This window comes from Terrimonas pollutisoli (assembly GCF_029360765.1).
Lineage (GTDB): Bacteria > Bacteroidota > Bacteroidia > Chitinophagales > Chitinophagaceae > Terrimonas_B > Terrimonas_B pollutisoli.
In genome coordinates this window covers 1-57,671 of record NZ_JARKNA010000020.1, presented here as the reverse complement: position 1 = coordinate 57,671, position 57,671 = coordinate 1, and the positions used below count along the sequence as shown (strand labels likewise).

The following is a 57,671-nucleotide window of genomic DNA, read 5'->3' as shown; positions in this document are numbered from 1 at the left end:
TTGCTGTGATAGGCAGTGAATAATTTGATTGTTTCTTTTTTAAAGTAGCGTTCGCCATTAAAGACTCCACCATTCAATAACATCTGGTAAAGCATCGCCAAATCATATGCGTCGGAAAATAAGCCGGCATGCCCTGCTACACCGCCAAACATCGACGCTCCTTCATCATGTACATCTCCCCGTATCAACTGGCGGCGAAAATGTTCTTCTTTTTCAGTCGGGACAATTTTATCAACTGCAAATTCAGCCCTGGGTTTAAAGCCGGTCGTCCGCATTCCCATTTTTCGATAAAAAGTTTTTTCTACATACTCATTCAGCGGCATGCCTGTAATAGATTCCACCACTTTACCTAAATAAATAAAATCATTATCGCTATACACATATTTATTGGCAGGGCCCAGCGGACTCGCCGCTATCCGGCTCATCAGTGTATCTTCCCAGTCATTACGGAGATAAAGGTTTTCAGCCACCCGGTATTCAAAGCCCGGCTTCTTTTTGTCATTATATAAAGCTGGATTGGGAATGCCGGTAGCAGAATCGATAGTTTCCTTATAAAAAGAAATAAAAGGAACCAATCCCGCCTGGTGCATCAGTATATCATCGATTTGTAGTGAAGCCTTATTAGTGCCCCTAACCGCAGGCAGGTAATTGCCTAACCGTTTTTTCAGGTCCAATTTTCCCTGTTCATATAATTTCATGACGGCAACAGTAGTGGCGGAAATTTTTGTCACTGACGCCAGGTCAAAAATGCTCTCCACATTCATGGCAGGTGAAGAGCCGTACTCATAATTACCAAATGCCTTATTGTACAAAATTTTTCCATTGTGTACCGCCAGTACCACGCAACCAGGAAATGCTTTTTTGGCAATCGCATCTGCAACAATAGAGTCAATAGCATCTAACTTATTTGGAGGAAGACTGGCCCGCACCGGTTTTATACCTCCATGTATAATACCGGCGCCTGGCTTGAAACCACAAACGCTTACCGGCAATTTACCCATGGAAACGATCTTTGATTCCAACAGGTCAGCGGCAGCCTGCTGGGTGATATCATCATCCTGGTAACAGGCAACCAGGTTAGTTGCATCGCAGAAATTGGAAATGGCCAGCACATTGCCAAAAACAAAAGTTACAGCATTGAAGGATTGTAATTCTTTGACGAGCTTGACCGCAGCAGGACTGATCAGGTAATTATTGGCCGGCCTGAGATTATAGTCATGTACCCCGATCACAATTGATTCATACTTGCCCTCTTTAATGGCAGTTAAAATTCTTTCCGGGTCCTCATCCTTATAGGAAAAGAAATAGGTATCCGCATCCTTATCTTCTTTTAACCTTTTACCAAATGCATTCAGTTCAGCTATCCCGATTCCCACATAAGCTATTTTTCTTTTGCCGGTGACAGGAAAAGCTTTGGATTCATTTCGTAATACAGTCAACGAATTTTTTGCTGCCTCAAATCGGATTTCGTTTGTTTTCGCATTCAGATCTTCCAATAGGTTCTCCGTATTGATGGGCTGCCATTGATATAAGCCAAGCTCATACTTTGCTTTCAACACTTTTTTTACTTTCTCATTGATAGCGTCCCAGCTGAGTGTTTTTTCTTTGATCGCATTCTTTACTGCATCAATTGTTTGTTCCACATCTTCAGGCAGGCAAAGCATATCATTGCCGGCAATCAGCGACTCAACGGCGATTGTGCCGCCGGGAAAATATTTTGCCACTCCTTTCATCTCCAGGGCATCGGTAAACACAAGACCCTTATACTCCATTTGATCTTTTAATAAACCTGTTACTGCATTTTTTGAAATAGAGGTAGCTCTGTTAGCGGTACTATCGATAGTTGGAATAGAAAGATGTGCGATCATCACACTACCGACCCCCGCTGCAAACAAAGCTTTGAAAGGCATTAATTCTGTTTCCTGCAGTTGCGCAACGCTTTTGTTGACAATGGGCAGATCGTAATGCGAATCGACATCCACATCTCCATGGCCGGGAAAATGTTTGGCGCAAGCCATGATGCCGGCATCCTGCATCCCTTTCATATAGGCTACGCCGAATCGGGCCACTTTAGTTTTATCTTCTCCAAAAGAACGATAACCAATAACAGGATTGTTAGGATTGTTATTAATATCTACCACCGGCGCATAGTTCACATGCACACCCAGTCGTTTACATTGCTCTCCTACTGCCAACCCCATTTTATAAACCAATTCATCATCATTTAATGCGCCGAGTGTAAGCTGGTAAGGAAATTTGGTAACGCTGTCGAGCCGCATGCCCAGGCCCCATTCCCCGTCGATAGTAATCATCAAAGGCGTTTTGGCCATGCTTTGATAGGCATTGGTCAGGTCAGCCTGCCTTACCGGGCCGCCCTGGAAAAAACATAAGGCACCTACATTATATTTTTGAATATCATTAGTCACTTTGGCAATATGATCAGGACCGAGATTGGAATGCGCCCTGATGACCATTAGTTGTGCAATCCTTTCTTCCTTGCTAAGGCTACTAAAAACACTATCGACCCAGGCGTTGGCGGAAAGCCCACTTTTATACTGTGCAGTTGAGAGAAGTGGGGCCGCAAAAAACAGCAGAAATAGTGCTCTTTTTATCATCATGATAGTAAATTATTCTATATAAGTAAAACACCGCTAAAATTAAATGTTTTGATGCCAGGAAATCGTGAAGAGTTGCTTAAAAGGCAAATTGTTATTTTTGCCGGCGGAGAAAATTAATTGTGCCAGATAAGATTCTATTATTACCCGATAACATAGCCAACCAGATAGCAGCTGGTGAAGTGATACAGCGACCAGCAAGTGCAGTGAAGGAATTGCTGGAAAATGCGGTCGATGCAGGAGCTACCGAAATCAAATTAATCATTAATGATTCAGGTAAATCATTATTGCAGGTAATTGATAATGGAAGCGGCATGAGCGAAACCGATGCAAGAATGTGTTTCGAACGGCATGCTACTTCTAAAATCACCAGCATCGAAGATCTCTTTCATATTCGCACCATGGGTTTTCGGGGTGAGGCTTTGGCCTCCATTGCAGCGGTGGCCCAGGTGGAATTAAAAACAAAAAGAGCGGAAGATGAGGCAGGCGTCTATATAGAAGTAGAGAATAGTGTGGTAAAAAAGCAGGAACCCGTGGCTGTACCGAATGGCACTAATATCGCCATGAAGAATCTGTTCTTCAATGTCCCGGCAAGAAGAAATTTTTTAAAAAGCAATGCTGCCGAGATGCGGCATGTCGTAGATGAATTTACAAGGGTGGCATTATCCTTTCCACATATTTTCTTTTCATTGATCAGTAATGGCCAACAGATCTTTCACCTGGAGGCTGGCAGCCTGAAACAACGCATCATTCAATTGCTCGGCAATACCTACAATAGCAAGCTGGTCTCAGTAAAAGAAGAAACAGACTACATGAATATTTATGGTTTTGTTGGCAAGCCTGACACAGCCAAGAAAACCAGGGGTGATCAATATTTCTTCGTCAATAGCCGCTTCATCAAAAGTGCTTACCTGAACCATGCGGTAATGAATGCCTACCAGGAAATGGTAGCTGTTGACAGCTTTCCCATGTATGTGTTATTCATCGATCTTGATCCTGCGGTAATAGATGTGAATGTGCATCCTACCAAACAGGAAATAAAATTTGAAGACGAGAAGATCATTTATGCATTTGTGCAGGCAGCGGTGAAACATGCACTGGCCCAGTACAGCGTTACCCCTGCCCTGGATTTTGACCTCGATGCATCGATACAACAGCTACCTTCCATTCAACAACCGTTTACAGAAGAAAAGCAGTCAGCGGCATCAGCTTCTTCACTCTTCAAAGGGTTTACACAAAAAAACCAGGCACATTTTATCGAGCCGTCGAAAAAAGCTGAATTAAAACATTGGCGGGAATTTTATGAGAGTCCGGAGACGGGAGTCAGGAATCAGGAATCGGGAGTTCAGAGATGGGAGACCGTACCGAACGCCGAAGTAGCTCCACCCGTGACTCATGACTCACGACTCACGACTATTGAAGATGCTGACCTCACCCAACTTCTCAACACTTATATCGTCGTTCCTTCTTCAAAAGGATTTATACTAATCAATCAGCAATCAGCGCATGAAAGAGTATTGTATGATCAATTAAAAGCTGCCGGGCAGGGTAAGCCTATTGCTACGCAACGAAGCATGTTTCCATCCACCATTGAGTTAGCACCTGCTGATACGGTAATACTGGAAGAACTGATGAGTGACCTGCAGGAACTGGGCTACATGATCGAACCATTTGGTAAAAACACCTTTGTGATACAAGGCACCCCAGCCGACCTCGACGCCGGCAATGAAAAACAGGTGATCGACCTTTTGATTGAGCAATACAAGCATTTCAATCCCGAATTAAAATTTTCAAAAAGGGAAAAATTAGTTCGTTCGCTGGCAAGACAACAGGCAATTAAAACCGGAACAAGATTAACGGAAAGAGAAATGAAACAATTGGTCACTGATCTGTTTGCTTGCGAACAAGCTAATTCAACGCCTGATGGCAATCCTACCTATTTAGAGTTTAAGCAGGAGCAGTTGGAAAAACTATTTGGTAAGTGACCTGATTAAGACTTCTGTCGGGTAAATACATAAGAAAACCTAAACTCCAAAGCCGGGTAAACTGTTCCTGAAAAATGATTCAGATCAGTTGCATCAGTAGCATATCCGGCTCCCACATGTGTTGCAAATGACCATTTTTTTCCCAGAGGTCTTTGTAGTCCCCAATGCAGGTTCATCAGCAGCGCATCATAAATTCCGGAGTTTTCGGCAAGCCCCTTTGTAGTATACCGAAGCCGCAAGCCGATATAATTGCCTGCATTTAACGCTGTTGTCTTATCACTTTCGGCTCTCTTTTTCCGATTGTAAAAAAATTTAGGTGTTACAGAAAAGTATATGGCAGGGTTGGTAATATCCAATTTATAGGTAAGCTCGTTTAACCAGATATCGTATCCCCCACCAATACCAGTCGACAGATCAATCGTTGCGCTTTTACCAATCTTCGGTTCGAAGGTGATGCCCACCCCCTGTAAGCCCAGATCCAGTTTTGTTAAAGTGCGGAGTTGTTTATTGACCGGCCGCTGTGCAAATAAGAAAAGAGAAGTAAGTAAAAGGACAAGAGTAAAGATATTTCGTCTCATAATAGAATGGTTTTGGATGGTAATATTACCTATCCAAAACTTAAAGAAATTAAAAACACATCTCAATCTAATGTTAATTTGAGCTAATGATTTTGCTTTTATTCATATCAGAATTTATTCCGGATTGTTTGCAAAAACTTCTCCACTGCCCTCCTTATATCAGTGGGTGAAGCCTGGTGGTTGTTAACCAGCACGGAAAAAATCAATTGCCTGTTTTTCTTTGTCTGTAAAAAACCGCTGATGGCTACAACGCCGGAAAGTGTTCCCGTTTTTGCATAGATAGAGTTGCTGTCTGCAACATAATAATTCTCGAGTGTGCCCCTGCCACCTGTTGGAAAAATAATTTTGATGCGTTCCACTCCAAATTCTTGTCTCATCTTATTGAGAATAGCAACAAAATTCTGTGGTGTAAACAAATTATAACGGCTGAGACCCGAACCATCTGCCCATTTTGGTTTTTGAGGCAGGTCTTTAAAATCTGTTTTTAAAATGGTATCAATGATCTTTGCATCATTCATCACACCCAGCCGTTCATTACTGACCATTTGTAGTGCCTGCTCGGCAAAGAAGTTATCACTCCGATGCATCATGAGGCTAAGCATCGCATCAGTTCGCTGCGAGAAAATCTTTTTTGCATTCTTTAATGAAGTGTTTTCAGACATTGCCAGCTTCAAGCCCCGGACTGTATCTTTTAATAATGAAATAGCTAATGCGGTAGAGGTAATAAAAGGTATTTCCTCATTTTCTATAGCTGATGAATCTGGTCTCCATAAAAATTTGTTTTCACTCATTACCCGGTTAAAAGAATATTTATTGCTGCTTCTGTCAAAAAAGGGAGTTGATTCTTTTCCTTCGTAAGCAAATTCAAACTGGCCGGGAAAGATTGTAATACCCTTTTCGGATCCCTGAATGTGCACCACATTCCCATAGATCGGAAATTGGCTTCGCTCGGCCATATAATAAACCGCATAGTCGCCCCATGACCAGCCAGCACCCCATGGCGTATCTTCCCATTGATGGGCAGTGGTCAATAAATATTCAGCAGTAGTATCTTTTTTGAAAAAATCAATCACAGGCTGTGTGGTAAAATCAGGATGTAGCAAAGTAGGATCACCTGTCGGTTGCAACCAAAATGATTTTTCTCCCTTGTTATTCTGAAAGCCAACATATCTTAGTCCGGTTAAACTATCTCCCAGATATTTCATCGCAGCATAGCATGTCGGGATTTTTACATTGCTTGCAGGTACAAAATATTTTTCACCATTGTAATCATACCAATGCTTTCCGCTAGCCGGCTCATAAATGCTGATGCCGACATGTGCTGTTTGCAAAGCGGGTACGTCCAGCACATCTATATCTGCAGATTTAGCTATTTTCTTTTGAACAGAACAAGAAGCAAAAAGTAAGTACGAAGTAAGAATTACGAAGTACGAAAATCCAGGACCAGTTTTCCTGATTTGAAAATTGAGCATTGAGAATTGATTATTGAACATTAATAATTCGTCCTTCTTTGGCGCTTTGTTTAGCTGCTTCAATAATATGAATGATCCTTACACCGTCCGTTCCGGGAACAGGGTTAGGCGTCATCTTATGGATCGCCTTGTATATGTCGGTAAAGTAGTTCATATAATTCCCGGGAGTTGACAGCCTTTTTTCTTTTATTTCTTTTCCATCTGCAACAATATTTAAAAAACCATCTGGTTCTTCCGGCGCAGGACACCAGGTCTCTATTGTTGGTGTTACCCCTTTCAGCAACTGCGTTTCCTGTAAGTCGGAACGTTTCTGTAAAAAAGTTCCTTTTGCACCATTCAGGATATATTCCGGTACCGGTTCTTTTGCAAAGCAGGTACCTTTTAACCGAACCCTGAAAGACGGGTAATATAAAATGATCTCGAAATAATCATCTACCGGGCTTCCATCCCGCATCGCCATCATATCGGCAAACAGTGAGTGTGGTTGACCAAACAATTGTAAAGATTGATCAATCAAATGGGCGCCAAGGTCGTATGTAGTACCAGCACCGGGCAGATCTGTTTCTTTATGAACTTTATAACTTATTTCAGGCCTGTAACGGTCATACCGGATCTCCACTTCTTTTATTTCTCCTAATAATTTATTCTCCAACACTTCTTTTACCATTTTATAGTCGCCGTCGTAACGCCGGTTTTGATACACGAACAGCATTACGTTATTTTCAGCGGCAAGTGCAACCAATTCTTCGGCTTCCTTCGAAGTAACGGTAAATGGCTTTTCAACAATAACATGCTTACCTGCCGCAAGAGCTTTCTTTGCGTATTCAAAATGTGTTTGAACAGGTGTGTTGACAATAATAAGTTGGAGAGATTCATCAGCGATCAATTCATCTACCGACCGGCATAGCCTGGAAGCAGGATATTTTTCTCCCGACTCATTTTTACTTCTTTCAACGATTGCTGTCAATTCGAAACCCGGGTGGTTTTGAATAAATGGCGCATGAAATAATTTGCCACTCATGCCATAAGAACAGATACCGGTTTTGATAATAGAGTTATTCATGTATATTGACTATTTTTCTTTGTTTTCATTCAGGAAGGGCTCAAATTCTTCCAGCCTCAACGTGTTGATCTTTGGAAAATTGATTGTTTTCAAAATATCAAAATGCCTGTCATTGGTTATCAAATAATCCGCGTCAGCAGCAAAAGCACAATCTGTAAATTTATTATCGGCTGCATCTTTACTTATTAGCTGAAGCCGGAAATAAGTATCAATCAAATGCACAGAAGATAATTTTGAAAGCGTTCTGACAACAGCTCTGGCAACCTCCAGCGACCAGTGTTCTTCAATTTTTTCTTCGTACTCGTGTAATATTTCCGTCGTCAGGTAAACGTCAACTTTCTTCTCGGTTATGGCTTTGTAAAACCAGTGCCAGGGTGACCGGTTTGATATAGATTCCAGTAAAACATTTGTATCAATAACTACTTTCATCTTATTAGCCACCATTATTTGAGAATGGAATGCGTGCTTCTTAAAGCCAGGCACACATTTCCCATTTTTCATACCCTAATCATTTTCACATTTACACATTAGCCCCTCTCCTGTGCCCTTAACCAACGCTCCGGTATTTCATTACTGCTTGCCAATAAATAATCTTTATAACTGCATGCTATGTAACGATGATCTGGCAGCTGCATCCACCATCTTCCTGTTTTCTTGCTTTGTAAAAACGTGGTTTCTACTTCTGCAAAAGCCATGTGATATTCATTGAACGATTCTTTTTCATTTAGCTGTGCTTCCCGTTTGCCGCGGCTACGGCCATCGATCACATACCAAAGCATCTGGCTGATTTGCCTTGCCGTCAATTCATCTTTATCATGCTGGGCATTGTAACCATAAATTCCAATGCTTTTTACATTATGACTCATACCTGCGTAGCGCATCAGCACACAAGCTTCCTCACCATTCAGTCCATTGGGAGAAACAGTATTGGCCGGCGCATAGGCACTTGCAATAGCTGATATGTCGAATGAGAAAAGATCAGTGTTGCGGATCACGGGCTCCATTTCTTCAATACTTTCTTTCACATGTCCCACCCGGAAGCAATCGAACCGCAGCTTGTCCATTGTTTCCAGCATCCGCGGATGCACATAATAACTTTGAAAGGCGATATGATTATAATGTCGCAGGTAGTTTGGCTCACCGGTCAGCATTTCCATCAAAAAATTTTCATGCCTGAAAGGTGAATCAATATTCAGATCAATCAATGCATCCACGCAGGAGGCTTCGATCGATTTTTTATTACCGGTATAAGCCTGGTATTGTGCAAGAGTGAGATCGTGCGAACCTCCAAGAATGATCACTGTTTTACCATCATTCATCAATTCATTGATCACTGTTTTCAATGCAGCATATGAATCGCCAAAGGAGGAACCTGCTTTTACATTACCAATATCCGCCATACGGATATCTGTGTGCCAATAATAAAGCTGGTAAAAATGCCGGCGGATAATATCGGGAGCATTACTTTCACCACCAATCAACCCACTGCCCCGCTGTTCGGCGCAACCCACCAACACGATTTGCACTTCATCCAGATCAGGAAATTCTTCATCATACACCGGGATGATCCTTCCCAGCTGACCATCCTTATAACCTTCATCATTCGATATTTCGTGGATGTTGATGGGAGACAGAAAGTCGGAAATGTTTAAATAGTCTGACATGGTTGCAAGATAAATATCTGAACCGGGATTTAGATAGATTGATAGGATTAAAAGAGCATCCCATGTAAGGCTTCGCCAAAATCATTTAAATCCAAAAAATCGGAGTTCTGACTTATTTTTGCCGCTATGGAGCAATTGTTACAGCAGATAGAAGAATATAAACAAGAGATCAGTGCATTCAAGGCTACCGACGAAAAGCAGGTAGAAGAGTTTCGCATCAAATACCTGGGCACGAAGGGCATTGTGAAAGCCATCATGGGTGAAATGAAAACGGTGCCGGTTGAAAAGAAAAAAGAATTCGGTCAGATCCTCAATGAGTTCAAAGTTTTCACAGAGGAAAAATATGCGCAATTAAAAGAAGCAACGAACAACCAGCAACCGGGAACCAGCAACCAAATAGACCTTTCACTTCCGGGTGACCCTATTCCTATTGGCAGCCGCCATCCCGTTACGTTGATGAAAAACCGGATCGTATCCATTTTCCAGCGTTTGGGCTTTGCGGTAGCTGAAGGTCCCGAGATCGAAGATGACTGGCACAATTTCGGCGCATTGAATTTGCCACCTCACCATCCTGCCCGCGACATGCAGGATACTTTTTATATACAACAAAATCCCGACTGGGTTTTGCGTACCCATACCAGCAGCGTCCAGATTCGTGAAATGGAAAAAGGCAAACTGCCGATCCGCATGTTAATGCCCGGCCGCGTGTATCGCAACGAAACAGTGAGTGCCAGGAGCCATTGCTTTTTTCACCAGGTAGAAGGTTTATACATCGATGAAAATGTTTCTTTCGCCGACCTGAAACAAACCTTATACTTTTTTGTAAAAGAAATGTATGGAAAGGATGTAAAGGTTCGTTTCCGTCCGTCTTATTTTCCTTTCACTGAACCAAGTGCTGAAATGGATGTGAGCTGCTTTATCTGCGGTGGCAGCGGTTGTAACATCTGTAAAAAAACAGGCTGGGTAGAAATATTAGGATGTGGCATGGTTCATCCCAATGTATTATCGAATTGCGGCATTGATCCCAATAAATACACCGGCTTTGCATTTGGTATGGGTATTGAACGTCCCGCTATTTTAAAATATGGCATCAATGATATTCGCTTATTCAGCGAGAATGATGTAAGATTTTTGAAGCAGTTTACAAGTTCCATATAGAACCCCTGTCCACGCCGCGGCAGATAAGTTAGGTTGTAGATAATATGACTATTTGAGTGTTCGCTTACCAGATAGTTTTTTATCTAACTTTATAAAAATGAAAGATTCTCCCGAGAAGTATTGACCCAATTACTATGCAGATAATACGTTCTATACAAAATAGGATATACGAAATAAGAGGCGAACGGGTTATGCTGGATTTTGATTTAGCGGCACTTTATGAAGTAGAAACAAGGATTTTGAACCAGGCCGTAAAAAGAAATGCAGGACGCTTTCCTAAGGATTTTATGTTCAGAATTACAAAGACAGAATTTGAAACAATAAAATTTCAAATTGATAACTTAAACCAAAGTATGTCATCACAGATTGTGATGACATATCCCAGTAAACGGCCGGATGCATCATTGCCTTACGCCTTTACAGAGCAAGGCATAGCTATGCTGAGTGGTGTTTTGAATTCTGACAAAGCGATAAAAATGAACATCAGCATCATGCGGGCTTTTGTCGCAATAAGGAGAATTGTACTGCAGCAGGGGGATCTAATATCTCAATTGAAAGAAATAAAGGAACGATTGGGTGAACACGATGTACAGCTTTCTCAAATTTATGATGCTCTTGAAAATTTACTCGATGAAAAAGCGTCTCAAAGAAAATGGGAAGATCGGGAGCGAATAGGCTTCAAAAAATAGAAATCAATAATAGATCTCAGATATCAATCAATCTGCACAAATCATGGTTCAGACAATCTGCATTTGCGGCGCCGGCACTATGGGTAGTGGTATTGCCCAGGTAGCTGCGCAGTCTGGTTCCGCCACAATTTTATATGAGCTGAACCCATCTGTTTTAGAAAAAGCAAAGTCTTCCATTGAGAAAAGTTTGCAAACCCTGGTTGAAAAAAGCAAGATCGATGAAGCGGCTAAGCAGGAAATAGTAGCGCGGATACAATTTACCGGTGATATCAACCAATGCAGCGCGGATGTTTTTATCGAAGCCATTATCGAAAAGCCGGAGGTAAAAATTTCACTGTTTAATCAATTAGCAGAATTGAATACGGCCGACGCCATATTTGCCAGCAATACCTCCTCATTATCCATATCTAATATTGCGAGCCAGGTAAAACATCCGGAGCGGGTTATCGGGATGCATTTTTTTAACCCGGCACCCGTTATGAAGCTGGTGGAAGTAGTGAACACCAATTACACGAATGAAGAAACAACACGAATTATTATTACCCTTGCCAGGCAAATGGGAAAAACACCGGTTGTTTGTAAAGATTCCCCTGGCTTTATTGTAAACAGGGTGGCAAGACCTTATTATATTGAAGCATTGCGCCTGGCAGAAGAGGGTATTACTGATTTTGCAACCATTGATAGTTTATTGGAAACTTCTGGTTTTAAAATGGGACCCTTTAAACTGATGGATCTGATTGGCAACGATATTAATTATGCAGTCAGTTGTTCAGTATATGAACAATTGTATCATCCTGAAAGATTAAAACCTTCCTTTATTCAGCAGGAAAAAGTGGAAAAGGGAGAGCTGGGAAGGAAAACCGGTAAGGGCTATTATCAATACTAATTGATAGGATGAAAGAATGATATAGGTATCTTCGCAGTTATTAATTTGTCAACTTGTCGAATAAAATACTTGTAACCGGTGGTACGGGATTTCTTGGCGCCTATCTCATCAAGGAATTAGTTGAACGAAAATATGCCGTTCGTGCTATCCGGCGCAGCCAGCAACTTCCTTTTTATATTTCCAAAGAAATTTTTTCCAGGGTGGAATGGGTAGATGGTGACATACTGGATGTAATTTCTTTAGAAGATGCAATGGATGGAGTTGACAAAGTGATACATAGTGCAGCTATTGTTTCTTTTGATAAAAAACACAGGGCAAACATGTATCATGTGAATGTCGAAGGAACAGCCAATGTGGTAAATATGTCGCTGGAAAAAAATATCAGCCGCTTTGTTCATATCAGTTCGGTGGCAGCATTAGGACGAACTGCACATGGCGGCAAAGTGGATGAGGAAAAAAAATGGGACGAAAACGGTGTCAATACTCATTATGGCAAAAGCAAATACAAAGCAGAGCTTGAAGTGTGGCGTGGCTTTAGCGAAGGACTTAGTGGTGTCATTCTTAATCCCAGCACATTTTTAGGTTATGGTGACTGGAATACCAGCAGCTGCGCCATTTTTAAAAAAGTATACGACGGGTTCAAATGGTTTACCCCTGGCATTAACGGCTTTGTGGATGTACAGGATGTGGCCCGGGCTGCTATTGCATTGATGGAGTCTGATATCACTGAACAGCGCTACCTGATCAATGGCGAAAACTGGCCTTTTAAAAAACTACAGGATACTATTGCCGAAAACATGGGTAAACCAAAACCCAGCCGCCTCACCACTCCTTTTATTTTGAATGCGGCCCGGCGACTGGAAAAATTAAAATCGATGATCTCGGGTCACAAGCCCTTGTTAACAAGAGACAGCATCAAAGTCGCATTAAGCCAAACTTATTTTGACAATCAGAAATTTTTACAGGCAGTGCCTGATTTTTCTTTTACTCCGCTGGAGCAAACCATTGAAGAAGCCTGCCGGAAATATCTCCACAACCCTGGTACTGCGCAACACTAACGAACATCACTCCATCGTTTAAGCATTTATTAACAACAAATAAAAACTTAAAAGTAGTTTCCGCAGCGGAACTACGCTATCTCCACCGACTGGCAATTCGTATCTTTAAACATTAACTCAGTTTCTATGCAAAAACTACGTTTGATACTTTTTTTCCTGGTATCATTATTTTCAACTCTTGCTTATGGACAGTTTACCGTAGTAGGTAAAATTGTGGATGCGGAGAGTAAAGAACCTTTGAACGGCGCTTCAGTGTATTGTCAAAACACCACTATCGGTACTACCACTAATAAACAAGGAGAGTTTTCACTTCAGCTAAAATCCGGGGGGTATGAACTGATCATCAGCTATACCGGCTATCAAACAAAACAGATACGCATTAGTCATGCCGATAGCAAAATACCCGATATCGAAATGGCAAAAGAGGAAAAGAGCCTGGGGGAAGTAATTATTAAAACAAGTAACGAAGTAAAAGACGGCTGGACAAAATATGGTGGCTTTTTTATGGATCATTTTATCGGCACTACGCCTAATGCGGCTAAAACATCACTCTTAAATCCGGAAGTACTAAAGTTCTACCTGCTCAAGAAAAGTAATAAGCTGAGGGTATTGGCCACCGAACCTTTGCAAATTGAAAACAAAGCTCTCGGCTATAATCTCCGGTACCAGTTGGACTCATTTATCTATAACTACAATAATAATATCAACTCTTACCGCGGGTTTTGCCTGTACACTGAGATGGAGGGTGATGACAGCCTGAAAAAAGTATGGACAGCAAACCGGGAAAAAGCCTACGCCGGATCCAAACTTCATTTTATGCGGAGTTATTATGACAGCGCTTTATTAGAGGAGGGATTCACTATTGATTTGCTGGACGAGAATGACAATAAAAAATTCAACCGCGTTGAAAATATTTATGACAGCACTTATTATGGAGCATTGGATAGCACGATGCAGGTTGAGATCTGGTTTCCGAGAAAGATCAGCATCACCTATACCAAAATGCGACCCGAACCAGAATACCTGAAACAGTTTAAACTCCCAAAGAATGTGCCGGTTCAACTTTCCTATATCGATATGACGGATGCTATTGCCATCAAAGAAAACGGATATTATTACGATCAGAAAGACTGGATCAACCAGGGATATTGGAGCTGGAAGAACTTAGCAGACCAGTTGCCATATGATTATTAGAAACCCTCCCGACCTCCCTAAAGGGCTGCCACCATTGCACAGCCCTCGCAAAATATTATTGATTCTTAGTTTCCGCATTAGTAGTTTCCAGATCAATAAAGCTATTCAACTATCCGGGTCTGTGCGACAGCAAGTCTCCCTTTAGGGATATTTAGAGGGTTTCATTACTTTTTCCCAAAGTTGCGGGATACGTTTTATCCAAACGAACTCTTTCATTTTTTCCCTGGCATCTTCCACGGGTGAGCCGAAATATACTTTGCCACCTGCAATTGAATCTTTCACCCCACTCTGTGCATATACCACTGCATCTTTTCCTATCGTTAGTGTTTTGCTTACCCCTACCTGCCCCCAGAGGATCACACTATCTTCAATGGTAGTTGCGCCGGCAATACCTACCTGAGCTGCAAACAAACAGTTCTTACCTACTACTGTATCGTGCCCGATATGTACCAGGTTATCCATTTTGGTACCTGCTCCTATCCTCGTATCACCACTCACTCCCCTGTCAATGGTGCAACCAGCTCCTATTTCAACACCATTTTCTATAACAACCCTGCCACAGCTCAGCATTTTTTTATAGTGAATATCACGGTTGGTTTTTTTATTGTAGTAAAATGCATCACTGCCAATCACCGTTCCTGCCTGTATCACTACATCATCCCCGATCACACAATGATCCAATATGGTCACATTGGGATATATAACACAGTTTTTCCCGATTGTTACATGATTGCCGATATAGGCATTCGGCATTATTACTGTTCCCTCACCAGCTGAATAGGAAGAGCTGAGCAACTGCATCGAGGGATTAAATGGCCGGAAATGTTTTACTATAGTTTGATACGCTTCGAAAGGTTCGGGTGTAACCAGCAAGGCCTTGCCGGAAGGAAAATCGGTTTGCTGATTGATAATTATAAAGCTGGCAGCCGAATGAATACACTTGTCATAATACTTTGGATGATCCACAAATACCAAATCACCTTCTTCTACTTTATGAATTTCATTTATTCCGGTTGCAGAGGCAATGGTATTACCAATTAACTCCGCACCGATCAGTGCAGCAATTGTTGTAAGCGGAACGGGTTTATCAAAACGCATACAGGAATGATTTGCACAAAGGTAAATGGTATAAACAGCCGGATTATTCCGATAGAGATCATTTTTTCTTCGGGTTTGGTCAGCTCGGCAAGAAATTCCAAAAATATTTTTCGTCGTCTTTATTACAGTTCGCCTCCATTAAATTGAATTGATCATTGACTTTGCAAGAATGGGTTTTCATTGAAATTAAATATCACTCAGTAAAAGTTGCGCAATGAAACGCTTGCTGCATCAATGTTACAGGCGATTGAAAAAATAAAATTTATTGGTTGAAGTAAACAACGATAAGAAGATCTTCCATCATCATCATTTAACCGGTAGTAAAAAGCCTTGTCCTTATCCACAAGCCAAAACAAAATGTGAATAAAATTCTTAATAAAAATTTTTTAGATAGTAAAAATTATATTTAATATTGTGTTGGGAAATTCGTTTCCCTGTACTTACTAACCCATCCATTATAATGATCCCTTCGAGTAATCGGAGGGATTCTTATTTACCCCTACCCCTAAAAGGGAGTAATAAGAAATTATAAAACGGGTTGTTTGAATAATTCATTGTTGTTTTTCGGGTAATCAAACTATTGTTGCGCAGACCACATTACAAACAAAGAAGAAAAGAAAAAAGCAGATCATTACTATAGTAATATTGGTAAGCAATAATAAAATATCTTTATAGCCAATCAAAAATCCTATACATGCTGAAATCCATGACCGGCTTCGGAAGAGCCGAAAACAACGTAGGAGACAAAACATTTCTTATTGACATCAAGTCCCTCAATGGAAAACAATTTGAATTGCAACTCCGCTTACCTGCTATCCTGAAGACTTATGAGTTTGACATTCGCCGCTTACTTTCAGAACGGCTAGGCCGGGGAAGTGTCGATTGTATCATTAGTCTTAAAGAAACGGGATCAGCCAAACCTGTAACCATTAACACCGACCTGGCAAAAGCCTATTATAAATCATTGTCGGAACTCTCCACGGATCTGGGTCTCGATCCTTCACATATACTCAGCACCCTGGTAAAATTGCCGGAAGTGATCACGCCGGGGAGCGATACATTAAGCGACACTGAATGGAATGAATTCAAAAAGATACTATTGTCCGCCATAGAAAACATCAACCAGCACAGGCTGGATGAGGGCAAGTCGCTGCAAGATGAGTTGGTGATCCGGATCAATAACATCCTCGACAACCAGCAGGAGGTTATCAAGCTGGAACCTCTCCGGCAAAAAAAGATCAGGGAGGGTATCACCAAGCTGTTGGAAGAAAATGTAGGCAAAGAAAACTACGATGACAACCGGTTGGAGCAGGAGCTTATCTATTACATTGAGAAAATAGACATCACAGAAGAACAGGTGAGGCTGAAAAACCATTGCGATTATTTTATTTCCCTGCTCAATGAAAATGATGAATCGAAGGGTAAGAAGCTATCATTTATTCTGCAGGAGATAGGGCGGGAAATAAATACCACCGGGTCGAAAGCCTATGATTCCGCCATTCAAAAGCTGGTGGTAACCATGAAAGATGAACTGGAAAAGGCGAAAGAGCAGGTTTTAAATGTGCTGTAAATAAAACACTCCTGGCTTGTAGTCCTGGGCTACAGGTGTAACGGGTCGTTTCTTAATTATATTTGCAAAAAACTAATCTTGAAATTTTTTACGTCCATCAAACCTGTTCTGCTCGTTGCTCTTATCTCGCAGCTCGTAGCTGTTTCCTGTACCACCATTGACTTATATGAAAAAAGTGTAACAATTCCTGGCCATCAATGGAACAGCAGCTTTAAGCCGTCGTTTGATTTTACGATAAAAGACAGTTCAGCACCTTATCGCCTATTTTTCATCTTGCGCCACAATGAGAAATATAATTTCAATAATATTTTCATCAATGTGTATGTCAAGGGGCCGGGACAGGATACCGTACAGAAAATACAACAAAACCTGGTATTGGCTACTAATGATAAAGGCTGGCTCGGTACCGGCATGGATGATATTTATGAACATAGAATTCCCCTTGGCCCCGATCAAAGTTTAAAAGCCGGCAATTATACATTTACAATAGAGCAGATCATGCGGGAGGATCCGCTGGAAAATGTTTTAAACGCAGGTTTGCGTATCGAAAAGAAATAAAACGATAAATGCCAGGAACCAGCCGAAAAAAAATAAGAAGGGCAACGATCATTTACTGGCTCATGCTTATTTATATTGTTGCCGCATTAGCCTGGTGGTTTATTTCACTGCAAAGACAGAGCAACGCCCTCGCTGATTTTAAGCTCAAACAATTAAACGCCACCATCGACAGCAGTTCCTCGCCGCAGCTTTACCAATCCGAATACAACTTAATTGCCGATTTTAAAAAAAGGGAAGCTATCAAACATGTCAGTGAAGGCCTTTTCTTTTTCGCCTTGATTGTGATAGCCGCCATGTTTGTCTTCCGAACCGTCCGGCGTCAATTCAAATTGCAACAACAGCAGCAAAACTTTATGATGGCGGTAACGCATGAATTGAAAACACCTATTGCTGTCGCCCGGCTCAACCTGGAAACGATGCAGAAATATGCCCTGGATCCTGAAAAACAAAAACGGCTTATTCATACTACACTTGAAGAAACCTCACGCCTGAATTTTCTAACCAATAATATTTTGATTTCCTCACAACTGGAGGGTGGCGGCTATCAATTTTCGAAAGAGGAACTGGATCTCTCGGATTTATTAAAGGATTGCCTCCATGATTTCAGAACCCGTTTCCCGGAAAGAGAGTTTACAGAAAATATAGAAGCGGATACGGAAGTAAAAGGCGATCCCCTGCTTTTACAGATATTGATCAACAACCTTATTGAAAATGCGATCAAATATTCGCCTAAGGAGACACCGATAAAAGCATCGCTGAAGAAAACAGATACAGTAGTGGAATTGGAAATCACCGATGAAGGGCCAGGTATTCCGGATGAAGAGAAGAAAAAAATATTTTATAAGTTCTACCGCATTGGCAGCGAAGCTACCCGAAAAACAAAGGGCACCGGCCTGGGCCTGTACCTTTGCAGCAAGATAGCTGACGATCATAATGCGGACATTTCGGTGACAAACAATACTCCCCGCGGCAGTACTTTTGTTGTCAGGTTTTTTATCTGACATGGGTTATCGCCATAGGATGAACCAATTTAAATGAGATCAGTTTATTTACAATAAAAAGGTCATGAGCCAGGAAAAAAAACCATCTATTCTTTTGGTAGAGGACGAAGAAAATCTTCATGAAGCTTTAAAACTAAACCTGGAGCTTGAAGGATACGAGGTGACATCGGCTTTTGACGGCGCTGCGGCGCTAAACACTATCAATAACGAATATTTTGACCTGATCATCCTGGATGTAATGCTCCCGGAGATGGATGGCGTTAATGTAGCTGAAACGATCCGGATCAGTAATAACGAAGTTCCCATCCTTATTCTTAGTGCTAAAAACAGCAGCGCCGACAGGGTGCTTGGTTTAAAAAAAGGAGCGGATGATTATTTGACCAAACCCTTCAACCTTGAAGAGCTTTTGCTAAGGGTGCACAAACTCATTAATAAAAATAAAAAACTGCAGGACAGGTCTACAGTTGGCAATACTTATTCATTTGGTGATAACCTGATTGACTTCAAAGCCCAGGAGGCTTCTACCAAATCCGGTCAGAAGATACAATTGAGTAAAAAAGAAACCATGCTGCTCAAATTACTCATTGAAAATAAAAATGAAGTGGTTCCAAGAGAAAAGATACTACAGGCTGTTTGGGGTTATAATGTATACCCCACTACCCGTACCATCGATAATTTTATATTGAACTTCCGGAAATATTTTGAAGATGATAGCCGGAACCCGAGGTATTTCCATTCGGTAAGAGGGGTGGGCTACAAATATTCTGAATAAAAAACTTATTGCCTTGTTCGCTGGCTTATTTTCTCTATGGATAATTTAGCTCTTTCCAGCAACTTCATTTTATCCATACCGATTGTATCTGCATTGATAAAAATACCCGTTTCGCATTGCTCCAAAATATCCAGTATCTCCTTTTGTTCTTTCCCCTCAATTCCCGCCCCGTTCATCGCCTGCAACAAGTTTGCTTTATTGGCTTTGCTTCCTCTTAAATTGAACTGTTCGCTGAGAAAAGTCCAGACACCGTTTCGCAGGTTGGTATAAAAAGTTTTGTCGTCGGCTTCAGATAAAATAACGGCAGGTTGTAACCATTGAATATTTGGTGCAGATTTCGTTTCCTGCAATTCCGGTACTGGTTTGATTTTTTTCCTCTTTCTTATCCAAAAAAATAGCAAGGTTCCGAGTGCAATCAACAGGGCTAATAAGCTCCATTTTTTATAGGCGCCATTTCCGGGGGTTGCGAACCCATTATTTTTTTCCGCAACAAACTTTTTTTCTTTGCCGGTTATGCTAATGCTGATCGGTTTAGTAATTAGTTTTTTGTAGTCATTGCTATCGGGATTGAAAAAAGAAAAATTGATAGCTGGCAACTCATACCTGCCGGGTTTGGCGGATACAAACCGGAAATGAAATTCCCGCCTTCCGGTCATTGGGGAAGTTTCGTGTGATAAATAATCTTTGATGATGGGTTCAAGACCTTCAATTCCTGCAGGCCATTGCACGGCGGGTGGAGATAACTGGGTAAAATTTCCTTTACCACTTATGATGATGACGAGGTCGGCCTCTTCATTTTTCGCCAATTCACTCTTTTCTACAAACGCATCAATAGAAAATTTCCCGGTGGCGCCATTGAATTCAGCAGGTTTATTTTTTGATGGGGTTGCTTTTACCGCAATAGCAATCGCTTCGGTACGCATATTATTTTCATAGACCACCGTGTTTTCTTTTTCAATACTCCTTGCCTCCGGGAAAACACCTTCCACGATTTCCTGTTCCGTTTTTTTGTGCACAGCACTTTTTGAAAATTCTACTTTATTCTGCACTTCCATTGGATCAATGGTAAACTGTCCTGCCTGCAATGGATACAATTGCACTTTCCTGACGACATGCACATCGAATTTTTTTCCGCCTACTACTTCGGTCATCATCATCTTATTGTTCAGGCTGATCATATCCTGCACGGTAAATCCATAAAATCCCGGGTTCTTAACGATGTCTGATTTGGATTCCAGTCTTGAATACAACTTGAAAATAGCAGTGACCGGCTCGCCAACATAACAGGCCTTTTTGTCAACCGCCACTTTCATAAAAAGATTGTGACGCATTTTTTCATAAGGATCTTCACCCGGTGCTAAAAAATAATCTTCATTAGGTTCCATTAATTCCTGCTGCGAGCCGCGGCTACCTGCCGCAGCTTTACTCAGTATTTCGATCTCCGCATTCTGACTTTTTATATAGTTATCTCCAACTCTTGCGGCTGCACCGGGAATAATAAACTTGCCGGGCTTTGCCGCTACAAGCGTATACACAATATTTTTTAGTTTGCTGGCGCCATCAATGCCATATGCTGACCCAACATAGACATTTGGTCCGCTGACAGACCTAAATCCTTTAAAATCCGGTGGGAAAAATTCGTCTTCTTTGTCCAGGTTTTCCAGCACATACTGCACCTGGAAAGGTTCACCCGCCACAATAGGCCCCTGCGTCACAATAGTTTTAAAAACCAATTGCGCTTGCGTGCAGATGTAAGGCTGCATCAACAATAAAAAAATGGTTGTATGTGAAAAAAATTTCTTCATCAAATCATTTACTAAAAATAAAAAACCATAAATGAGAAATAACGCAAATGGGATGAATGGAAAAGTTTTTCCTGTTTCGAAAATTTTCCCCTTTATGGGCAGGGGTTCAAAGGTCACCTAATTGCGGCCTCATCACAATATCTTCCACACATGCCTGTGGTGAAAGCAAAGCAGTTGTATAGACCATCCGGGCAATATCCTCTGCCTGCATGATCCGCTCAGGGTCGATGCCGGCGCTTTTCCATGAATCGGTGTAAGCCGCACCGGGGTAAACTGCCGTGACTTTGACTCCATAAGGCTTCATTTCATGCCGCAGATTTTTAGAAAACCCGGCCAAAGCAAATTTGCTGATACTATAAGAACCGCCATTAGGATAAGCCTCTAGGGAAGCTATCGAGCAAATATTGAAGATATGACCACTTTTCTGTTTGACCATGCCGGGTATAAACATCCGGGTGAGATGATAGGGACCCAGCAGGTGAGCTGCTAACATTTCTTCCAGCACACCATCTTCTTCATCATACACATTGCCGGGAATAAAGGGTCCTGCATTATTAACCAGGATATCAATTCTATCCACTTGCTCCATCACCCAGTTGGCGAATTTTTTTACTTCTTCTTTTATACTTACATCGCATTGCCGGGTATAGATACTGGTGCGGGGAAAACGTCCCTGCAATTCTTTGCCTGTTACCTGCAGCGATTCTATATTACGGGAACATAAAAAGAAACTATGCCCTTGTTTGTCGTCCGCGAATTTTTCAGCGATTGCCTTTCCAATTCCTTTTGATGCACCGGTAATTACAATATTCATGCCCCCAACCCCTAAAGGGGAGTGATGAGTGTCCATAACTAAAATTTTGTTCTGTAATTTGCAAACTTAACGCTGAATAGAAGAATGAATATAAATAAAAAGCATGCTCCATCCCCCCCTTTAGGCGCCGGGGGCAAATACAAACATCTTTTCTTCGATCTGGATCATACCCTGTGGGACTTTGAAGCCAATGCCCGGCTTACACTTGAAACATTATATGAAGATTTGAGTTTGCAGGAAAGAGGCGTACATGACTTCACGCTGTTTTATAAAAACTACCTGGTTCATAATGATCATCTATGGGAACATTACCGCAAAGGGCTAATCAAACAGGATGAACTGCGAATAAAAAGAATGCGGCTGGCCTTGCTTGATTTCAAAATAGCTGATGAAGAATTATCCGAAAAGATGAATGTGCAATTCCTGGACCTTTTACCTACCCGCAATATCTTGTTTCCTCACACCAAAGAAATATTACAATACCTGGTTGATAAAAACTACGAGCTGCATCTCATTACGAATGGCTTTGAAACCGTGCAACACAATAAGCTAAAATATTCCGGACTCGCAGGTTTTTTTAAAGAAGTAATCACTTCCGAAGGCTCCAATAGCATAAAACCCAACAAAGAGATTTTTGAATACGCTTTTCAAAAAACGAATGCCAATCCTGCTACCAGCATTATGATCGGGGATACTATTGAAGTGGATATAGTAGGCGCTATGAATGCCGGCATTGACCAGGTCTTTGTGAACCATATCGGGATAACTACGGATGTCAAACCTACATATACCGTGAGTTCATTAAAGGAGTTGGAAAGTATTTTTTAGTTCTTTTTTAGCCAACGGTTGTTTTGACGGGTATCAACAAAAGAAAGAAGCTCAATCTCTTTTCTTCTTTCCCGAATTGAATAGAAAAGAACAGTTCGTTTATGAATTACAGCTTTTCTTCTTCTTGAAGCAAGCGTTATGGTGCGGGAAGTCCTTGGAAATTCAGCCATTATCAGCAATTTCCTGTTTACAGTGTTAATAAAAACGGCGACTTCTTTATTCGTAAAATTTATTGAAATGTATTCAACAATTCGGTCAAAGGTCTTTACAGCTTCAGGAGACCAAATTATTTTGTAAGCCATTTGCCGTACTTTTTCATTACTGCTTCATGTGGAATACCTTTCCCTTCTTTTAATTCTTTTTCTGCCTTTAAAATACTATTTTGAATATCTTTTGAGAGATCGTTCCACCAGTCATCCCTCCTATCCGCTTCAAGCATAGAATAAACCAACTTAACAACGTGATCGTCTGCTTCGTCAATATATTTTTTTACTTTTTTCCGCATTTCCCCTGTACCCATAAAATAACTATTTTATTAAAGTTAGTTTATACCGATAATTTTATGAAACCGGTGGGAAAATAATTTAAATGCTGTGGATCATACGTTTCAGGTAAGTCCATTTCAACTAAGTGGGTCTGCGAGCAATAAAGTCTCCCCTTTAGGGAGATTTAGAGGGTCTTACCATTCCGCAATCACTGTTACACCACCCTGCGGCGTATCACCTATTTTGACATTTATTTTTGTGCCTAGCGGCAATAAGAGATCAACTCTTGAACCAAACTTGATAAAACCCATTTCATCCGTTTGCTTCACCACTTGCCCAGCCTGTAAATAGTTCACAATTCGTTTGGCCAATGCTCCCGCAATTTGTTTTACCAAAATTTCTTTTCCATCTTTTCTATAAACAACACTGTGCCGTTCGTTTTCCGTAGACGATTTCGGATGCCAGGCTACCAGGTATTTTCCTTTATGATATTTGCTATACATGACTTCGCCACTCACCGGGTTGCGGTTGACATGCACATTTAACGGGCTCATAAAAATGGAAACCTGTATGCGGCGATCATTAAAATATTCATCGGCCTGAACCTCTTCGATGGTCACTACTTTGCCGTCTGCCGGGGCAACAATGGCGTTTTCATTAATTGTAGGTACTCTTTTGGGAACGCGGAAAAAAGAAACCAGGAAAATAAACAACCCAACGGTGACAATGGCAATGATAGCTGTAATAACCGGGTAGTCAAAACTTAACAGGTAAAATGAAAGCAGATTGATAACAGCTAAAATAATGGCACTCCAGGCTAACGTAGGATATCCTTCTTTATGGATGGTCATTAGGTTGATATTGAGCTGCAAATATAGTGAAGCCCCCTAAATCCCCCTAAAGAGAGACTTGCTACCGCACAGTCACGAATATTCACACTAGTTTCATTTGATTTGAAAATTTCTGCAAGAAAATGATACCTGCTAGTAAACGGTTTTGTCTGGAAATGGGAAGCAGATCTATAGCATGAAAAAATTTACATAGAGCCAAACAAAAGGAGTTGCAAACACTAATGAATCAAATCGATCCAGGAATCCGCCATGACCGGGCATGATTTGACCACTGTCTTTTACGCCGGCCATACGTTTTAGTTTGGACTCGAGGAGATCGCCGAAGGTCCCGGCAATAGCAGCAATTAAAGAAATTGCCAAAAGATATTTCCAATACAAAAGAGGTTGCAAAAAAAAGGTAATAACAGTTACGGCTAGAATAACACCTCCGACGGTTCCCTCCCAGGTTTTTTTTGGCGATATTTTGGACAATGGAGTTTTTCCAATCAGTGAGCCGACTATATAAGCCATCGTATCATTGATCCATATAGAAAAAATTATCAGCATTGGTATTAGGAAGCCGTTATTGTCTTTAAAGAAATCGCCTCCTTCAGAACCAATGTCTATAATCTCATCAATTCGCAAATTCATCATCAACCCCCAACTCAATGATATATAAATAAGTCCCAATGCCGCAGCGCCAAATGATTTTAATTCAACTTTGTATTTCTGAAAAATTCCCGTCAGTAATAAAAAAAATCCGGCTGCAGATACCGGCAATGAAAAATTTTCTTTCAATCCATAACCAGCTAGGTTGTAAACAGGTCCGCAAAACCAAAGCATCAGGCCATAACCGATCAACATCAAACCCAGCTTTGTATAAATGTGAAAATAGGTGGTATTAATTTTTTCTACCAGTTTGAAATATTCCCACCAGCAACCAAAATGAATAACAGAAAACAACACCAAAAAACTCCAATGATTCCATAGCAAACCGCCAAGCATTACCACTACAAACACAATCGCTGTTAATGCCCTCGTCCGGAATGTTTGCCAGTTAAACGCCATGTTGGAGTAAAAAGTTTTTGGTTTTAAGTTTTGGAATTGTATGGGCTATACGCTATCCTTTTCAGGTGAGCCGTTTGCTGGTTGAAACTCTTTTAAATGCCACAAACAATACAATTACCACTGGCACCGCAACGATTCCCCAAAACGTATTGGCATCCTGCTTCATCGCTTCCTGTATTGGTTTACCCTGTTGAATGGACATATACAATAAAGTAATCGCAAGCGCATTATTAATAAAATGTGCCAGTATGCTCAACCAGAGTTTACCGGAATAATAAAACATTGCTCCCAGAACAACACCCAGAAATAATCGAGATAAAAATCCGTAACCTGAGAAATGAACAAGACTAAATAAGGCACTCACTATTACAATCGACAACCATGGCCAACCTGTGCCACGAGTTAAAAAATTTTGCAATCCACCCCGAAACAAAGTCTCTTCACACACAGCCGGTAAAAAAGCCATAATAATCAACGCAAGAATATAATCACTAACACTTTTCAAATTAATGATAGCCGACACCTGCTGGTTATATACTTCCTCCATTTTATTAAACTGTATTCTCCAGCCTTGTGGCAGAGGAAGATTATTGGTAATATGCGATAATGATGTTGCAACGAATAAAGAAGCGCCTATTAATAATATTACTAGTCCAATCTGGCTTAATCGGATGCCAGCTGACGAAAATCCCAATAAGGTAAACGGCCGCCTGTTAAGTAAAAACGCCGTGACAATTGAAGGAACAAAAAATCCAAGGACAGTTGTTAGGCTTTGAATGATTTTTATCGCATCACTATGAGTAGGGTCACTCATCCCTTTTTCCAGCTCGTCAAGCCCTTTTCCTGTCATTTGTATCCATATTTGGTCACGCAAGGTGGCAGCCAACGCCAAGCCAGCTATAACAAATACAATCAGCATAAAAAAACCGGCCAGGTAAGAAATGCCCTTAGAATCGTTATCATACATAGTTTTCAGCAATAAGTCTGTAAATTTGCAGGCTTCCGCCGGAAGGCGGCAGGCAAAAATAGAGGACAGTTGGCAGATGACAGTCTTTAACAATGGATTTCTTTTCTAACCCATTTACTGTCAATGCCCAGTTTTAAATCAGCATGGTTAAAATAGGCAATATATCACTCCCGGAATTTCCACTTTTACTGGCTCCTATGGAAGACGTCAGCGATCCGCCCTTTCGTGCCGTTTGTAAGGATAAGGGTGCCGACCTGATGTACACCGAGTTTATTTCATCAGAAGGCCTGATCCGGGATGCTATCAAAAGCCGTAAAAAGCTGGACATTTTTGAATATGAACGTCCGGTAGGTATCCAAATCTTTGGTGGTGATGAAGAAAGCCTGTCGCTGGCTGCTAAGATTGTGGAAGTCACCAATCCTGATCTGCTGGATATCAATTTTGGCTGCCCCGTAAAAAAAGTTGCATTGAAAGGAGCAGGCGCCGGCGTATTAAAAGATATCGACCTGATGGTGCGTTTAACGTCAGCCGTTGTCAAATCCACGTCACTTCCGGTTACCGTCAAGACCCGCTTGGGCTGGGATGACAATACCAGGAATATTGAAGAAGTAGCGGAAAGATTACAGGATGTTGGGATTAAAGCGTTGGCAATTCATGGCCGTACCCGCACCCAGATGTATAAAGGCGAAGCGGATTGGACACTGATCGGAAAAGTGAAGAATAACCCCCGCATTCAAATTCCCATTTTTGGAAATGGCGATATTGATTCACCTGAAAAAGCAGTAGAATATAAAAATCGTTACGGCGTCGATGGCATTATGATTGGCCGCGCAGCTATTGGTTATCCATGGATCTTTGACGAGATCAAACATTTCATACAAACCGGTGAGCACCTTCCTGCGCCAACCATTGAAGACAGGGTGGAAGTTTGCCGTAAACATCTACGTAAATCTGTGGAGTGGAAAAATCATATTGTTGGCATCAATGAAATGCGCCGGCATTATGCTAACTATCTCAAAGGATTGCCCAATATAAAAGAATTTCGCAATCGCCTGGTGACATTGAAAACAGAGGAGGAGATAAATGCTGTGCTGGACGAAATAGTTACCACCTATGCCGGTTATGAATTTGAGCATGCGCCTATTGAACTGGTAAACTATCATGAGAAATGCCCGGTATAATACCCCCATCCCCTAAAGGGGTGTTTGAAAGTCGTTTATTGAATTCGAATTACTGAAATTATTGAAGGTTTATATTGTTATTAAGCGAGCTGCACTACCACTATCATCTTCCGTTGCGACGCTCCGTTCATCGTTCTGTTCTTCATTCAACAATATCAAATAATGCCATTAATCACTTATCAATCTCTTCTGTCAAAATATACTGCCAGGGCTAATGCATTGACCCAACAACTCCGCTGGTTTAGCTTCTTTCGGTTATTATTTTTCTGTGGTTTTATTTATCTCGGTTTTAAATCTATTCAAACCGGCGACCGCATTTTAATCATTTCGACTATTGTTTCACTTATCATCTTCCTCCTGTTTATCCGGGTATATGACAAATTGCAAAGCAGTGCATCCTTCTATAAAGAACTCGCTAAACTAAACAGCAATGAAATTGACTTTTTAAAAGGTCAGCCTTCAGTATACGCAGATGGTAAAGAATACACCGATCCGCATCACCCCTATTCTTATGATCTTGACCTGTTTGGCGAAGGCGGTTTATTTGCATGGCTCAACAGAACCAGTACTTCCTATGGAAAAGAAGCACTGGCGAAATCGCTGCTGCATCCCGATCTTAAACAAATAAATGAACGGCAGGATGCGATTGAAGAGTTAGCACACAAATTGGACTTTCGGCAACACCTCCAGGCCCACGGTTCATTGCTCGATACTAAAGAAAAAGAATTGCAACAGCTCAAGGCATGGTTAACCGCCAAACCTGGTTTTACCAATCGAACAGTTTACTGGCTGTTAATGCTTTTTCCTTTTGCTACTATCACCTGCCTGGTATACTATTTTGCTTCAGAGCAGGAAGCTGCGTTAAATACTTTTTATTACCTGTTTATCGTCAATTTGATTATTGCCGGTGTATTTGCCAAAAAAATATCGGCGCACTTATCCGTCTCTACTTCTGTCACCAAAATACTACAGCAGTTTGCCGGTCAGTTGCATCAATTGGAAACACAATCCTTCCAGTCATCTTTGTTGAAACAGCTGCAACAAGGTTTGAAAACAGGCGAGATCATGGCTTCCCGATCTATTGCAAGACTGGCTTCCTTGTTTAATTATCTCGAAACAATTATCAATCTCGTCGTAAGCATTTTATTGAACGGGCTTTTTCTTTTTCATATTCATGTCTTATATGCACTGGAAAAGTGGAAACAAAAAAATGGCAACCATGTACTGCCATGGCTGGAGCTTTTGGGTGAAGCAGAGGCCCTGAACTGCTTCGCCAATCTCTCTTTTAATAACAAATCATTTTGTCGCCCGCAGTTGACCCAAAGAGAAACTCTTGTAGCCATTAATATGGGACACCCATTAATTCGAAGTGAAAAGAGAATTACAAACAGCATTTCATTTGCCGAACACCGGTTTGTGATCCTTACAGGCTCCAATATGTCAGGCAAAAGCACTTTCCTTCGTACTCTTGGCATTAACCTGGTGCTGGCAAGAGCTGGAAGCAATACATGTGCCGATCAATTTAGCTTTTATCCGTATGCCGTGCATGTAAGCATGCGGATCACTGACTCCCTGCAGGATAGTGAGTCGTTCTTCTATGCAGAGTTAAAAAGATTGCATAGCATCATAGAACAATTGAATGAGGGAGAAAAAACCTTTGTGATATTGGACGAAATTCTACGGGGCACCAATAGTAATGATAAACACAATGGCACCATTGGTCTCATCCGCAAATTAGTGTCGGCTAATGCCTGCGGCATCATTGCCACACATGACCTTACGGTGTCCAAACTGGCGGAAGAAAACAATGGCTATATCAGTAACAAGTGTTTTGAATCGGAGATCATCAATGACGAGCTGGTTTTTGACTATAAACTAAAAGACGGTGTCTGCACTAAACTCAGCGCTTCGTTTTTGATGAAGAAGATGGGAGTGATAGACTAAGAGCTCAAGAGAGAAAAGGAGAGAAAGAGTTGGGTGAAAATATCTGCCTGACAATAAGATTCCCTTTATTTGAGCGATGTATTCATATCCTCTTTACCCTTTTTCACGCACTGCCTTTAACACGCTATGCCAGGAAAGGAGTGCTCGGGACAATTCTTTCCTCATTGAACTCTTAGCCCAAACTTTCTCTCCCTTTATTATTAAAAACCCTGTGAATACCTTCTTTCATTAACGAGACCTTAAAATTGAGCAACATTCCATATTTAAGGTCTAATAGTGATAAATGCGTCCGGATTTGGTCAAATGAAACTAACGGCAATGGATACAACGTTTTCAACTCAAGAATCAATTTTTCTTCCACTAATAAATCCAGCTTGTATGCTTTTTCTATATGCAATTCTTCATAATCAATTGGTAGCAATATTTGCCTCTTGACATTTATTTATTCCCTGCTTGGTCAATTCATAATATAATAACTCTTCGTATACTCTTTCAAAACATCCAGGGCCAATCTTTAAATGTATTTTTATACATATATCAACTACTATTCCTGTAAGAACATTTATATCCATCTTTCAAAGCTGAGGCTAAGAGATCAAAAGAGAAAAGGAGTTGAAATGGATGGGCTGTTCAGTTACTTCTCCTTGTGCACTAATTTACACAAGAGACAACTCACACATGCGTTTGAAATGATATGCCAAAAAAGAGACATTTCGATCTGACTCTTTTACTCTTTCCCTCCTTTGAGCTCTTAGCTTAATGAGAAGAAACTGTTTTCAACCCGATTATAGAACCTATCAGCATCGTGATAAAAAACAACCGCCAAAAATCGGCAGGCTCTTTAAAGAAAATAATACCCATCAATACAGTACCCACCGCACCAATTCCGGTCCATACAGCATAGGCTGTACCGATGGGCAACGTTTGAGATGCTTTGTATAAAAGGAACATGCTGATCGCAAGACAAAAAAAGAAGCCAATCATCCATAATGTAGTATTGCTTCCTGTTTCCCTCGCTTTTCCAAGGCAGGTGGCAAATCCAACTTCAAACAAACCGGCAATAATTAACAGCATCCAATTCATGCATTAAAAATTGATGATAAAATTGCAAGATACCGGAAACTGGTAACAGGAAACCCGCTTAAATTACTCAGCAAGATTAATGGCGCTGGTCACCTCCTCGCTTAAAGGAGAAACCGCCGTATCAAAATACTTGATCAACTTTCCATCTTCATCTACCAGGTATTTGCAAAAGTTCCAGGTAGGTTGCTGATCATTCCAGCCGTTCAATTCAGGATAGGTGAGCCATTTGAAAACTTCATTTTGTTTATCGCTTTTTACCACCACGCTTTTTTTAGCTAAGGGAAAAGAGATACCATAATTCTTTTTACAAAAAGCAGCAATCTCCTGGTCGCTTCCTTTCTCCTGTTCTTTAAAGTCATTGGCCGGAAAAGCAATGACGACTAGTTTATCTTTATTATCATCGTATAATTTTTGAAGGTCCTCGTATTGATTGGTGTAGCCGCAATCGCTGGCCGTATTGACCAGCAAGATCTTTTTGCCTTTAAAAGCTCCCAATTCCAATTCACTGCCATCATTTAAATGCACAGAAAGATCATGAATAGATCTTAAGGTTGTTGTACCTTCTGAATGTTCCATCACTTTTGTTTTTTTGCCGGTTAATTTATTAAACCACATCAGCGCCGGATAAACAGATTTCAGAACCTTTTGCCGATAAGTCATAGTTTTTGAATTTCTGTTCACAATAGCAACCCATGCAAAAAAGATACCTGTCAATAGGAATATTACAACCAGGAATCTTTTTAGTTTACTGCGCATCTGAAAAGATTTAAATCTATGTGTACCCAAAACCTGTTGAACCTGCTCTCGCCTGGTTTTTCTCATTGTTCATTTTTACCTGATCAATTTTTTAAATAAAGCCAGCCTGCCATCAAACGGGGGATACTTGATATTTGGATCAACCCAGGTTGGCGTTTTCATTACTGCTTTTTTATGACTAAACGTATCAAATGAATACTTTCCATGGTAATTACCGGTTCCGCTAAAACCTCTCCCACCAAAAGGCAGGTGATGATTGGTTAAATGCCAGCTGCTGTTATTTACACATCCCCCACCAAATGAAACAGACTCCAGCCATTCTTTTTCCTTTTTTTTGCTGGAAGTAAAAATATAAAAGGCCAGCGGATTGGGATTAAGGCGAATAATAGCTTTGGCTTCCACCGTGTTGGCGAATGAAATAACCGGTAGAACTGGACCGAAAATCTCTTCCTGCATTACAGCAGAATCTGTTGATAGATTGGTTAATATAGTTGGTTCGATAAAAAGAGTTTCTTTATTTACTCTTCCGCCATGCTCAACTGTGCCCTGTGATAGATAGTTGAGCACCCGGTTAAATTGTTTCTCGTTGATCATTCTGCCGTAGCTATAGCTCTCTTCCGGTCTTTCGCCGAAGAAGTTTATGATCGATGATTTTAACGCAGCTATCAATTCGTCTTTTTTTGAAGCATCTACGAGCACATAATCTGGCGCTACGCACATTTGGCCCGAATTGGAGAACTTTGCTACCGCGATTCTCCTGGCGGCTACCTTAATATCAGCATCGTCTTCTACCACGCAGGGACTTTTTCCACCTAGCTCCAATGTAACCGGTACCAGGTTTTCAGCCGCCATTTTGTAAATCATTTGTCCTACAACCGTATTGCCTGTATAAAAAACATGATCAAACACAAAACTCTTCATCATGTGTGGAACGACTGTTGCTCCTTCACCTTCCACATATAAAATATAGGATGGCTCAAATGTTTCTTCCACTATTTTTTTGATCGCGGCCGCGGTGGCAGGAGCAGATTCACTGGGTTTTAAAACAACACAATTACCTGCGGCGATCGCTCCAACCAGGGGATTAATCAATAATTGAAAGGGATAGTTCCAGGGTCCGATGATCAGTACAACTCCCAAGGACTCTTTCATCACTTTACTTGACGAAGGAAGGTTGACAAGGTTTGTTGCTACCCGCTCCGGCTCCATCCAACGCTTTAAATTTCTAAGTGCATTGTTTATTTCAGCCAACACAAAACCGATCTCAGTCACCCAACTTTCCTCCGGACTTTTTTTCAGGTCATCATTCAATGCTTTGTATAATGCCTGCTCGTGGTTGACAATTGCTGTTTTAAGTTTTACCAGCTGCGTTTTGCGAAATTCGTAGGCTGTTGTTGCTCCACTTTCAAAAAATTGCCTGCTATCAGCAAGTTGTTCATTAGATACTACTGTATTCATCCATTCGGTTTAGTCAGGTCAAGTTAGGAAATAGAAGTGTTCTGTAGAAAAATGTCTACAGGCTGGCGACAAATAGGTCTTCGAAAAAAATCTCCATTTTTAGTCGTTGATCACTGGACCCCGGCATAAAAAACACTCATTGAGAGAATTAAGAAAAAAGACGCCCTGGTACCATGAATAAAATACTGATCATGAAATAATAGACGTTTTTAGTTGGCCCTAAAATTGTTGCTTTATATTAGTGATCCTTAACCTTTAGGCATATATGCATATTACTGTGAGTTCCGTCTATCTCTATGATAGCAATTAATTGCCTGAAAAAAATCAGGCAATTATTGTACTCATACCTATTGAAAAATAATAAAGCATCTACGGCTTCGCAGATGCTTTTATTTTTTTAAAAGCAGTTATCTCAAATCATTTCGTTCTTATAGGAACGGGTTTCCTGCCGGGCAAAGTCTTCAACATCTTCTTTCATCGAATCGAATTTATCCGTAATCGAGTCAACAAGGTCATTGAATCTATTTTTTAAATCTCTGCCCCTGTTTGAAATTGTTTCACGGGTTTCTGATCCTTTTGCCGGGGCAAAAAGAATTCCTGTCAGTAACCCTGCGCAAAAACCAATGAGTAATTTATTCATAACGATTATTTTAAAGGTTAAAAAGAAACGGTTTCTCTAATCTACCAAAATATCATGCCACGCTCCAAAAAAATTGTTGCACGGGCATTTTGTAATTTCACGTTGCTATTGGTTCCTTATTGAAGAAATTCAACTGGTATTTGCTAAAAGTTTCAACAGCGAACCTTATTGATTTACCCCGAAAATTGTATGGTTCATCCTTTTTTATATGACACATGAATATTTTATGATGCTGGCGCTGAAGGAAGCCCGGCTGGCTTTTGAAGAGGATGAAATTCCGATTGGTGCCGTGGTGGTAGTAAATGAAAAAGTGATCGCAAGGGGTCGAAATATGACAGAAAAATTAAATGATCCTACTGCACATGCGGAAATGATTGCCCTTACTTCCGCATTTAATTCACTAGGCAGCAAGTATTTGCCCGACGCAACTTTGTACGTAACTGTAGAGCCCTGCCTGATGTGCGCCGGCGCTATTTATTGGAGTAAGCTGGGCAAGATCGTGTATGGCGCCGATGATGAAAAAAATGGTTACAAAAAAATGATGCGTGGCAGCCCCTCCCCCACAGGGGGAGGTTGGGAGGGGGCTTGGCCTTTTCATCCCAAAACAGAGCTGATAAGAGGCGTACTAAAAGAAGATTGCGCCAAACTGATGAAAGATTTTTTTAAACCCAAAAGGTAGCTTATGGTAAAAGCAACAAAACCGGTCGCTAAGAAAATCATTGTAACGCATCCTGAAACTGGAACCGAACGACAATTTGATGCCGCCATCTATGAGCCGTTCAAAGCTGCTATCCTGCAAAGTTTGAAGGGAAGCAAGGGCAAAACATTTACAGAGTTGACGGATGACGTAGTAACAATCATTCGAAAAAAAATGCCGGACTTTAAACGCTCAATACCCTGGTACACTATTTCTATACGACTCGACCTAGAAACAAGAGGTATTGTAGAGACTTTTGTTGAAAAGGGAAAGAAGCTCAACCGGCTGAAAAAATAAGGGCCGTAATTTCTTACGACCCTTATCAACTTACTAACTATAATTTTTTATTGATCCCACCAAAGTTTATCAGCCAAGGAACCTACTGATGGAACATTTTTTCCGTTCTTGCTTCTTTCACCTGTTGGATACTCCAGCCTTCTAATAAATGTAGTCAAAACAGCATTTTGAGGTAATGTAAAATCTTTGTATGCATAATCATGGCGGCGGGCATCGTTCCATGCTTCCGGATTTAAATAAGTCGCTATATACTTTTCTTTGAAGATGAGTTCTTTCGTGAGAGCAGCCGCACCAACAGATGCTGCAGTAATGTAGTCAGTTCTTTCTGCACCGGCAGGCACTTGTAGTTTATCCATATTAGCATTGATACCTGCGAGGTATGCGGCATATGCCCGGTCGGGATTAGTAGCCAATGCTGCTTCTGCTTCTATAAACTTAAGTTCGGCATAAGTCATAATAAGTAAGGGAGCTGTCTCGCTTGTCCATGGAGAGCTTACCGCTACATAACATTCATCTTTAACTGTATTATTTCCCGGGGGCCTGTTGCCAGCTCCGTTTATAGTACCGATAAAAACATTGTTGACAGTAGGATCAGTGATCTTCCTGATGCGGGGATCGAAAACACCATAAGTCACGCCATTTAAATGATCAATTAGTTGCTCGGAAAGCCAGCCGCCTAGTGTGAGGCTCGCATTATTCCTCGCTACCTGCGACCAGTTGTTTCTTAACTGGAAAGAAGCCATGCCTGCATCATCGGCATTTGACTTAAAGGCACTGTCAACAGCTGCCAACACCGACGCAGGATTATAACTGCTTTGCTTGCTCAATTTGATTAGCATCCGGGCTTTTAATGCATTTGCTGTTTTCCGCCATTTTTCTCTATTTCCTCCATGGATCAGATCACTTGTTGCAGCCAATTTAATTGTTGCATCTGTTTTTTCCAGCTCAGTGATCGCTTCATCCAATAAGCCCATTGCCGTTGCATATAAGTCTTCCTGTGAATCATACGCAGGAGTAAGTACCTCTTTTTTAAATGCATCAGAAAAAGGTGCATCACCCCATAGATCGGTAACCAAATTAAGGTGATAGGCCAGCATTACATCAGCTGCTCCAACGTATTCACTTGAACCTTTTTCAACAGCCAGCTTTTTTAAATCAGAGATATCAGCCATTGAAAAATACAGGGCATCCCAGGTGCCCGTATAGTCTACTATCTGGTATATGTCTGGTGATGCGCTGGCAGAAGGGTTGGCAAGGTATTGTACATATGTCGAAGTAATACTGCTGACATTGTAACTGTTGATGCCCGTTTTATGAGTTGCCGTAGTCAACAGTGTGCCTAAGGTGGGCTCAGCAACCTGGTTTGGATTTTCATTCAGATCGAAATAATCTTTACTGCAGCTCTGTAGAAAGATCGTTCCAACAGAAAGAAATAAAATTGGAATTATATATTTCTTATTCATAAATATTTTTTTTAGAATCCTACATTAAGGGTGAATAATATTGTTCTCGCAGCAGGATAAGTAAATCCTGAAGATCCATCTACATTACTTCCACTGTCTGCTGAGATACTTTCAGGATCCAACCCATAGTAATCTGTAATCAGGATTAAATTGTTTCCTGTAACTGTCAACGATGCATTTTTAATAACAGACTTTGGTAACCATTTTTTTGGTAATGAATACCCAAGACTGGCTGAGCGCAAACGAATCCATGATGCATCCTGGACAAAAGGCTCGGATATGGCGCGGTAATTAGTACGATAGTAACCTTCACCGTAGTTTACTCCATCAGGACCTATCCCCTGGTCAAGCCATACTTGTTTCGTATTGGGTGTACCGTCAGCCAATACTCCTTCAAACACTCTATAGGATCTCCGATCAGCCGTGTAGTCAGCTATACCGAATGCTGCATTGAAATTTTCAAGACGGTTGAATCTTTCCATTCCCCAACGGGCATCCACCAACATTGAAAGCGACAGATTTTTGTAAGTAAGCGTATTGGAAATCCCACCTACCCAATCTGGTTGTGAATTACCCAATAGTTTCTGACTTGACACTGGTGCCAGAACAGGGAAGCCATTTGCACCAATGATCATTGGTCTTGATTTATCTGTCCTTACCGGGTCTTCTTTATCATTGCCATAATAACGCTTGTAATGTGTACCATAAATATTTCCATAGGCTTCTCCGGGGATAAGCTTCATGGTTACAGGTGAGTTAAGATATCCTCCGCTTGATCCGCCATAGGAAATTTCTGTTAAGCCTTCTCTTATACTAAGTATTTTATTACGGTTGGCTGAAAAATTCAGATTAACATCCCAGGAGAAATTAGTATTGCGAACTGGTGTACCACGAAGGATCAATTCTATTCCTTTGTTGCGCATACTACCAGAGTTTACTGCAGCACGTACATAACCGGTGGCGGAACTTACATTCACGTTAATGATCTGGTCCTCACTTACAGAATGATAGTAGGTCAAGTCAAAGCCAAGCCTGTTTTTAAGGAAGTTCATTTCAAGACCACCCTCAAAGGTGTTTGTAAACTCAGGACGAAGATCCGGATCACCTAAATTAGCTCCCCTCGTAAAACCGGTAATACCTGCAGGAAGAAGAGTGTAAGCCGAATAGCCGGTTGATGTACTGTAAGGCAATGCGTCTTTACCAATCTTAGCATAAGAAAACCTCACTTTACCATAACTGATAAAATCTGGTAACTGAAGATTCTGAGAAAATAAATAGCTCAAGCTGACAGAAGGATAAAAGAAGGAATTGTTTGGTTTACGAAGAGAAGACGTGATATCATTTCTGCCAGTAACGGATAAATAAAGAAAATCTTTATAAGCCAATGTTGCTTCTGCAAAAAGTCCCATCAACCTGTATTGGCTTGCATTGTCTTCAGCCGTCAGCACCGCCGCATTTCTTAGATTGAACCAATTATACATGCCCAATTTTGATCCCAGTACTCCCCTGTAGGTCGTTTTTCTGTCCAGTAATTCATGTCCCATGCGCAAGGTGCCGGAAAAGTCTTCTCCAAATTTGGAAGTAAGCGTTGCCAGTAAAGTTGAGTTGATAGCCCGGTAATTGGTGTTGTATTCTCCCACAAAACCATCAGCATTATCATAAAGTCTTTCACCCGGAATGCCCATAGGACCAGGAGCTGTACGAAACCGATTATCTGTATAAATGTCACTGCCTATCCTATAGCTGAAATTTAACCATTTGAAGGGGTCATATCCTAATGAAATACCACCCACAAAACGATTTACTTTGTCTTTAAGCCTGTTGGTTGCAGCTCCGTAAATAGGATTATTCGTACCGCGCCACAACTGGGTTCCATCGGGATTACGATAATCTCTTACATCCCATCTTCCTGAAAAATAAGTAAGACTTTCACCGAAGCGATCTGCATCATATCGATAACCACCCGAGTTCGTGTAATTCATATTCAAAGACGCCTTAAGCTTCGAACTTATTTTGACATCTGTATTTAGCCTACCCGAAATGTTTTTATAATCGGTAAAGGGAAGCATACCTTCCTGATCGAAATAGGAAACGGAAGAAAAGAATTTGATGACTTCGCCACCCCCGGTCATGTTGATCGAATTACGAAACTGCTTGCCTGTATTAAAAGCATTCTTATAATTATTAAAGAGTTTGTCCGGGTGTATAGGATCAGGAGCCACATTTCCAGGGCCGGTACCTGCTTTCGCCTCTTCAATAGTAGGCCCCCAGGCTGGTCCTAAGCCTATCGGTGTATAAACTCCCAAAATACCGGCAGTATAGATCTGTTGTATTTCCGGCGTCTTATTGATTTCGTCAAAGCCATAAGTGCTGGTTAAATTCACTCTTATACCATCGCCCTTTCCTTTCTTTGTAGTGATCACCACTACACCATTTGACCCCCTTAGTCCATATAAGGCTGTAGCGGCACCTCCTTTCAGGATATTGATGGTTTCAATATCTTCCGGGTTAATGTCTGATGCCCGGTTACCGACAGATCTTACATTATAACCAGAACCGGAACCTGCAGTAGATGTACTATTGTCCAATATAATACCATCGATTACAAACAAAGGATCATTTGTCTGTGTTACATCAATAGAGTTAATGCCCCTGATTCTTATTGTAGCACCTTGTCCGGGACCTCCACCTACGCTTGAAATGGTCGCACCGGCTACCTTACCCTGCAGTGCATTGACAAGATTGGGTTGACGGTTTATATTTAAATCGGATGATTTTACTTCCTGGGTGGCGTATCCTAATGCCTTCTTTTCTTTTGATATACCCAGGGCAGTCACCACTACTTCGGATAAACTTCCTGTTTCCTCAAGCTGTACTTCGTAAAAACTGCCCGACCCTAAAGCAATTTCTTTTTGCGCAAAGCCACTTGATGAAACAACCAGGGTAACGTTGTCCCCAGTAACATTGATTGTAAACTGGCCTTTCTCATCAGCCACAGCGGATGCTGTAGTTCCTTTTTGTGTGATGGTAGCGAAAGGAACATTTTGCTGCTTATTGTCCTTTATCACGCCGGTAATTTGTCTGGATTGGCTAAAAACACAGATGGGAAAAATGAGTAGCCAACAGAGCAGATGGAGTAATCTTCTCATTTGAATTAGTTTTAAGTGTGCAGTTGATTTAATAGCAGACATGAAAATTAGGCAAAAAGCGGCTTCGAATTGCCCGGATTATCAGGAAAAATTGGTGAAATCTTTCAGAACTTGCGATTTACCCCGCAAAAAAACGCAACCTGGAAAAATTTACGGCTATTCAAGATTATTGACGCTGAGTCAACAGTAAGGCAATAAATTTGTTATCCGTTTCAAACACATAGCAATTTTTTACAACCCTAAATCAATAGTTATGGCATTTACACTACCTGCGCTTCCTTATGCACCCGATGCATTGGAACCGCATATCGACAAACAGACGATGGAGATTCATCATGGAAAACATCACCAGGCTTATGTTGACAATCTTAATAAAGCAATTGCCGGGACGGAGCATGAAAATAAATCGATCGGGGAACTGATAGCCAATGCAGGAAAAATTTCTCCTGCTGTTCGCAACAATGGCGGCGGTCATTGGAACCACAGTTTTTTCTGGGAACTGCTTTCAGCAACACCAGCCAAACCTTCCGGAAAATTGGCAGATGATATCAATGCAACATTTGGTTCATTAGAAGCATTACAGGAAAAAGTAAATACAGCAGGTGTTACCCGGTTTGGATCAGGTTGGGCATGGCTGATCGTAAAAGATGGTAAACTGGAAGTAACCTCAACGCCTAACCAGGATAATCCGCTGATGGATGTAGCCGAAGTAAAAGGAACGCCAATCCTTGGTATTGATGTATGGGAACATGCCTACTACCTGAAGTATCAAAACAAACGTCCTGATTATTTGAAAGCTATCTGGAATGTAATCAACTGGGATAAAGTGGCGGAGCATTACAATAAGGCCAAATAGTCTGAACCAGGATTTTTAAGATTTAAAGATTTATTAGAAATAAAGAAGCTTTCGTACAAACCGAAAGCTTCTTTTATTTAAGGTTAAATCTTCCCAATCAGATAATCCTATAAATCATGGTTCAGACTAAAAATATTTCGTCTTACCGGGAACTGCCACTGGATAATATCCATCATCGTCGGGAAGTACCGGGGGCAATGCATTCCAGTCGAATTTCTTCGGCATAATATCAATACCGGAATTGATTGCTTTATCCCATTCAATTATCTGGCCGCTGTAGGTAGCCATTCTTCCCATAATAGAAGTCATGGTACTCTTTGCCCCGTTTTCTGCATCAGCAAATTTGTATTCACCTTTTGCAATAGCAGCAAACAACTCATCATGCTCGTTTTGATATGGATTGTTTTCTCCTTTTTTATCAAAACGGAATAACTCTTTCCCTTTTGGATCTTTGATTACAGCGGCGTCACCATGTATCACACCTTTTGTACCGATCAACATTTCATCCACACGACTGGCGGTACCGGGAATATGACGGCATTGACTATTTAGTATGGAACCATCAGCATATACAAACTCAACATAGTGATGATCAAAAATCTCACCATGGTCTTTTCCTTTTCTTACCTGGCGACCGCCCATGCCTTGCGCTTTTACAGGGTAGGCGCCTTTGAACCAGTTCATCACATCGATATTATGAATATGTTGCTCAGTAATATGATCACCGCAAAGCCAGTTGAAGTAATACCAGTTGCGCATTTGATATTCCATTTCCGTTTGACCATACTGACGTTTCTTTACCCACACCCCATCATTATTCCACCAAACCTGTGCAGAAGTAATATCGCCAATCAGGTTTTTTCGTTTGTATAATTCACGGTAAGAATTCTGGTAACGGCGTTGTAATCCCACCACCACATTCAATTTTTTCTGTTTTGCTATTTCAGCGGCATCCAACACTTTTTTTATACCTGCAGGATCAGTAGCTACAGGTTTCTCCATAAACACATGTTTGTTTTGTTTGATCGCTTCTTCAAAATGAATTGGCCGGAAACCGGGAGGTGTTGTCAATATTACCACATCAGCAAGCGGAATAGCTTTTAAGTAAGCGTCGAAGCCAACAAATTTCCTTTCGGCAGGCACGTCAATTTTGTCTTTAAGCGAAGCGTCTTCGTTTTGTATGGTTTTTAAGCATCCTTCCAGCCTGTCGCTAAAGGCATCCGCCATCGCCACCAATTTTACATTTTGTTTCGATAGCAAGGCTTGCATGGCAGCGCCTGTGCCACGACCGCCGCAACCAATTAATGCAATCTTGATAACATCATCAGAGCCCGAAAAAAAATTGGCTTTACTGAATAAAGGAGCGGCAAGCAATCCGCCGGCAATCAGTGAAGATTGCTTCACAAACTCTCTCCGGCTATTGTTTTGGTTATCCATGTTCATGGTTGTTGTTTTTAAAATCCAAGATATGTTTGAAAAAATGTTTCAACTTCTTCTTCGGTGGGCTGTACTGTTGGTCTTACAATTCTGAAACCGACAAAAGGTGCGTCGGCATTCCACCATTTACTTTTTGGAATTTGCGGATCTCTCCTGTTCCAGACAGGATCTGACATCAGTCGATCAGCACTGCGCAGATCTTTTGCTTCGCTGTTATAAGCCCCGCCTTTTACCGTTCGCGGATGCCTTGTTTCGGGCAGGCGAACCGGGTCTGTGGTTGTTCCGGATAATGAACTGTAATAATCCGGCTGATATTGATCCAATACCCACTCGCCTACATTTCCCAGCATATCATACAAGCCCCACGCATTCGGTTTCTTCTGACCTACCTTATGATATTTATTTTCGCTGTTCTTACTATACCAGGCATACTCACCTAATTTAGCAATATCGTCACCAAATGGATAGGCAGTCGTTGAACCGGCACGGCATGCATATTCCCACTCAGCCTCTGTGGGTAAACGATAGTAGACGCCTGTTTTTTTATACAGCCATTTGCAATACATCAACGCACCATACTGCTGCATACTGTTGGCCGGAAAGCCACCGTCTTTTCCCATTCCTAATGTCATATCAATATACGGCGAACTGGGTCTCGTGACCGCATCTGTTGCAATATTCTGGCTAAGGGAGGCATCCAGGAAAAACTGGTTAAACTCGTCGTAGGTTACTTCATAAGCACCCATCCAGAATGGACTAATTTTTACGGCATGCTGGGGCATTTCATCAGCTTCTTTGGCTTTATCTTTCTCACTGCTGCCCATCACAAACGTCCCGGCAGGAATGGGAACCATTGAAAATTTCAGGGAAGAACCAGGTATGTCCTGTTCATACTTTTTAAACTCCGTATCAGTAGTGGATGGTTGAGCCTGTAAGGAATAAAAGCCACCTGCAGCAAGCACAAACAAAATCGATTTTTTCATCGCTCCGAAGATAAAACAAGTTCTCAGTTAAAATGCACAATATCCAACAGACGAAAAAAATTATACAATCGTTTGCATCCCGTTTTTTCTGTTAAATCTTTTGTTTTTGAATAAAATATATGATTAAATTGAAGGCTCAACTAAACTTATGAATCGCAGAAATTTTGTACGCAACGGTGTGCTTGCCGGAGCTTCTCTCACTACCGCCACTCAACTTTTTGGAAAAGAAAATAAAAAAGAACAAACGGCTGATAGGCCTTTTAATCTCAACTATGCCTTTCACGATGGCATGTTTAAAAATCATGGCGGCGATGATTTTATCGACCAGATAAAGTTCGCTTATGATAAAGGATTTCGCTCCATTGAAGATAATGGGTTGACCGGCCGTAGCACTGAACAACAAACCAAAATCGGCGAAACTCTCGCAAAGCTGGGGATGACAATGGGTGTGTTTGTGGTGCCAAAGGGTGGTAATTCTGCCAACTCCCTTGCAGCCGGTAAAAAAGAGTACATCGATATTTTTCTGCAGGGTTGCCGTCAATCCGTAGAAGCAGCGAAAAGAGTAAATGCCAAGTGGGTGACAGTAGTCCCCGGCGATTTTGAAAGAAATTTGCCGATAGGAATACAAACCGGAAATGTAATCGATGGCTTAAAAAAAGGTGCAGAAATCCTCGAGCCACATGGCATCATCATGGTATTGGAAGCATTGAGCGATACACCTAATCTTTTTTTAAGAACTACCGACCAGGCCTATGAAATTTGCCGTGGAGTAAATAGCCCCTCCTGCAAAATCTTATATGATACCTATCACATGCAGAAGAACGAAGGCAACCTGATCAAAAATATTGAATGGGCATGGAGTGAGATTGCGTATTTCCAGATTGGCGATAATCCTGGTCGTAAGGAACCGACTACCGGCGAGATCAATTATAAGAATGTGTTCAAATACATTTATAACAAAGGATACAGGGGCGTTATGGGAATGGAACATGGTAATTCAAAACCTGGGAAAGAGGGAGAACTGGCTTTAATAAAAGCCTATAGAGAAAGCGATGATTTTCTATAAGAGAGTATGCTGAATGATTGTTTAACGATTTGAACAATGTTTGAAAGCATTCTTAATAATGTAGCCCGCTTTATTGATCTTACTCCTGTAGAAAAAGATCAGTTTACTTCACTTATTCAAATTAAGAAGCTGCGCAAGCATCAATACCTCGTACAGGAAGGTGATGTATGCCGGTTTGAAGCCTTCATCAACAAGGGGAGCATGCGTTCTTTTTCGGTTGACGACAAAGGCTATGAGCATGTGGTGCTATTTGGCATTGAAGATTGGTGGATCGGTGATTTGTATAGTTTTTTTACGCAAACACCTTCCCGTTACAATGTGGAAGCATTGGAAGACTCAGAATTATTTTGTTTGGACAAGCCATCGCTGGAGAAATTGTATAGCGGGATCCCCAGGTTTGAACGATTTTTTCGGATACTGATACAAAATGCCTTTGTCGCCCAGCAACAACGAATCATTGCCAACATGAGTCAATCGGCCGAAGAACGCTACACTGATTTCATCAACCGCTACCCGCAATTTGAAAAACGTTTCCCGCAGTATCATATAGCTTCTTATCTCGGCATCAAGCCTGAATCGCTGAGCAGGATACGTGGACAGCGAACTAAAAATAAACCTGCCTCTTAACCTACATCAATCGCATTTCTTAACTGGTGTTATTGGAACAGCGCTGCTCCTGAAAGCAATTTTGTGTTTCATTTCTTTTATAGCAATTAAAAATTAAATGCAAACTCATATGCTTAACATCATTTTTAAAACTACAAATAGCTATAACTGGCTGCTGTTGCGTATGACATTAGGAGTTGTAATGCTGGGGCATGGCCTGCAGAAATCATTGGGCTGGTTCGGCGGATTCGGCTGGAATGGAAGCATGCGCTATTTCACTGACTTTGTGGGCTTGCCGTCAGTGCTGGCAGCTTTTATTATCTTAATTGAATCAGTGGGAGCTATTTTTTTAATACTTGGTGCTGGTGGCCGCATAATGGCAGCCCTGATGGGGATTGTAATAGTCGGTGCTTTAATTGTAGACCACTCAGCTCATGGTTTCTTTATGAACTGGCTTAATACACAAAAAGGCGAGGGAGTTGAATTTGATATTTTGTTTTTATCTATCGCAGCAGTCCTTTCCTTTAACGGCAGCGGCAAATTTTCGATAGACCGGTGGCTGTATAAAAAATGGGAGAAGAAAGCAGGCCCCAAGAATATTATACCGCAGCAAATGGCCCGTGCCTGATTAGGGTACCGGGTCATACCCGCTGCCTCCCCAGGGATGACATTTGGAAATTCTTTTTAAGGCAAGCCAAAATCCCTTAAACAATCCATGTTTTTTAAACGCTTCGACAGCATAATGAGAACAGGTAGGTGTGAACCTGCATTTGGGACCCAACCAGGGTGAAATGACCGACTGGTAAATTTTTATCAGTCCAATAAATGGGAGGCTTAATATGTATAAAAGTTTTTTCAAGGCCTTTTTTTGACTATGCCGGTGAGCCTGGTTAATGCCAGCTGTATACTTTTATAGACTTCTTCATAAGCCGGCATTTCCTTGCCGATATAAATAAAAAAAACGTTCAGCTTTTGGTTTTGTTCTTTTAGCTGTGCCTGCAACTCATTTTTTTGTAGCCGGTAAGCTTCCCTTGTTAATCGTTTGACACGATTTCTTTCTACTGCTGTCTTAAAAACACGGCTGCTGGCGGCAAATCCCGCCTGTAATGAAATTGATCCACCGGCTTGCTGGAACGAATAAAAAATGCGAAAAGGAGGAATGATAAACCGCTGTCCACTGCTAAACAACTGCTCTATTTGTTTCCGGCTTTTCAGCCTTTCTTTTTTTCCCAGTGTAAATTGCTTAGCCACGAACCAGACGATTAAAGTATCAAGAATAAAAATAGCCCCAATAATTTGAGGCTAAAATTAAATGAATCAATTTCCGAAAGATCCGCCGAGGCGGAGTTTGGATTTTTATTTCAATTTTCTTTCATCGGAAACAGTCAGCTTTTTACGGCCTTTAGCACGGCGGCTTGCCAATACTTTACGTCCGTTTGCAGTAGCCATACGTTTACGAAAACCATGTACGGTTTTACGACGCTTACGATGAGGTTGAAATGTACGTTTCATAATTATTTTTCTTTTTTCACTTTTTGAAAAGGAGCCGGGAGAACGGCCGGGTTTCAAGTTCACCAGCAGGTCACCACACCCGCTGTTTGTGAAAGGACGGCAAAGGTAGGGGAATGACACCAGAATGGGGAATCCAAAGCTGATAAAAATTTCAGCTTAATTCACAGGACTTTGATAACCAATAAAAATTTAGCTCAGATCGAGATGTTGTGACCTTACCATCTCACCAAAAAAGATGGTGGCATGATTATCAAAATCTTCCGTTGAATCGGTGGTATAAAAGGATCTTTCTCCATTTTTACTACAGGCCGTTTCGATTTCGGGGTGGCGTAACAGGTAATCCTCCAGGCTTTCCGCCACGATCTCACCCTGAGAGACCAGCTTTACCCCCACTGGCAGGTATTCCTGGATTTTTTCTCTTAACAACGGGTAATGCGTGCAGGCCAGCAACAACACATCAATTGTATTTCCTTTTTCAAAAATGGTTTTCAAATTCTTTTTGACGAAATAATCGGCGCCGTGACTTTCAAATTCGTTATTCTCCACCAACGGTACCCACATGGGACAGGCTTCCTGGTATACCTTCAGGCCAGGAAAAAATTTCGCAATCTCAATGGGGTAAGAATTGGAGGCCACCGTTCCGTTGGTTGCTAAAATCCCAATGCTGTTGGTTTCAGAAAAGCTACCAATTATTTCTGTAGTTGGCCTTATTACACCGAGCACTCGCTTTTCCGGGGCGATTTTTGGAAGATCATTTTGCTGTATAGTTCGCAAGGCTTTTGCAGAAGCTGTGTTGCAGGCCAGTATTACCAAAGAACATCCATGTTCAAAAAACCATTTGACACATTGCAGCGTATAATGGTAAACGGTATCGAAGGAACGATTGCCATAAGGCGCCCTGGCATTGTCACCCAGGTAGAGATAATCGTACTGCGGAAGTTTATGAATGATCTCTTTCAAAACCGTTAAGCCTCCATAGCCTGAATCAAAAACACCGATAGGGTTTGCTTTTTGCATAGAACAAAAATAAGAACAGCTTTATAAATGGTTTTTTACGTTCATTATCTCATAAATAAAAGCCCCGATCTATTCGAGCGGGGCTTTATTCATAATTATTTAAAGAGATTACCTGGCTCCAACAGGTGGTTTGTAACCAGGCAATAATTGTGGCGGTATTGTGACATTCAATTTTTTAGCAACGGCCTGCAACAAATTATCTGCATCCGGCGCTATAATGATAGACTCGCGGGATACCACATACGCATATCCTTTTTCTTTTGCTACAGCTTGTATTGCATCCTGGATCTTTTTCATAACAGGCGCCAGCAATTGAGACTGTTTATTCTGAACAGCTTCCTGTGCTATTTGCTGCCAATTCTGAAGTGTCTGAGTCAACTGCCCTAATTCTTTTCCAATCTGATCTTTTACAGCAGCAGGGGCGGGATGAACGCTATCCCTGAAAATACTGTCTTTGTATTGATAGGTTTGCAGCAATGACATATACTCTTTGCCTACAGTATCTCTTTGATAGATCTGCATCACCGAATCGATTTTTCCTACCTCAGGCATCAGGTATAAAATAGTTTCTGCATCGATGTAACCTATTTTAGTTTGTGCCTGTACCCCGCTTCCGGCGATCAGCAAACCAACAGCTACTGCAAGCATTTTCAAATTTTTCATTTTTTTCTTTTTTGTTTTCTCCCTTAAGCAGGGTTTTCAATTTTTATTTTAGAGATAGCTTTTATCAACCTTTAGTTGCTTGTTTTGTTTTCTTTAACAGTTGAACGATCAATTTCTAACCCCCAATTCCCGCAGCACATCTTCACTCTTGTCCAGTTTAGGGTCGGCAAATATAATGGTAATTCCTTCACTTTTGTCAAGCACAAAATCGTAGCCCCGCTGGGTAGAAATTTTCTGAACAGCATTGAAAACCTTATCCTGTACCGGTTTGATAAGCTCTTGGCGCTTTTTAAAAAGATCACCTTCAAAACCAAAGCGTTGTCGTTGGAGATCCCGCAGCTCCTTTTCTCTCAGAAATAGCTGGTCTTCCCTTTTCTTCTTCAAATCGTCACTCAGCATTACCTGCTCTGCTTCATAGTCTTTATACATTTTATCGAGGGCGGATTGCTTTAAATCGATGTCCTTCTGCCAGTCAGCGGCTATGGCATCCAACTGCTTTTGGGCATTGGTATATTCCGGCATTTTATCCAGGATATAACGGGTGTCGATAACCGCATACTTCTGTGCCTGTGCCATAAAGCCGACAAGTAATAGACAAAAGGCAACAAACAATTTTTTTTGCATATTAACTGGTTTGATGGTTCTGAAAAATTCATTTTTATTCTGGCTCGAATCCCAGCATAAAGGTAAATCTCGATGCATTTTTCAATCCTCCGCCCGGCTGGATACGATCAATACCGATACCGTAGTCAAACCCTAACAAACCAAACATCGGCAGGAAGAAACGCATACCTACACCAACACTGCGACGAAGACGGAATGGGTTATAGTTTTTAAAATCATACCAACCATTGGCCGCTTCAAAAAATGTAAGACCATAGATGGTACTACCCGGATTTGTAACAAGCGGGTAGCGAAGTTCCAGTTGGTATTTATTAAAGATGGTAAAATAGTTATTGGCGTTTTGCTGATCGGGATTGATTGTTGGATCGGAAGATTCATACACCGGATAACCACGATGCGCAATGATATCATAACCCAACAGACCGTAGTTGTTGGTAAGACCAGCATCACCCACCTGGAAACGCTCAAATGGTGAATAGCCCAGCTTGCTGTTATAACGACCCATGAACCCATACTTGGCCGCCATTTTCAACACAAACTGCCTGTTCTTATCGGCGCCAGTTGGTTTACCGATAGGTACATACCATTCAGCATTGAAACGCCATTTATGATACTCAGGATTTTTATAGGGATCTGCTGAATTTACCAGGTCAGGATTAAATAAAGTATATGGCGGTGTAAGTTGAACACTGGCTAGAAAGCTGGAACCACTTCTTGGGAAAATCGGATCAAATACGGAAGATCTTTGCAACGCCAATTTGAAGCTTAAGTTGTTTGACGTACCGTCAGCTGAAGCACCCGGGAAGATTCCGTAGTTACGCCTTTTGTATTGTGTAAAGCTCAGCGAGTAAACAAGGCTGAAATAATCATCCGGCCATTTCAACTGCTTACCCAACGAAACAGAGAAACCATTTACTTTTAAATAATTGGTATCAGATCTTGCATTGTCAATGCGACCAGTATACGGATCAAATGCGTTGGAGTATTTACTGTTGTTATAAGCCAGTGTCAACGAGTTTCTCTTTTTACCACCCAACCATGGTTCAGTAAACGAGAAGCTATAAGAACGGAAGGCCTTGCCATTCGACTGAACACGAAGACTCAACTTTTGTCCATCCCCTGTTGGTAATGGATCCCATGCTGTTTTTTTCCAGATATTTTTAATGGAGAAGTTGTTGAAAGTAACACCGAGGGTTCCTGTCAAACCAATACCACCACCCCATCCGGCAGACAGCTCCAATTGATCGGATGATTTTTCTTCAACCTTCCAATTAATGTCTACGGTACCGTCGTCCGCATTGGGAACTACTCCGGGTTCAATTTTTTCCTGGTTAAAATATTGCAGGTTGCCCAACTCACGGGTAGAACGAATCAGGTCAGTACGACTAAACAATTCACCGGGAAGTGTTCTTAACTCACGACGGATAACGTGATCTTTTGTCCTTTCATTACCGGCGATGGTTACGTTTTTGATCCTTGCCTGCGGACCTTCGGTGATTCGTATTTCATGATCAATCGTATCATTATATACAGCCGTTTCAACGGGATCAACACGGAAGAACAAGTATCCGTCGTCCATATAGTAGCCACTGATATCACCGCCCTCTTGCGACATTTCCTTGCCCAGGCGTTTATTTAGTATCTCAAGATTATACACATCGCCTTTGTGAATACCTAACACCATATTCAACAATGAATCAGAAAATTTGGCATTGCCTTTCCAGGTAATATTGCCGAAATAATATTTTCTGCCTTCATTCACTTTTATGTCAACATACAATTTGTTGTCTTTTGTAAGCTGCGTATCGGCAATGAGCTGCGCATCACGATAACCAAGAGAGTTGTAATACTGTAATACTTTCGCTTTATCCTCTTCGTACTTGGTAGGATTAAATTTCGCTGAACTGAATAATTTGAACCGGAAATAGGGGTCCAGCACTTCTTTTGTTTTGCTCAGCGAAAGAAAACCCCAGTCTTTCATGTACTCTTTAAAACTGGGTCTTTTTGTAACACCATAGGGGCTTTCATATTTGGAAGGGAACAGCGTAAACTTGCTCATTTCCTTTGTTCCCTTCATTTGCTTCTTCAACTTCAGGTCGGAGACTTTCTCGTTTTCAAAGAAATTCACTTCATCGATTCGCACCTTCTTCCCTTTGTCAACATAAATCGTCATAGCATTGGAATTCGGGAAGGCCGGATCCGGTTTTTCATCAATACGGATGCTTACGTTCTGAAATCCTTTATCACGATAATACTTGGTAATAACTTCATTGATGTTTCGACGGATGTTTTCGGTAATGATCGTTTGCTTTGCCAGGCCAATTTTTCCTTGTAGTTCGTCGGCTTCGGTCTTTTTTATACCAACAAACTTAAAGTTCCCCAGTCGTGGTCTTTCTGTAACACTGATTTCAACACTTACCTTGTCGTCCTGGATCTTTGTGACATAAATCTGAATTTCGGAAAACAGTTTTTGCCGCCACATGTTGGCAATAGCTTTCGCAAAAATATCAGTACCGGGATGGGTAAACTTATCACCTACCTGCAGGCCAGAAATGGATAATACAATGGCTGTATCCAAATGCTTAATTCCAGCAATACCTACTTCGGCAATGGTGTACTCCCTCGGAATTTTTGCATTCTCCCATTCTAAAAGTTTTGGATCAACAGAGGTGGGTTTTGTAGTATCATCTTGCGCCTGTGCGGTCAGTACAGAGCCTATCACAATTATCAGTAAAGCACTTAGCCGGAGTGAAAGTCGTTGCATGTTTTTTTGTTCAAGTCAGTCTGAGCCCGCCATCGGCGGGTACTGCAATTGTTTGTGTTTATTTTATAAAAAACCGCCAAACTTTTGTTGCGGCGGCAAATTAACGGTAAATATCGAAAGTGTTTGTTAAAAGAGAGTCAGTTATATAAGGTCAAAAAGTCATGAAAGTCAAAAAGAAAATCCACCGGGATTGACTTATAACTCTTGTGGTTTTCTTATTGGCTGACTGCCTCCCCAGCTACCTGTTCGCCCGTTTTTCCGAACCTCCTTTCCCTACCCTGGTAGTCAAGGATAGCTTCATACAAATTTTCTTTCCTGAAATCCGGCCAACGGACATTGGTAAAATACAATTCCGCATAAGCCAATTGGTACAATAGGAAATTGCTGATTCTAAACTCACCACTGGTTCTGATCATCAACTCCGGGTCAGGGAAATTGCTTGTGCAAAGAAATTTTTGTAATGTATCCTGGTCAATCTCGTCAAGATTAAGCCGGCCTTGTTTTACTTCAAAGGCAATATTTTTTACAGCGTTTAATAACTCCCATCGTCCGCTATAGCTAAGAGCCATCACCAGGTTAAGGCCAGTATTTTCTTTAGTAATTTCCAGTGCTTCATTTAACTCCTGGCGGGCATATTCCGGCAACATATTCATGTCACCGATCACATGCAGCTTAATATTATTTTTATGCAGACTTTCTACTTCTTTACGAATAGTGCTCACCAATAATTCCATCAGGCCGATCACCTCGTACTCGGGCCTATCCCAATTTTCTGTAGAAAAAGCATAAAGTGTAAGATAGCCAATGCCCAATTCGGCACAGCCTTCAACGATATTGCGAACACTTTCCACGCCATGGAAGTGACCATACAACCGGTCCTGTCCTTGTTCTTTCGCCCAGCGTCCATTGCCGTCCATTATAATGGCAATATGCCGGGGCAACCGGGCCTTATCGATTTTGTCCAAAAGCGCTGACATATTAATGTTTTTCCTACTGCCTTGAAACAGGGAAGCAAAGGTATCAGATTTGATGGGATTCAGGCGAAATCTGATTCGATAATTCCTGGACTTTAATTAGCCGTTGGACACTTATAAGATTGCAGGTTAAACGTGAGGTGAAACATGGCAGTGATAAACTGGTCCTTTTGCTTGCTGTTTCCTCGTTGTCTGCCTGGGATGCCGATTGGCTCGCCGATTTCCCCGGAGCGGTCATGCAAACGATATGCTTCAGACGGACTACCGTCAGGATTGCCTGGAAATATGGAGGGGTCAACGTAAGTTTTACTCACATCATCCAGATAATCTGTGTTGGTATAACGGTGCAAAATTTCAAAACCAATATTGAACCGTTCATTCAACGAATATTTTATACCGGCTCCGAATGGGATGGAGATGCCCATCGTACTGTACTGTTTACGATCGGGATATTGTGCACTTCCCTGCCCTTCTGTTCCAAGTGGACGAAGAAAGACTTTTTCCTTATCCAGGTAAGCAAAAGGATCATAGCTAAAAGCCCCTACGCCCAGTGTGATATAGGGAGTCATATTGAAACCTGGCTCACCGGGCATAAACCGGAAGAAATTAAAATCGCCCTGCAAAGCAAGTTCCCACACATTGCTGTTGAAACTCAGGTTGCGACGATACATGTATTCATTATCCTTATTGTACATATCAGAATAGCCAAGACGGGCAAAACTGGCCGCAATACGACCGGAAATATAGTTGCTGAAATTTTTACGGAAAAAAACGGTAGCCGCCATCTTAGGCCTGTTGAATTTTGCACGGGTGTTTAGGTCACCAAAATAGTGGGCAGCGCCAAGACCAATCCCAAATTCCCCTTCTTGAACAATAGAATTTTGCGAAGCAGATCTACCGGGCAATAATAAACCACTTAATGCTATCGCAGCTACTACAAAAACATTTTTCATTCGCTTATTTTTGATTTTAAACCGCCAGTTTGGATTTCTATCCTATTATTTTTCCATCAATTGGTGGTGGGATGAAAAAATTACAAAGGCCGGTTTATCATATCCTGGTAGTAGGTTCGGAAAAAATAATAACGCCAAAATAGTAATTTTCTTTTATCTGCGCCACTAATTTCTTTTGTCCAGGCCCCAGGTAAGTTTATTGTGCAGGGTCTGCAAAAAACTATTTTCGCTAAGACGCAAAAGGTTGATTGAAAAACTCTCTTTTTTTACGGCCAGTGATACGTTTTTACCCACTATTTCCCTCCGGGAGTCGAGGGAACAAATGATATTTTCAGAACGGCTCTCTACTTCAAAGGAGATAATGTTATCGTCAGGAACGATGAGTGGCCGCACATTTAAATTATGCGGTGCTACCGGGGTAATGACAAAACTACCGGACTCCGGAAAGACAATCGGACCACCACAACTCAATGAATAACCTGTAGAACCAGTGGGTGTAGCCATAATCAACCCATCCGCCCAATAAGTGTTCAAAAACTCACCATTGAGATAGGTATGAATTTTTATCATCGACGCCGTATCACGTTTGTGAAGGGAAAATTCGTTTAATGCATAAGGCACATTTCCAAACAGCGGCAGGTCGGCATCAAGATGTATGAGCGTTCTCTTATCGACTATATAGGTTCTATTGGCAATGGCTTTCACCGCCTTTTTCACTTCGTCCTGGCCAATACTGGCTAAAAAACCCAGTCTTCCAAAGTTGATGCCCATGATCGAAATAGGCTTATCCCGGACAAGTGTCACCGTGTCCAACAGGGTACCATCTCCGCCAAGGCTAATGATAAATTCCACCTCTTCCGTAAGATCTTCTGACAAAGAAAAAACAGTTGTGTCCGCCGGTAACCGGATAATATGTTTTATCTGTTCGTAAAACTGCCGGAAAATAACCGGTTCGATCATCTGTTTTTCCAACTCATCAAAAAAAACCTGCACATTTTCCTGCTGCTCTTCTTCCATTATCCTGCTATAAATAGCTGCTTTCATCCTGATCAAAATTTATTTAATACACAGGTTTCAAAAATCCTGTCTTATCAAAAAACACTTCTTTTATGTATAAATATACCGTTTTGACCTAATTGATTAAATGACCAATCAAGTTTAAGGGTAAAGTCATAGATGGTGGTAATGTCAAGGCCAAAGCCGCCAGTGAAAAGCATTTTATTGGAGAGTGAATTATTTCCCGGCTCAGGATGATGAACATATCCTGTATTCCCAAACATCCGGGCATAAATATTGAAAGGAATTCTCTGCGGCGCAATCTTTTTGGTACCCGGAATCCTGATATTAAAATTGATGAGCTTCCTGGTATAAGCTGCCTTCAGGTAACCTGCGGCTACACCATCAATAACATAATATTCATACCCCTGCAGGTAAGCGTCTTCATAGCCCAATAATTTCTGATTAAAATAAGGTTGCTTAAATGGCAGCTTGAGAGCACCATAAGCATTTAAGCTGAAGAAAGATCTTTTTCCTGTAGGCCAATAGGCTGACGCCCTGGAAGTGAGTTGTAGTAAGTTAAAGGCCGAAGTGAATCCCTTTTTCTTTACCGAAACTTCTGCGGCGTACCCCCTGGAAGGATACGGTATATAATCCAGGTCATAATAAGTCATCATGTAATACAGCTCGGGAAAGGATACTTGTTTTATTCCCTCTCCAAGATAATTGGGATTGAGCGCAGCAACAGTATCAGCTACTTTTTCCCGGGTATATCCTATCCCAAACCGGTGCCTGGTTTTTATTGCTCTCCGGTAAGTAAGCTCGGCAGTAACGATCGTGAAATTGCGAACATAATTTTCGTCCTTTAAAAAAACCTGCTTGTCATTTTCACTCATATAGTTCATCTCCCTGTTCTTGCCGGTAGCAAAAAAGACATTCATTCCCCACTTCATCTGCTTATCAATATAAAGCCTGTCATAATTAAACGAAAATTGCCGGGTGTATCCACCGATGATCCAAAGTCTCAGCTTATCATTTCGCCCCGTAACGTTGTTGTAAAGCAATTTACCTCCATAATTTACCCGGTTTAATCGGGCTTTTTGCTCTACCAGCCACTGGTTAAGGTTTCTGTCAACCGGCTTAAAATAAGGTACGGGAAAAATATACCAACGCTCTCTGACCTGCACCAATATGTCAATATTATAGCCCTCGAAACTTTTTAACGCTACGATCACCTCGTGAAAAAGAGAAGTATTCATTAATTGTTTACGGGCAACTTCGAACTGACGTACCAGATCCTGCAAGAGGAACACATCACCCGACTTAAATGGAATTTCCCGGAGTATGATACTGGGCCTGGTTACTCTGTTACCTTCAATAACGATATTCCTTACAAGAAAGGGCTTTTCATTATGAGAAGAAGCGGTGCCTTCAGCAATGGCCGCAACAGAATCGTAGGGGACAAACATTTCTTCTCCACCTGGGGAGTTTTGTGCAGAGATACCCTGACAGCAAGCCAATCCCAACCAGAGCCATAAAAAATATTTCCTTTTCCTCTGCATATTCTCAATCTACAAGATCCTCTAAATTAGCCGGATTTCTGTACTTGCAATCAAAGTAGGAATAAATATTGTCAGATCTTAAGATAATTCATGAGGTTGTCATAATTACTTTTCAACTCGTTGGCATAGTGTTCCTCGCCAAAAAAGTATTTTACATTATACTCATAGCGTTGAAAAGTAGATACAATGTCTGACACTTCAGGCTTGTTGATCCTGATAGTGACCTGCATAATTCCTGTCTCGGGGTCGTTGGATGTATTCAGTTGTGTGATTTGTGCGTCATTTGTTTCAACCAGTTTGCTGATCTCATTAAAAGAGTATTGGTGGCTATCCATCTCCAATACAATGAGACCGCCCGGCTCATTCAGGCTCATAAAATCAGATGCATGTTTCAGCAAGTCGATATAGGCAACTGCCCCCACAATATCATTTTCATTGTCCACAATCGGAACCACACTTAACCCATTTTCAGCTGCCAACTGGATAGCCTTAAGAAAGTGTTCATTATTTTTTACGGAAACATTACCAAAAGATTGATGCAAATCATTTAGAACGGTATGATCATTATCCACGAGCAATAAATCATCTTCGCTGATCATCCCAACATACTTATCACCATCCACAATTGGAAGATGCGCTACCTGGTTATCATTCATCAGTTGAAGAGCCTGGTACACTTTATCCTGCGGGTGCAGGTAAGGCAATGTCTGGGATTGTAATTCTCCTGTTAACATGGATAGCGGCTCCTTATTTTTTTACAAAGACCCCAATGATCAGCTAACTGTTGCAGGTTCATTGAGTTTTTTCAAAAATTTATGAAGGATCATATTGAACTCATCAGGCACCTCCATCATGGGTGCATGGCCACATTTATCAATAAAGTGGAGTTCACTGTTGGGGATCAATTTGTTAAACTCCCTGGCTACAAAAGGTGGAGTAATGGTGTCATTGTTTCCCCAAATTAATAACGTAGGAAGTTTGATTTGATTGAGTTCTTCCCCTAAATTATTTCTGATAGCACTCTTCGCCAAAGCAATAATCTTGATGACTTTCAGGCGATTATTAGTGATACCAAATACTTCATCCACCAATTCTTTGGTGGCCATTTTTGGATCATAAAAAGTCAACTCTGTCTTTTTCCGAATATATTCATAATCGCCTCTTTTAGGATAGGAATCACCCATTCCATTTTCAAAAAGACCAGAACTTCCCGTGAGAATAATTGATTTGATGCAATCAGGCTGACTTTTCAAGACATATACCAATCCGACATGTCCGCCCAGCGAATTACCCAATAGATGAACATTTGTATAGCCTCTCGTCTCAATAAATTTGTTAACGAATTTGGCCAAACCACCTACAGATGTGTGCAATATATCCATATCAAGCAGCGGCAGTAAGGGTACCACTACTTTATTATATTGTTTAAAATATTCAATCAGGCTTTCAAAATTGCTTAATGCTCCAAACAGACCGTGTAATAAGACCAGCGGCTCTCCTTCGCCTTCTTCGATAAATCTGAACTTATTATCCTGTTTTATTTCGTAACTCATTTGCTCCGGATCATTAATTTTTTACTAAAATAATCGTTTTGCCGCAATTTTTTTATCGCTTCACTAAGTCTTTACTTATGGCTACAAAGATAACAGCCTAAAATGCAATTAACGGAATTTCAATCTCTTTTAATTGCGAGTCCCGTTAAGGATACAAAATTTTAAAATAGAATCGCTGAATAGGACGAAAATACCAGGTAAGCAGGATTAATAATGCAATGATGGCGCTAAATGCCCAGTTATTGGGATAAATAACCGCTATGGAAGCCATTACAATGAGTATACGAATATATTCAAGATAAAAGATCCACCTGCGCTGATCAAGAATAGCACCACTATTGACAAGGCTGACGAAGATAAATGCCGATAATAGAAACAATTGAATACCGGCCAGGTAATGCTCAAACAGCGTCACAATAAATAAAATAATAGTATTAGGGAAAAAATTGTCTGCGCAGTTACATACTGTCGCATAGCTGGAGTAGGTGAATGCTGTAGCCTGGCCACCTTCAATAATTTTCTTTCCAATATCGACCTGAAACGAGGATCAAGGTCATCCGGTTTTCCAAACAATACTTTCCACTTTTCCTTTACTCCCTTAGCATGTCTTAAGTTCATATAAATCTCAAGTGGAAAATGAAAATGCTGCCATAAAAAACTATAACTATTGAGTTGTTTGGTAAGGCCATAAACGATTTGTACATCTTTTTTTTCGTGCATAAACGTGCCGAACAACTTATCCCAGATAATCAGCACGTCACCATAGTTTCCATCGAGGTATTCAGGATTTGAGGCATGATGAATACCATGATGAGTAGGTGTAACCAAAATGTTTTATAACCAGCCCCATTTGCCCAACGCCTGCGTATGAATAAAAAATGGATAAAGTCCATGAATTAATAAAAAGGTAGAAATCATGACTGGAGGAAAGCCAATCAATGGTAACACCGACCAAAATATACAGCGAACTATTGCCTGGAAAACCGTGATCCTGGCGGATACTGTATAATTAAAATCTTCACTTTGATGGTGCACTACATGCACTGCCCAAAACGCATTTATTTCATGTGCAAGGCGATGGTACCAATACCAGACAAGATCAGTTGCCAAGAAAAGAAGCAGCCAGGTAATCACTCCTGCCTTTATATTAAATAACCCAAGTTGCTAGTTATAGAGAAAAAGGGATGAGCATCAATAAAAGATAATTTTGAGTTACCACACACAAAACTCAATTATCGATGCTCAACGAGGATAAAATTATAAGGATTTACTGTATTGT

The 57,671-nt window shown here is 41.1% G+C and carries 57 protein-coding genes and 1 pseudogene (1 of these 58 running past the window's edge); 19 read left to right on the top strand and 39 right to left on the bottom strand.

The window, feature by feature from the left end; all coding sequences use genetic code 11:
• Positions 1–2,618: the 5' portion of a serine hydrolase domain-containing protein gene (locus P2W73_RS22595; protein WP_276504381.1), read on the bottom strand. It extends 265 nt beyond the left edge of the window; 2,618 of the gene's 2,883 nt are visible here — the first part of the coding sequence; the start codon lies at positions 2,616–2,618; its stop codon lies off the left edge, out of view.
• A gap of 119 nt (positions 2,619–2,737) precedes the next feature.
• On the opposite strand from P2W73_RS22595, the gene mutL reads away from it, so the two are divergent.
• Positions 2,738–4,600, top strand: a complete 1,863-nt coding sequence (gene mutL, locus P2W73_RS22590; RefSeq protein WP_276504380.1) for a DNA mismatch repair endonuclease MutL — start codon at positions 2,738–2,740, stop codon at positions 4,598–4,600.
• 5 nt (positions 4,601–4,605) lie between these two features.
• Here mutL and P2W73_RS22585 read toward each other — a convergent pair whose 3' ends face one another.
• From P2W73_RS22585 to P2W73_RS22565, 5 genes are all read right to left on the bottom strand, one after another.
• Entirely contained in the window at positions 4,606–5,178 is a 573-nt protein-coding gene (locus tag P2W73_RS22585; RefSeq protein ID WP_276504379.1) for a hypothetical protein, read from the bottom strand.
• A gap of 107 nt (positions 5,179–5,285) precedes the next feature.
• Positions 5,286–6,650: a D-alanyl-D-alanine carboxypeptidase gene (locus P2W73_RS22580; protein WP_276504378.1), complete on the bottom strand. Its 1,365-nt coding sequence runs from the start codon at positions 6,648–6,650 to the stop codon at positions 5,286–5,288.
• Positions 6,651–6,660: 10 nt separating this feature from the next.
• Positions 6,661–7,713: a Gfo/Idh/MocA family oxidoreductase gene (locus P2W73_RS22575; protein WP_276504377.1), complete on the bottom strand. Its 1,053-nt coding sequence runs from the start codon at positions 7,711–7,713 to the stop codon at positions 6,661–6,663.
• A gap of 9 nt (positions 7,714–7,722) precedes the next feature.
• Complete coding sequence (locus tag P2W73_RS22570) at positions 7,723–8,214, bottom strand: putative toxin-antitoxin system toxin component, PIN family (protein ID WP_276504376.1); 492 nt, start codon at positions 8,212–8,214, stop codon at positions 7,723–7,725.
• A gap of 26 nt (positions 8,215–8,240) precedes the next feature.
• Positions 8,241–9,377, bottom strand: coding sequence for a formimidoylglutamase (locus P2W73_RS22565; RefSeq protein WP_276504375.1), 1,137 nt, complete (start codon positions 9,375–9,377; stop codon positions 8,241–8,243).
• A 126-nt stretch (positions 9,378–9,503) separates the two neighbouring features.
• On the opposite strand from P2W73_RS22565, the gene pheS reads away from it, so the two are divergent.
• The 5 genes from pheS to P2W73_RS22540 all read left to right on the top strand — a co-directional run bounded on the left by pheS (position 9,504) and on the right by P2W73_RS22540 (position 14,362).
• A complete protein-coding gene (pheS, locus tag P2W73_RS22560) occupies positions 9,504–10,535 on the top strand; it encodes a phenylalanine--tRNA ligase subunit alpha (RefSeq protein ID WP_276504374.1) in 1,032 nt (343 codons plus the stop codon).
• 134 nt (positions 10,536–10,669) lie between these two features.
• Complete coding sequence (locus tag P2W73_RS22555; protein WP_276504373.1) at positions 10,670–11,224, top strand: ORF6N domain-containing protein; 555 nt, start codon at positions 10,670–10,672, stop codon at positions 11,222–11,224.
• Positions 11,225–11,267: 43 nt separating this feature from the next.
• Positions 11,268–12,110 (top strand): 3-hydroxyacyl-CoA dehydrogenase NAD-binding domain-containing protein, encoded by an 843-nt coding sequence (locus P2W73_RS22550; RefSeq protein ID WP_276504372.1) that lies wholly within the window; start codon positions 11,268–11,270, stop codon positions 12,108–12,110.
• Positions 12,111–12,163: 53 nt separating this feature from the next.
• On the top strand, positions 12,164–13,168 hold the full coding sequence (locus P2W73_RS22545) for an NAD-dependent epimerase/dehydratase family protein (protein WP_276504371.1): 1,005 nt from the start codon (positions 12,164–12,166) through the stop codon (positions 13,166–13,168).
• A gap of 126 nt (positions 13,169–13,294) precedes the next feature.
• The gene (locus P2W73_RS22540) at positions 13,295–14,362 is read left to right on the top strand and encodes a carboxypeptidase-like regulatory domain-containing protein (RefSeq protein WP_276504370.1); all 1,068 of its coding nucleotides are present in this window, start codon (positions 13,295–13,297) and stop codon (positions 14,360–14,362) included.
• A 141-nt stretch (positions 14,363–14,503) separates the two neighbouring features.
• Here the strand turns inward: P2W73_RS22540 and P2W73_RS22535 are convergent, their stop codons facing one another.
• A complete protein-coding gene (locus tag P2W73_RS22535; protein ID WP_276504369.1) occupies positions 14,504–15,460 on the bottom strand; it encodes a UDP-3-O-(3-hydroxymyristoyl)glucosamine N-acyltransferase in 957 nt (318 codons plus the stop codon).
• Between the two features lie 694 nt (positions 15,461–16,154).
• On the opposite strand from P2W73_RS22535, the gene P2W73_RS22530 reads away from it, so the two are divergent.
• From P2W73_RS22530 to P2W73_RS22515, 4 genes are all read left to right on the top strand, one after another.
• A complete protein-coding gene (locus P2W73_RS22530; RefSeq protein ID WP_276504368.1) occupies positions 16,155–17,030 on the top strand; it encodes a YicC/YloC family endoribonuclease in 876 nt (291 codons plus the stop codon).
• A gap of 78 nt (positions 17,031–17,108) precedes the next feature.
• Positions 17,109–17,588 (top strand): gliding motility lipoprotein GldH, encoded by a 480-nt coding sequence (locus P2W73_RS22525; protein ID WP_276504367.1) that lies wholly within the window; start codon positions 17,109–17,111, stop codon positions 17,586–17,588.
• Positions 17,589–17,596: 8 nt separating this feature from the next.
• Positions 17,597–18,589: a sensor histidine kinase gene (locus P2W73_RS22520; protein WP_276504366.1), complete on the top strand. Its 993-nt coding sequence runs from the start codon at positions 17,597–17,599 to the stop codon at positions 18,587–18,589.
• A gap of 64 nt (positions 18,590–18,653) precedes the next feature.
• Positions 18,654–19,361, top strand: a complete 708-nt coding sequence (locus P2W73_RS22515) for a response regulator transcription factor (RefSeq protein ID WP_276504365.1) — start codon at positions 18,654–18,656, stop codon at positions 19,359–19,361.
• 5 nt (positions 19,362–19,366) lie between these two features.
• Here P2W73_RS22515 and P2W73_RS22510 read toward each other — a convergent pair whose 3' ends face one another.
• Positions 19,367–21,166 (bottom strand): BatD family protein, encoded by a 1,800-nt coding sequence (locus tag P2W73_RS22510; RefSeq protein WP_276504364.1) that lies wholly within the window; start codon positions 21,164–21,166, stop codon positions 19,367–19,369.
• Between the two features lie 106 nt (positions 21,167–21,272).
• Entirely contained in the window at positions 21,273–22,016 is a 744-nt protein-coding gene (locus P2W73_RS22505; RefSeq protein WP_276504363.1) for an SDR family oxidoreductase, read from the bottom strand.
• 48 nt (positions 22,017–22,064) lie between these two features.
• On the opposite strand from P2W73_RS22505, the gene P2W73_RS22500 reads away from it, so the two are divergent.
• Complete coding sequence (locus P2W73_RS22500) at positions 22,065–22,808, top strand: YjjG family noncanonical pyrimidine nucleotidase (protein ID WP_276504362.1); 744 nt, start codon at positions 22,065–22,067, stop codon at positions 22,806–22,808.
• Here P2W73_RS22500 and P2W73_RS22495 read toward each other — a convergent pair.
• The 5 genes from P2W73_RS22495 to P2W73_RS22475 all read right to left on the bottom strand — a co-directional run bounded on the left by P2W73_RS22495 (position 22,805) and on the right by P2W73_RS22475 (position 26,158).
• Positions 22,805–23,110 (bottom strand): type II toxin-antitoxin system RelE/ParE family toxin, encoded by a 306-nt coding sequence (locus P2W73_RS22495; protein WP_276504361.1) that lies wholly within the window; start codon positions 23,108–23,110, stop codon positions 22,805–22,807. The two genes, P2W73_RS22500 and P2W73_RS22495, sit on opposite strands and share 4 nt — an antisense overlap.
• Positions 23,095–23,328, bottom strand: coding sequence for a hypothetical protein (locus P2W73_RS22490; RefSeq protein WP_276504360.1), 234 nt, complete (start codon positions 23,326–23,328; stop codon positions 23,095–23,097). The genes P2W73_RS22495 and P2W73_RS22490 overlap by 16 nt, the downstream gene beginning before the upstream one ends.
• A 159-nt stretch (positions 23,329–23,487) precedes the next feature.
• A complete protein-coding gene (locus tag P2W73_RS22485; RefSeq protein WP_276504359.1) occupies positions 23,488–24,144 on the bottom strand; it encodes a phosphatidylserine decarboxylase family protein in 657 nt (218 codons plus the stop codon).
• 168 nt (positions 24,145–24,312) lie between these two features.
• Positions 24,313–25,191, bottom strand: coding sequence for a phosphatidate cytidylyltransferase (locus P2W73_RS22480; protein ID WP_276504358.1), 879 nt, complete (start codon positions 25,189–25,191; stop codon positions 24,313–24,315).
• A 61-nt stretch (positions 25,192–25,252) separates the two neighbouring features.
• Positions 25,253–26,158: a CPBP family intramembrane glutamic endopeptidase gene (locus P2W73_RS22475; RefSeq protein ID WP_276504357.1), complete on the bottom strand. Its 906-nt coding sequence runs from the start codon at positions 26,156–26,158 to the stop codon at positions 25,253–25,255.
• A gap of 143 nt (positions 26,159–26,301) precedes the next feature.
• Here P2W73_RS22475 and dusB point away from each other — a divergent pair, with 143 nt between their 5' ends.
• A complete protein-coding gene (gene dusB / locus P2W73_RS22470) occupies positions 26,302–27,339 on the top strand; it encodes a tRNA dihydrouridine synthase DusB (protein WP_276504356.1) in 1,038 nt (345 codons plus the stop codon).
• A gap of 162 nt (positions 27,340–27,501) precedes the next feature.
• A complete protein-coding gene (locus P2W73_RS22465; RefSeq protein WP_276504355.1) occupies positions 27,502–29,283 on the top strand; it encodes a MutS-related protein in 1,782 nt (593 codons plus the stop codon).
• Between the two features lie 172 nt (positions 29,284–29,455).
• On the opposite strand, the gene P2W73_RS22460 is transcribed toward P2W73_RS22465, so the two are convergent.
• From P2W73_RS22460 to P2W73_RS22440, 6 genes are all read right to left on the bottom strand, one after another.
• Positions 29,456–29,725, bottom strand: a complete 270-nt coding sequence (locus P2W73_RS22460; RefSeq protein ID WP_338116895.1) for a GxxExxY protein — start codon at positions 29,723–29,725, stop codon at positions 29,456–29,458.
• Positions 29,691–29,855 (bottom strand): GxxExxY protein, encoded by a 165-nt coding sequence (locus P2W73_RS26565; RefSeq protein WP_369127537.1) that lies wholly within the window; start codon positions 29,853–29,855, stop codon positions 29,691–29,693. The genes P2W73_RS22460 and P2W73_RS26565 overlap by 35 nt, the downstream gene beginning before the upstream one ends.
• Positions 29,856–30,039: 184 nt before the next feature.
• Positions 30,040–30,366 carry a DMT family transporter gene (locus tag P2W73_RS22455; RefSeq protein WP_276504354.1) on the bottom strand — a complete coding sequence of 109 codons (327 nt, stop codon included), beginning with the start codon at positions 30,364–30,366 and terminating at the stop codon, positions 30,040–30,042.
• A gap of 63 nt (positions 30,367–30,429) precedes the next feature.
• Positions 30,430–31,122 carry a glutathione peroxidase gene (locus P2W73_RS22450; RefSeq protein ID WP_276504353.1) on the bottom strand — a complete coding sequence of 231 codons (693 nt, stop codon included), beginning with the start codon at positions 31,120–31,122 and terminating at the stop codon, positions 30,430–30,432.
• A 75-nt stretch (positions 31,123–31,197) separates the two neighbouring features.
• Complete coding sequence (locus P2W73_RS22445) at positions 31,198–32,580, bottom strand: aldehyde dehydrogenase (RefSeq protein WP_276504352.1); 1,383 nt, start codon at positions 32,578–32,580, stop codon at positions 31,198–31,200.
• 412 nt (positions 32,581–32,992) lie between these two features.
• On the bottom strand, positions 32,993–33,220 hold the full coding sequence (locus tag P2W73_RS22440; protein WP_276504351.1) for a YtxH domain-containing protein: 228 nt from the start codon (positions 33,218–33,220) through the stop codon (positions 32,993–32,995).
• A gap of 208 nt (positions 33,221–33,428) precedes the next feature.
• Between P2W73_RS22440 and P2W73_RS22435 the strand changes: the two genes are divergently transcribed.
• Together P2W73_RS22435 and P2W73_RS22430 are read left to right on the top strand one after the other, a co-directional pair.
• Positions 33,429–33,899, top strand: coding sequence for a nucleoside deaminase (locus P2W73_RS22435; protein ID WP_276504350.1), 471 nt, complete (start codon positions 33,429–33,431; stop codon positions 33,897–33,899).
• Positions 33,900–33,902: 3 nt separating this feature from the next.
• Positions 33,903–34,214, top strand: coding sequence for a DUF6958 family protein (locus P2W73_RS22430; RefSeq protein ID WP_276504349.1), 312 nt, complete (start codon positions 33,903–33,905; stop codon positions 34,212–34,214).
• Positions 34,215–34,261: 47 nt separating this feature from the next.
• On the opposite strand, the gene P2W73_RS22425 is transcribed toward P2W73_RS22430, so the two are convergent.
• Together P2W73_RS22425 and P2W73_RS22420 are read right to left on the bottom strand one after the other, a co-directional pair.
• The gene (locus tag P2W73_RS22425; protein WP_276504348.1) at positions 34,262–35,677 is read right to left on the bottom strand and encodes a SusD/RagB family nutrient-binding outer membrane lipoprotein; all 1,416 of its coding nucleotides are present in this window, start codon (positions 35,675–35,677) and stop codon (positions 34,262–34,264) included.
• Between the two features lie 11 nt (positions 35,678–35,688).
• On the bottom strand, positions 35,689–38,826 hold the full coding sequence (locus P2W73_RS22420) for a SusC/RagA family TonB-linked outer membrane protein (protein WP_276504347.1): 3,138 nt from the start codon (positions 38,824–38,826) through the stop codon (positions 35,689–35,691).
• Positions 38,827–39,079: 253 nt separating this feature from the next.
• On the opposite strand from P2W73_RS22420, the gene P2W73_RS22415 reads away from it, so the two are divergent.
• A complete protein-coding gene (locus P2W73_RS22415; protein WP_276504346.1) occupies positions 39,080–39,682 on the top strand; it encodes a superoxide dismutase in 603 nt (200 codons plus the stop codon).
• 126 nt (positions 39,683–39,808) lie between these two features.
• On the opposite strand, the gene P2W73_RS22410 is transcribed toward P2W73_RS22415, so the two are convergent.
• Together P2W73_RS22410 and P2W73_RS22405 are read right to left on the bottom strand one after the other, a co-directional pair.
• Entirely contained in the window at positions 39,809–41,125 is a 1,317-nt protein-coding gene (locus tag P2W73_RS22410; RefSeq protein WP_276504345.1) for a Gfo/Idh/MocA family protein, read from the bottom strand.
• An 11-nt stretch (positions 41,126–41,136) separates the two neighbouring features.
• Positions 41,137–42,102, bottom strand: coding sequence for a formylglycine-generating enzyme family protein (locus tag P2W73_RS22405; protein WP_276504344.1), 966 nt, complete (start codon positions 42,100–42,102; stop codon positions 41,137–41,139).
• Between the two features lie 148 nt (positions 42,103–42,250).
• Between P2W73_RS22405 and P2W73_RS22400 the strand changes: the two genes are divergently transcribed.
• The 3 genes from P2W73_RS22400 to P2W73_RS22390 all read left to right on the top strand — a co-directional run bounded on the left by P2W73_RS22400 (position 42,251) and on the right by P2W73_RS22390 (position 44,402).
• Positions 42,251–43,168, top strand: a complete 918-nt coding sequence (locus P2W73_RS22400) for a hydroxypyruvate isomerase family protein (protein ID WP_276504343.1) — start codon at positions 42,251–42,253, stop codon at positions 43,166–43,168.
• Between the two features lie 36 nt (positions 43,169–43,204).
• Positions 43,205–43,795 (top strand): Crp/Fnr family transcriptional regulator, encoded by a 591-nt coding sequence (locus P2W73_RS22395; protein WP_276504342.1) that lies wholly within the window; start codon positions 43,205–43,207, stop codon positions 43,793–43,795.
• A gap of 109 nt (positions 43,796–43,904) precedes the next feature.
• A complete protein-coding gene (locus P2W73_RS22390) occupies positions 43,905–44,402 on the top strand; it encodes a DoxX family protein (protein ID WP_276504341.1) in 498 nt (165 codons plus the stop codon).
• Here the strand turns inward: P2W73_RS22390 and yidD are convergent, their stop codons facing one another.
• From yidD to P2W73_RS22315, 15 genes and pseudogenes are all read right to left on the bottom strand, one after another.
• Positions 44,403–44,633 carry a membrane protein insertion efficiency factor YidD gene (yidD, locus tag P2W73_RS22385; protein WP_276504340.1) on the bottom strand — a complete coding sequence of 77 codons (231 nt, stop codon included), beginning with the start codon at positions 44,631–44,633 and terminating at the stop codon, positions 44,403–44,405. It lies immediately after the preceding gene.
• On the bottom strand, positions 44,630–45,025 hold the full coding sequence (rnpA, locus tag P2W73_RS22380; protein WP_276504339.1) for a ribonuclease P protein component: 396 nt from the start codon (positions 45,023–45,025) through the stop codon (positions 44,630–44,632). The genes yidD and rnpA overlap by 4 nt, the downstream gene beginning before the upstream one ends.
• A 105-nt stretch (positions 45,026–45,130) precedes the next feature.
• Positions 45,131–45,286, bottom strand: a complete 156-nt coding sequence (gene rpmH / locus P2W73_RS22375) for a 50S ribosomal protein L34 (RefSeq protein ID WP_276504338.1) — start codon at positions 45,284–45,286, stop codon at positions 45,131–45,133.
• A 189-nt stretch (positions 45,287–45,475) separates the two neighbouring features.
• Entirely contained in the window at positions 45,476–46,303 is an 828-nt protein-coding gene (gene murI / locus P2W73_RS22370) for a glutamate racemase (protein ID WP_276504337.1), read from the bottom strand.
• 108 nt (positions 46,304–46,411) lie between these two features.
• Complete coding sequence (locus P2W73_RS22365) at positions 46,412–46,966, bottom strand: OmpH/Skp family outer membrane protein (RefSeq protein ID WP_276504336.1); 555 nt, start codon at positions 46,964–46,966, stop codon at positions 46,412–46,414.
• Between the two features lie 108 nt (positions 46,967–47,074).
• Complete coding sequence (locus tag P2W73_RS22360) at positions 47,075–47,590, bottom strand: OmpH/Skp family outer membrane protein (protein ID WP_276504335.1); 516 nt, start codon at positions 47,588–47,590, stop codon at positions 47,075–47,077.
• A gap of 34 nt (positions 47,591–47,624) precedes the next feature.
• Positions 47,625–50,354: a BamA/OMP85 family outer membrane protein gene (locus P2W73_RS22355; RefSeq protein ID WP_276504334.1), complete on the bottom strand. Its 2,730-nt coding sequence runs from the start codon at positions 50,352–50,354 to the stop codon at positions 47,625–47,627.
• 215 nt (positions 50,355–50,569) lie between these two features.
• Positions 50,570–51,331, bottom strand: a complete 762-nt coding sequence (uppS, locus tag P2W73_RS22350; RefSeq protein ID WP_276504333.1) for an undecaprenyl pyrophosphate synthase — start codon at positions 51,329–51,331, stop codon at positions 50,570–50,572.
• A 92-nt stretch (positions 51,332–51,423) separates the two neighbouring features.
• The gene (gene porG, locus P2W73_RS22345; RefSeq protein WP_276504332.1) at positions 51,424–52,281 is read right to left on the bottom strand and encodes a type IX secretion system protein PorG; all 858 of its coding nucleotides are present in this window, start codon (positions 52,279–52,281) and stop codon (positions 51,424–51,426) included.
• A gap of 165 nt (positions 52,282–52,446) precedes the next feature.
• Complete coding sequence (locus P2W73_RS22340) at positions 52,447–53,325, bottom strand: NAD kinase (RefSeq protein ID WP_276504331.1); 879 nt, start codon at positions 53,323–53,325, stop codon at positions 52,447–52,449.
• Positions 53,326–53,372: 47 nt separating this feature from the next.
• Positions 53,373–54,839: a POTRA domain-containing protein gene (locus P2W73_RS22335; RefSeq protein ID WP_276504330.1), complete on the bottom strand. Its 1,467-nt coding sequence runs from the start codon at positions 54,837–54,839 to the stop codon at positions 53,373–53,375.
• 71 nt (positions 54,840–54,910) lie between these two features.
• Complete coding sequence (locus P2W73_RS22330; protein WP_276504329.1) at positions 54,911–55,573, bottom strand: CBS domain-containing protein; 663 nt, start codon at positions 55,571–55,573, stop codon at positions 54,911–54,913.
• A gap of 39 nt (positions 55,574–55,612) precedes the next feature.
• Positions 55,613–56,392, bottom strand: a complete 780-nt coding sequence (locus P2W73_RS22325; protein WP_276504328.1) for an alpha/beta fold hydrolase — start codon at positions 56,390–56,392, stop codon at positions 55,613–55,615.
• Between the two features lie 145 nt (positions 56,393–56,537).
• On the bottom strand, positions 56,538–56,807 hold the full coding sequence (locus tag P2W73_RS22320) for a hypothetical protein (RefSeq protein ID WP_276504327.1): 270 nt from the start codon (positions 56,805–56,807) through the stop codon (positions 56,538–56,540).
• Positions 56,804–57,526: pseudogene (locus P2W73_RS22315) on the bottom strand (sterol desaturase family protein). Before P2W73_RS22315 ends, P2W73_RS22320 begins: the two are co-directional and overlap by 4 nt.
• Positions 57,527–57,671: the final 145 nt, after the last annotated feature.

What these genes read in the sequence shown, in the direction of transcription:
- P2W73_RS22355 (WP_276504334.1), bottom strand. Translation starts at nt 50,354, where the DNA reads ATGCAACGACTTTCACTCCGGCTAAGTGCTTTACTGATAATTGTGATA.
- P2W73_RS22425 (WP_276504348.1), bottom strand. Translation starts at nt 35,677, where the DNA reads ATGAATAAGAAATATATAATTCCAATTTTATTTCTTTCTGTTGGAACG.
- P2W73_RS22365 (WP_276504336.1), bottom strand. Translation starts at nt 46,966, where the DNA reads ATGAAAAATTTGAAAATGCTTGCAGTAGCTGTTGGTTTGCTGATCGCC.
- P2W73_RS22565 (WP_276504375.1), bottom strand. Translation starts at nt 9,377, where the DNA reads ATGTCAGACTATTTAAACATTTCCGACTTTCTGTCTCCCATCAACATC.
- P2W73_RS22335 (WP_276504330.1), bottom strand. Translation starts at nt 54,839, where the DNA reads ATGCAGAGGAAAAGGAAATATTTTTTATGGCTCTGGTTGGGATTGGCT.
- P2W73_RS22430 (WP_276504349.1), top strand. Translation starts at nt 33,903, where the DNA reads ATGGTAAAAGCAACAAAACCGGTCGCTAAGAAAATCATTGTAACGCAT.
- P2W73_RS22445 (WP_276504352.1), bottom strand. Translation starts at nt 32,580, where the DNA reads ATGAATACAGTAGTATCTAATGAACAACTTGCTGATAGCAGGCAATTT.
- P2W73_RS22495 (WP_276504361.1), bottom strand. Translation starts at nt 23,110, where the DNA reads ATGGCTTACAAAATAATTTGGTCTCCTGAAGCTGTAAAGACCTTTGAC.
- P2W73_RS22580 (WP_276504378.1), bottom strand. Translation starts at nt 6,650, where the DNA reads ATGCTCAATTTTCAAATCAGGAAAACTGGTCCTGGATTTTCGTACTTC.
- P2W73_RS22450 (WP_276504353.1), bottom strand. Translation starts at nt 31,122, where the DNA reads ATGCGCAGTAAACTAAAAAGATTCCTGGTTGTAATATTCCTATTGACA.
- P2W73_RS22535 (WP_276504369.1), bottom strand. Translation starts at nt 15,460, where the DNA reads ATGCGTTTTGATAAACCCGTTCCGCTTACAACAATTGCTGCACTGATC.
- rpmH (WP_276504338.1), bottom strand. Translation starts at nt 45,286, where the DNA reads ATGAAACGTACATTTCAACCTCATCGTAAGCGTCGTAAAACCGTACAT.
- P2W73_RS22575 (WP_276504377.1), bottom strand. Translation starts at nt 7,713, where the DNA reads ATGAATAACTCTATTATCAAAACCGGTATCTGTTCTTATGGCATGAGT.
- P2W73_RS22480 (WP_276504358.1), bottom strand. Translation starts at nt 25,191, where the DNA reads ATGGCGTTTAACTGGCAAACATTCCGGACGAGGGCATTAACAGCGATT.
- P2W73_RS22520 (WP_276504366.1), top strand. Translation starts at nt 17,597, where the DNA reads ATGCCAGGAACCAGCCGAAAAAAAATAAGAAGGGCAACGATCATTTAC.
- P2W73_RS22405 (WP_276504344.1), bottom strand. Translation starts at nt 42,102, where the DNA reads ATGAAAAAATCGATTTTGTTTGTGCTTGCTGCAGGTGGCTTTTATTCC.
- P2W73_RS22540 (WP_276504370.1), top strand. Translation starts at nt 13,295, where the DNA reads ATGCAAAAACTACGTTTGATACTTTTTTTCCTGGTATCATTATTTTCA.
- P2W73_RS22465 (WP_276504355.1), top strand. Translation starts at nt 27,502, where the DNA reads ATGCCATTAATCACTTATCAATCTCTTCTGTCAAAATATACTGCCAGG.
- porG (WP_276504332.1), bottom strand. Translation starts at nt 52,281, where the DNA reads ATGAAAAATGTTTTTGTAGTAGCTGCGATAGCATTAAGTGGTTTATTA.
- P2W73_RS22555 (WP_276504373.1), top strand. Translation starts at nt 10,670, where the DNA reads ATGCAGATAATACGTTCTATACAAAATAGGATATACGAAATAAGAGGC.
- P2W73_RS22415 (WP_276504346.1), top strand. Translation starts at nt 39,080, where the DNA reads ATGGCATTTACACTACCTGCGCTTCCTTATGCACCCGATGCATTGGAA.
- P2W73_RS22475 (WP_276504357.1), bottom strand. Translation starts at nt 26,158, where the DNA reads ATGTATGATAACGATTCTAAGGGCATTTCTTACCTGGCCGGTTTTTTT.
- dusB (WP_276504356.1), top strand. Translation starts at nt 26,302, where the DNA reads ATGGTTAAAATAGGCAATATATCACTCCCGGAATTTCCACTTTTACTG.
- P2W73_RS22485 (WP_276504359.1), bottom strand. Translation starts at nt 24,144, where the DNA reads ATGACCATCCATAAAGAAGGATATCCTACGTTAGCCTGGAGTGCCATT.
- P2W73_RS22510 (WP_276504364.1), bottom strand. Translation starts at nt 21,166, where the DNA reads ATGAAGAAATTTTTTTCACATACAACCATTTTTTTATTGTTGATGCAG.
- P2W73_RS22505 (WP_276504363.1), bottom strand. Translation starts at nt 22,016, where the DNA reads ATGGACACTCATCACTCCCCTTTAGGGGTTGGGGGCATGAATATTGTA.
- P2W73_RS22420 (WP_276504347.1), bottom strand. Translation starts at nt 38,826, where the DNA reads ATGAGAAGATTACTCCATCTGCTCTGTTGGCTACTCATTTTTCCCATC.
- P2W73_RS22500 (WP_276504362.1), top strand. Translation starts at nt 22,065, where the DNA reads ATGAATATAAATAAAAAGCATGCTCCATCCCCCCCTTTAGGCGCCGGG.
- P2W73_RS22530 (WP_276504368.1), top strand. Translation starts at nt 16,155, where the DNA reads ATGCTGAAATCCATGACCGGCTTCGGAAGAGCCGAAAACAACGTAGGA.
- murI (WP_276504337.1), bottom strand. Translation starts at nt 46,303, where the DNA reads ATGCAAAAAGCAAACCCTATCGGTGTTTTTGATTCAGGCTATGGAGGC.
- P2W73_RS26565 (WP_369127537.1), bottom strand. Translation starts at nt 29,855, where the DNA reads ATGGATATAAATGTTCTTACAGGAATAGTAGTTGATATATGTATAAAA.
- P2W73_RS22440 (WP_276504351.1), bottom strand. Translation starts at nt 33,220, where the DNA reads ATGAATAAATTACTCATTGGTTTTTGCGCAGGGTTACTGACAGGAATT.
- pheS (WP_276504374.1), top strand. Translation starts at nt 9,504, where the DNA reads ATGGAGCAATTGTTACAGCAGATAGAAGAATATAAACAAGAGATCAGT.
- P2W73_RS22390 (WP_276504341.1), top strand. Translation starts at nt 43,905, where the DNA reads ATGCTTAACATCATTTTTAAAACTACAAATAGCTATAACTGGCTGCTG.
- uppS (WP_276504333.1), bottom strand. Translation starts at nt 51,331, where the DNA reads ATGTCAGCGCTTTTGGACAAAATCGATAAGGCCCGGTTGCCCCGGCAT.
- P2W73_RS22330 (WP_276504329.1), bottom strand. Translation starts at nt 55,573, where the DNA reads ATGTTAACAGGAGAATTACAATCCCAGACATTGCCTTACCTGCACCCG.
- P2W73_RS22550 (WP_276504372.1), top strand. Translation starts at nt 11,268, where the DNA reads ATGGTTCAGACAATCTGCATTTGCGGCGCCGGCACTATGGGTAGTGGT.
- P2W73_RS22585 (WP_276504379.1), bottom strand. Translation starts at nt 5,178, where the DNA reads ATGAGACGAAATATCTTTACTCTTGTCCTTTTACTTACTTCTCTTTTC.
- P2W73_RS22410 (WP_276504345.1), bottom strand. Translation starts at nt 41,125, where the DNA reads ATGAACATGGATAACCAAAACAATAGCCGGAGAGAGTTTGTGAAGCAA.
- P2W73_RS22515 (WP_276504365.1), top strand. Translation starts at nt 18,654, where the DNA reads ATGAGCCAGGAAAAAAAACCATCTATTCTTTTGGTAGAGGACGAAGAA.
- P2W73_RS22400 (WP_276504343.1), top strand. Translation starts at nt 42,251, where the DNA reads ATGAATCGCAGAAATTTTGTACGCAACGGTGTGCTTGCCGGAGCTTCT.
- P2W73_RS22360 (WP_276504335.1), bottom strand. Translation starts at nt 47,590, where the DNA reads ATGCAAAAAAAATTGTTTGTTGCCTTTTGTCTATTACTTGTCGGCTTT.
- P2W73_RS22455 (WP_276504354.1), bottom strand. Translation starts at nt 30,366, where the DNA reads ATGAATTGGATGCTGTTAATTATTGCCGGTTTGTTTGAAGTTGGATTT.
- P2W73_RS22490 (WP_276504360.1), bottom strand. Translation starts at nt 23,328, where the DNA reads ATGGGTACAGGGGAAATGCGGAAAAAAGTAAAAAAATATATTGACGAA.
- P2W73_RS22325 (WP_276504328.1), bottom strand. Translation starts at nt 56,392, where the DNA reads ATGAGTTACGAAATAAAACAGGATAATAAGTTCAGATTTATCGAAGAA.
- P2W73_RS22570 (WP_276504376.1), bottom strand. Translation starts at nt 8,214, where the DNA reads ATGAAAAATGGGAAATGTGTGCCTGGCTTTAAGAAGCACGCATTCCAT.
- P2W73_RS22435 (WP_276504350.1), top strand. Translation starts at nt 33,429, where the DNA reads ATGACACATGAATATTTTATGATGCTGGCGCTGAAGGAAGCCCGGCTG.
- P2W73_RS22395 (WP_276504342.1), top strand. Translation starts at nt 43,205, where the DNA reads ATGTTTGAAAGCATTCTTAATAATGTAGCCCGCTTTATTGATCTTACT.
- P2W73_RS22340 (WP_276504331.1), bottom strand. Translation starts at nt 53,325, where the DNA reads ATGAAAGCAGCTATTTATAGCAGGATAATGGAAGAAGAGCAGCAGGAA.